Source organism: Pseudomonas sp. SCPG-7 (assembly GCF_002156405.1).
Classification (GTDB): domain Bacteria; phylum Pseudomonadota; class Gammaproteobacteria; order Pseudomonadales; family Pseudomonadaceae; genus Aquipseudomonas; species Aquipseudomonas parakoreensis.
This window is the reverse complement of record NZ_MVOO01000019.1, coordinates 1-57,671: the sequence shown is the minus strand read 5'-3', so window position 1 is coordinate 57,671 and position 57,671 is coordinate 1. Positions and strand designations below refer to the sequence as shown.

General features: G+C 61.9%; 40 protein-coding genes (1 of these 40 running past the window's edge). 23 read left to right on the top strand and 17 right to left on the bottom strand.

The window, feature by feature from the left end; translation table 11 throughout:
• A protein-coding gene (locus tag B1722_RS25050) for a GNAT family N-acetyltransferase (RefSeq protein WP_041074071.1) crosses the window boundary here: on the top strand, positions 1-48 show its 3' end. 426 nt of this gene lie to the left of the window's left edge; the window shows 48 of its 474 coding nt (coding positions 427-474); the start codon falls outside the window, past its left edge; the stop codon is at positions 46-48.
• Between the two features lie 80 nt (positions 49-128).
• Here the strand turns inward: B1722_RS25050 and B1722_RS25045 are convergent, their stop codons facing one another.
• From B1722_RS25045 to B1722_RS25035, 3 genes are all read right to left on the bottom strand, one after another.
• Complete coding sequence (locus B1722_RS25045; protein WP_041074069.1) at positions 129-914, bottom strand: sulfite exporter TauE/SafE family protein; 786 nt, start codon at positions 912-914, stop codon at positions 129-131.
• Between the two features lie 190 nt (positions 915-1,104).
• On the bottom strand, positions 1,105-2,337 hold the full coding sequence (locus tag B1722_RS25040; RefSeq protein WP_041074067.1) for an MFS transporter: 1,233 nt from the start codon (positions 2,335-2,337) through the stop codon (positions 1,105-1,107).
• 176 nt (positions 2,338-2,513) lie between these two features.
• Entirely contained in the window at positions 2,514-3,263 is a 750-nt protein-coding gene (locus B1722_RS25035) for a hypothetical protein (protein ID WP_041074065.1), read from the bottom strand.
• Between the two features lie 234 nt (positions 3,264-3,497).
• Between B1722_RS25035 and B1722_RS25030 the strand changes: the two genes are divergently transcribed.
• The 3 genes from B1722_RS25030 to B1722_RS25020 all read left to right on the top strand — a co-directional run bounded on the left by B1722_RS25030 (position 3,498) and on the right by B1722_RS25020 (position 6,163).
• On the top strand, positions 3,498-4,646 hold the full coding sequence (locus tag B1722_RS25030) for an aldose epimerase family protein (protein WP_041074064.1): 1,149 nt from the start codon (positions 3,498-3,500) through the stop codon (positions 4,644-4,646).
• A 196-nt stretch (positions 4,647-4,842) separates the two neighbouring features.
• Complete coding sequence (locus tag B1722_RS25025) at positions 4,843-5,664, top strand: aldo/keto reductase (RefSeq protein ID WP_041074062.1); 822 nt, start codon at positions 4,843-4,845, stop codon at positions 5,662-5,664.
• Positions 5,665-5,692: 28 nt separating this feature from the next.
• Positions 5,693-6,163 (top strand): DUF1810 domain-containing protein, encoded by a 471-nt coding sequence (locus B1722_RS25020; protein ID WP_041074060.1) that lies wholly within the window; start codon positions 5,693-5,695, stop codon positions 6,161-6,163.
• On the opposite strand, the gene B1722_RS25015 is transcribed toward B1722_RS25020, so the two are convergent.
• Positions 6,128-8,488: a DNA polymerase II gene (locus tag B1722_RS25015; protein WP_161794918.1), complete on the bottom strand. Its 2,361-nt coding sequence runs from the start codon at positions 8,486-8,488 to the stop codon at positions 6,128-6,130. The two genes, B1722_RS25020 and B1722_RS25015, sit on opposite strands and share 36 nt — an antisense overlap.
• Positions 8,489-8,817: 329 nt before the next feature.
• On the opposite strand from B1722_RS25015, the gene B1722_RS25010 reads away from it, so the two are divergent.
• A complete protein-coding gene (locus B1722_RS25010; protein ID WP_041074056.1) occupies positions 8,818-9,258 on the top strand; it encodes a CBS domain-containing protein in 441 nt (146 codons plus the stop codon).
• A gap of 92 nt (positions 9,259-9,350) precedes the next feature.
• On the opposite strand, the gene B1722_RS25005 is transcribed toward B1722_RS25010, so the two are convergent.
• Positions 9,351-9,974, bottom strand: coding sequence for a glutathione S-transferase N-terminal domain-containing protein (locus B1722_RS25005; protein ID WP_041074054.1), 624 nt, complete (start codon positions 9,972-9,974; stop codon positions 9,351-9,353).
• A 1,082-nt stretch (positions 9,975-11,056) separates the two neighbouring features.
• Between B1722_RS25005 and B1722_RS25000 the strand changes: the two genes are divergently transcribed.
• From B1722_RS25000 to B1722_RS24950, 11 genes are all read left to right on the top strand, one after another.
• Positions 11,057-11,881, top strand: coding sequence for an energy transducer TonB (locus B1722_RS25000; protein WP_041074052.1), 825 nt, complete (start codon positions 11,057-11,059; stop codon positions 11,879-11,881).
• Positions 11,882-11,927: 46 nt separating this feature from the next.
• Positions 11,928-12,635, top strand: coding sequence for a MotA/TolQ/ExbB proton channel family protein (locus B1722_RS24995; RefSeq protein ID WP_003223576.1), 708 nt, complete (start codon positions 11,928-11,930; stop codon positions 12,633-12,635).
• Positions 12,635-13,036, top strand: coding sequence for a biopolymer transporter ExbD (locus tag B1722_RS24990; protein ID WP_003223575.1), 402 nt, complete (start codon positions 12,635-12,637; stop codon positions 13,034-13,036). Before B1722_RS24995 ends, B1722_RS24990 begins: the two co-directional genes overlap by 1 nt.
• A gap of 207 nt (positions 13,037-13,243) precedes the next feature.
• Entirely contained in the window at positions 13,244-15,955 is a 2,712-nt protein-coding gene (locus tag B1722_RS24985) for a TonB-dependent receptor (protein ID WP_041074050.1), read from the top strand.
• 149 nt (positions 15,956-16,104) lie between these two features.
• A complete protein-coding gene (locus B1722_RS24980) occupies positions 16,105-17,970 on the top strand; it encodes an extracellular solute-binding protein (protein WP_086794729.1) in 1,866 nt (621 codons plus the stop codon).
• Position 17,971: 1 nt separating this feature from the next.
• A complete protein-coding gene (locus tag B1722_RS24975) occupies positions 17,972-19,036 on the top strand; it encodes a microcin C ABC transporter permease YejB (RefSeq protein WP_086794728.1) in 1,065 nt (354 codons plus the stop codon).
• Entirely contained in the window at positions 19,036-20,058 is a 1,023-nt protein-coding gene (locus B1722_RS24970; protein WP_041074044.1) for an ABC transporter permease, read from the top strand. The genes B1722_RS24975 and B1722_RS24970 overlap by 1 nt, the downstream gene beginning before the upstream one ends.
• 1 nt (position 20,059) lies before the next feature.
• Positions 20,060-21,745, top strand: a complete 1,686-nt coding sequence (locus tag B1722_RS24965) for an ABC transporter ATP-binding protein (RefSeq protein WP_086794727.1) — start codon at positions 20,060-20,062, stop codon at positions 21,743-21,745.
• Between the two features lie 117 nt (positions 21,746-21,862).
• Positions 21,863-22,384 (top strand): DUF3455 domain-containing protein, encoded by a 522-nt coding sequence (locus tag B1722_RS24960; RefSeq protein ID WP_041074042.1) that lies wholly within the window; start codon positions 21,863-21,865, stop codon positions 22,382-22,384.
• 162 nt (positions 22,385-22,546) lie between these two features.
• Complete coding sequence (locus tag B1722_RS24955) at positions 22,547-23,080, top strand: sigma-70 family RNA polymerase sigma factor (protein ID WP_086794726.1); 534 nt, start codon at positions 22,547-22,549, stop codon at positions 23,078-23,080.
• Positions 23,077-23,778, top strand: coding sequence for an anti-sigma factor domain-containing protein (locus B1722_RS24950; protein ID WP_086794725.1), 702 nt, complete (start codon positions 23,077-23,079; stop codon positions 23,776-23,778). Before B1722_RS24955 ends, B1722_RS24950 begins: the two co-directional genes overlap by 4 nt.
• A gap of 7 nt (positions 23,779-23,785) precedes the next feature.
• Here B1722_RS24950 and B1722_RS24945 read toward each other — a convergent pair whose 3' ends face one another.
• The gene (locus B1722_RS24945; protein WP_086794724.1) at positions 23,786-24,868 is read right to left on the bottom strand and encodes a DUF1615 domain-containing protein; all 1,083 of its coding nucleotides are present in this window, start codon (positions 24,866-24,868) and stop codon (positions 23,786-23,788) included.
• Positions 24,869-25,143: 275 nt separating this feature from the next.
• Between B1722_RS24945 and B1722_RS24940 the strand changes: the two genes are divergently transcribed.
• Entirely contained in the window at positions 25,144-27,348 is a 2,205-nt protein-coding gene (locus B1722_RS24940) for a TonB-dependent siderophore receptor (RefSeq protein WP_041074199.1), read from the top strand.
• A 276-nt stretch (positions 27,349-27,624) separates the two neighbouring features.
• A complete protein-coding gene (locus B1722_RS24935; protein WP_086794723.1) occupies positions 27,625-29,160 on the top strand; it encodes an FAD-dependent oxidoreductase in 1,536 nt (511 codons plus the stop codon).
• Between the two features lie 129 nt (positions 29,161-29,289).
• Here B1722_RS24935 and hemB read toward each other — a convergent pair whose 3' ends face one another.
• Entirely contained in the window at positions 29,290-30,264 is a 975-nt protein-coding gene (gene hemB, locus B1722_RS24930) for a porphobilinogen synthase (protein ID WP_041074196.1), read from the bottom strand.
• Positions 30,265-30,504: 240 nt separating this feature from the next.
• Complete coding sequence (locus B1722_RS24925) at positions 30,505-31,203, bottom strand: glutathione S-transferase family protein (protein ID WP_041074194.1); 699 nt, start codon at positions 31,201-31,203, stop codon at positions 30,505-30,507.
• Positions 31,204-31,428: 225 nt separating this feature from the next.
• Here B1722_RS24925 and B1722_RS24920 point away from each other — a divergent pair, with 225 nt between their 5' ends.
• On the top strand, positions 31,429-32,103 hold the full coding sequence (locus B1722_RS24920) for a hypothetical protein (protein ID WP_041074192.1): 675 nt from the start codon (positions 31,429-31,431) through the stop codon (positions 32,101-32,103).
• A 119-nt stretch (positions 32,104-32,222) separates the two neighbouring features.
• Here B1722_RS24920 and mnmH read toward each other — a convergent pair whose 3' ends face one another.
• From mnmH to B1722_RS24895, 5 genes are all read right to left on the bottom strand, one after another.
• A complete protein-coding gene (mnmH, locus tag B1722_RS24915; protein WP_086794722.1) occupies positions 32,223-33,326 on the bottom strand; it encodes a tRNA 2-selenouridine(34) synthase MnmH in 1,104 nt (367 codons plus the stop codon).
• Complete coding sequence (gene selD, locus B1722_RS24910; protein WP_041074189.1) at positions 33,326-34,360, bottom strand: selenide, water dikinase SelD; 1,035 nt, start codon at positions 34,358-34,360, stop codon at positions 33,326-33,328. Before selD ends, mnmH begins: the two co-directional genes overlap by 1 nt.
• A 196-nt stretch (positions 34,361-34,556) precedes the next feature.
• Entirely contained in the window at positions 34,557-34,922 is a 366-nt protein-coding gene (locus tag B1722_RS24905) for a DUF4440 domain-containing protein (RefSeq protein ID WP_041074187.1), read from the bottom strand.
• A 98-nt stretch (positions 34,923-35,020) separates the two neighbouring features.
• Positions 35,021-45,541: an autotransporter-associated beta strand repeat-containing protein gene (locus B1722_RS24900; protein WP_086794721.1), complete on the bottom strand. Its 10,521-nt coding sequence runs from the start codon at positions 45,539-45,541 to the stop codon at positions 35,021-35,023.
• Positions 45,542-45,862: 321 nt separating this feature from the next.
• Positions 45,863-51,181, bottom strand: coding sequence for an autotransporter domain-containing protein (locus B1722_RS24895; RefSeq protein ID WP_086794720.1), 5,319 nt, complete (start codon positions 51,179-51,181; stop codon positions 45,863-45,865).
• Between the two features lie 283 nt (positions 51,182-51,464).
• Between B1722_RS24895 and B1722_RS24890 the strand changes: the two genes are divergently transcribed.
• Entirely contained in the window at positions 51,465-52,424 is a 960-nt protein-coding gene (locus tag B1722_RS24890; RefSeq protein ID WP_041074183.1) for a nucleoside-specific channel-forming protein Tsx, read from the top strand.
• A gap of 14 nt (positions 52,425-52,438) precedes the next feature.
• Entirely contained in the window at positions 52,439-53,461 is a 1,023-nt protein-coding gene (locus tag B1722_RS24885) for a purine nucleoside permease (RefSeq protein WP_041074181.1), read from the top strand.
• 65 nt (positions 53,462-53,526) lie between these two features.
• On the opposite strand, the gene B1722_RS24880 is transcribed toward B1722_RS24885, so the two are convergent.
• The 3 genes from B1722_RS24880 to B1722_RS24870 form a co-directional block, all read right to left on the bottom strand.
• Entirely contained in the window at positions 53,527-54,483 is a 957-nt protein-coding gene (locus tag B1722_RS24880) for a zinc-binding alcohol dehydrogenase family protein (RefSeq protein ID WP_086794719.1), read from the bottom strand.
• A gap of 30 nt (positions 54,484-54,513) precedes the next feature.
• Entirely contained in the window at positions 54,514-54,687 is a 174-nt protein-coding gene (locus tag B1722_RS24875; RefSeq protein ID WP_073471384.1) for a DUF1427 family protein, read from the bottom strand.
• 210 nt (positions 54,688-54,897) lie between these two features.
• Positions 54,898-55,665 (bottom strand): helix-turn-helix domain-containing protein, encoded by a 768-nt coding sequence (locus B1722_RS24870; protein WP_174377324.1) that lies wholly within the window; start codon positions 55,663-55,665, stop codon positions 54,898-54,900.
• A 145-nt stretch (positions 55,666-55,810) separates the two neighbouring features.
• On the opposite strand from B1722_RS24870, the gene B1722_RS24865 reads away from it, so the two are divergent.
• On the top strand, positions 55,811-56,038 hold the full coding sequence (locus B1722_RS24865) for a DUF6555 family protein (RefSeq protein WP_003223528.1): 228 nt from the start codon (positions 55,811-55,813) through the stop codon (positions 56,036-56,038).
• A gap of 40 nt (positions 56,039-56,078) precedes the next feature.
• The gene (locus tag B1722_RS24860; protein WP_041074175.1) at positions 56,079-56,351 is read left to right on the top strand and encodes a hypothetical protein; all 273 of its coding nucleotides are present in this window, start codon (positions 56,079-56,081) and stop codon (positions 56,349-56,351) included.
• Between the two features lie 23 nt (positions 56,352-56,374).
• Here the strand turns inward: B1722_RS24860 and B1722_RS24855 are convergent, their stop codons facing one another.
• On the bottom strand, positions 56,375-56,542 hold the full coding sequence (locus B1722_RS24855) for a metallothionein (RefSeq protein WP_080963240.1): 168 nt from the start codon (positions 56,540-56,542) through the stop codon (positions 56,375-56,377).
• Between the last annotated feature and the right edge of the window lie 1,129 nt (positions 56,543-57,671).

Below are 57,671 nucleotides of genomic sequence, written 5' to 3'. Positions count from 1 at the left end.
TTGCCGGTGACCGTCATGAAATTCAACATCCTTCATACCGCAGCGTAGGAGCTGCCGCAGGCTGCGATCTTTTGATCTTGATCGTAAAAACGAAGATCAAAAGATCGCAGCCTTCGGCAGCTCCTACATCAGAACGCCAGTTTATAGCCGATCAACAGCAACATGGTCGCCAGACACGGGCGCAGCAATTCATCGGAAATGCGCCCGGTCAGGTGGCTGCCCAGCCAGATGCCCGGCAGCGAACCCATCAGCAGGAAACCCAGCACGCCCCAATCCATGTTGCCCATGCTCGCATGGCCAAGACCCGCAACCAGGGTCAGCGGCACGGCATGGGCAATTTCGGTGCCGACCAGGCGCCGTGTTGGCAGCAGTGGATAGAGAATGAACAACGCGACCGTGCCGAGGGCGCCGGCGCCGATCGAGGTCAGGGCGACCATGGTGCCGAGGATCAGACCGGTGATCACCGTCATTACATTCAGGCGCGCGCCGCTCGGGTTGTAGTTGCCGCCCGCACGGTTATGGGCGAATTCCAGCAGGCGCTTCTTGAACAGAATCGCCAGCGCGGTGGCGAACAACACCCAGCCCAAGGCTTGCTTGATGATCGCGTTCATCGCCTCGGGCGCGGTGTGCAGACTGCTGAGAAACCACAAGGTCAGGGCGACTGCCGGCACGCTGCCAAGGGTCAGCCAACCGGTGATCGCCCAATCGATGTTGTTGTTCTTCTTGTGAACCAGCACGCCACTGGATTTGGTGATGGCCGCGTACAACAGGTCAGTGCCCACCGCGGTTGCCGGGTTGATACCGAACCACAGCAGGATCGGCGTCATCAACGAACCGCCGCCGACACCGGTCATGCCGACAATAAAACCCACCACCAGCCCGGCGATGACCAGGCCGAAATTTGCCAATTCCATTAAGACGTCCAGAAAAACGACAGGAAAAATCTGGCCCGCAGCATAGCGATTTTTCATATAACCACATATATCAATGCGGTCTATAGTTATGCCCGATTCCTACATCTAACCCTGTAGGAGCTGCCGGAGGCTGCGATCTTTTGATCTTGATTAAAAGACAAAATCAAAAGATCGCAGCCTCCGGCAGCCCCTACACTGGAGGTGTGGTTGAGTGCACGCGCCGGCCCGGTTTGAAACTGTGATGCCGGTTGATCCACACCGTCGCCAGCGCAATCAGCGACAGGATCAACAGCGCCCACGGAAACGACATTGCCCCCGCTTGATCCAGCAGCAACCCGCCAAACAGGCCGCCGCCGGCAATTGCCACGTTCCAGGACGTGGTGAGCATTGCCTGCACCACGTCCACATGCTCGCCGGCCGAATCCGCCGCAGCCGTCAGCAGCAACGTTGCCGAGCCGCCGAATGACAGGCCCCACACCGCCATGCAGGTGTAGATCAGCCACGGCGACGGAGACATCAACGCCAGCACCAGTGCAGTCAAGGCAAACACCGCGAGGCTGATCAGGGTCAGCCAGCGCAGCCAGCGATCCACCAGCACGCCGATGATCCAGATTCCGACCAGCGAACACAGGCCAAACACCAGCAGCACCAGATCGACACGCTCGGCCAGCCCGGCCTGCATCAGGAAAGGCGCAATGTAGGTGTAAAGAATGTTGTGCCCGAGCATCCAGGTCAGCACCACGAACAGCACCGGCCGTACGCCCGGCAAACGCAGAGATTGCAGCAACGGCAGGCGTTCGGCGCTGGCCTGGCCCGGACGGTCCGGCACCGCCAGCACAATCCACGCCGCCAGCACCAATGCCAGCGCCGACATGATCCCGAACGACGCGCGCCAGCCGATCAGGTTACCCAGCCACGTCCCCGCCGGGGTACCCAGCGACAGCGCCACCGGGGTACCCAGCATCGCGATTGCCAGCGCCCGCCCCTGCTGGTGCACCGGCACGATCCCGCGGGCGTAACCGGCCATGATGCCCCACGACAGTCCTGCGGCCATCCCGGCGAGAAACCGCGACGCGAGGGTCAGGCCGTAATGGCTGGAGAACGTGGTGACGGTGTTGAACAGCAGGAAACCGCCGACCGTCATCAGCAGCACCCGGCGCCGTGGCCAGCCCCGGGTGGCGACGGTCAGTGGAATCGCCGCGACAATCGAGCCCAACGCATACAGCGTCACCAGTTGCCCGGCGAGCACTTCGCTGACCCCAAGCCCGGCGCCGATCTGCGGCAGCAGCCCGGCCGGCAGGGTCTCGGTGAGGATGGCGATGAAGCCGGTCATGGCGAACGCCAGTAGCGCGGCGTACGGCAGTTTTTCTGTACGGGCGACGCGGTCGATGCGGTTGAAGTCGGTGCTTGCGGAGTCGGTCATGACAGGTGCAGCTCCCTTTGGATCAATAGTAGCGATGGATTGTATACAAAAATCCCAAGCACAATTTGATCAATGTGGAAGCGAGCCTGCTCGCGAATGCGGTGGATCTATCAGAGATTCAGCACTTGGCAGATCGCTTTCGCGAGCAAGCTCGCTCCCACATTGGATCTCCACACTTACTGCACCGGAAGGAAATTCAGGAACAGCAGGCTCTGCGCGTAATTCAGGCCAATACGCCGGTAACGCTCGTCGAGCATCTGCGTCAGCAAGTCGAGCCGCGCGACGATCTTGCCGAATTCGGTGGCGAAGCTCAGGTTGCTGCCCTCCTCCGAGATTTCATTGGAGAACAGCAGCGGCTGGCCTTCCTTGTTCTGGCGCTGGGCCAGGATCCACGTGGCTTTCTCAATGTTACGCGCGGCGTTGTGGACGAAGGTCGGGTTGATTGCGTCGGTCATGTAGAACTCGACGCGGTTGCCATGAGCGGTGACCAGCATGCTGCCGATGGCATAGATGAAGGCGCCGACCCGATCCCCGAGAAACTCCGGACTCATCGCATAGCTGAGCGCCGCCAGATCCTTGCGCCCGCCCAGCACCGGCAACGGTTGCTGCTGCTCGACCGCCAGGCGCACCTGTTTCACCGCGGTGTTGATGTCGAGGAACCCCGATTTGCGCAGTTCTTCCGGGTTGCGCAAATACAGCTTGCCCATCAACCGATAAAGACTGTTGAGGTTGTCGCGCATCGCTAATGTGGCCATGCGGTCGACGCTGGTCTGCAGGAATTCCTGCGGTTGACCGTCACGCATCTGGGCGAAGAATCCATTGCCGGTCTGGTGCGTGCAACCGCTGACAAACAGCGATGCCAGACAGGCCAGCAGCAGACACGGGCGGCGAACAAATCGGATGATCGGGTGAAAAGCTCTCGGCATGAATTCTCGAACGGGCACATTCCTGCGCGGCGGGCGTCGCCGCATCCTGGCCATGGATAGAGCCGCCGAATCCGGAAAAGTGCAGCGCTGGCACGATTTCCCGACCTTCGGCAACTATTTAGTATGACTTTATATTTGCACTAAACCTTTAACCGGCTATAAATTCTGACTCAACCCACAATTAGCATGACTATTACCCTGTTTTGAAAACAACAACAAAAAGGAAGGTCAACCATGCTTCAATCCCGTCACCTGCTCTCCGGCCTCGGACTGTCCCTGATGATCGCCACCCTCTCCGCCAACGCGGCCGGCCTCAGCGCCGAACACAAAGCCTTTGGCAAAACCAATGACGGCACGCCCGTCGAGCAATACATCCTGCGCAACAGCCACGGCCTGCAGGCGACCGTCATCACCTACGGCGCCACCTTGCAATCGCTGCTGGTGCCGGACAAACACGGCAAAGCAGCCGATGTGGTGCTGGGTTTCGACGATGTCCAGGGTTACCAGAAAGGCACGGCGTATTTCGGCGCAACCATCGGCCGTTTCGGCAATCGCCTGGCCGAGGGTGCATTCGAACTCGACGGCAAGCGCTATCAAGTGCCGCAGAACGACAAGTCCAACGCTTTGCACGGCGGTACTCAGGGCTTCGACAAGAAGGTCTGGAAAGCGCAGGAAACCAAGGACAAGGATTCCGTCGGCGTGACCCTCACCTATCTGTCGGCGGACGGTGAAATGGGCTTCCCCGGCAATCTCACCACCGAAGTGACCTACCGCCTGACCGACAACAACGAGTTGCGCATCGACTACAAGGCCAGCACCGATAAACCGACGGTGCTCAACCTGACCAACCACAGCTACTTCAACCTCGCCGGTGCCGGCAATGGCGACATCCTCAAGCAGGTTGCCACCTTGCACGCCAGTCATTACACCCCGGTCACCGGCAAGCTGATCCCGACCGGCGAACTGGCGCCCGTGGCCGGCACGCCGATGGATTTTACCCAGCCCACTGCCATCGGCACCCACATCAAGGCTGATCACCCGCAGCTGAAATTCGCCGAACCGAAACAGGGCGGCTTTGATTTCAACTGGGTGCTGGACACAAAAGGTGATGTGAGCAAAGTCGCCGCCGAGGTCAGTGACCCGCAATCCGGACGGCATCTGCAGCTGTTCACCAGCGAGCCGGGCGTGCAGTTCTACACCAGCAACTTCCTCGACGGCACGGTCAAAGGCAAGGGCGGCAAGGTCTATCCGCACTGGGGCGCGTTTACTCTGGAAACGCAGCACTATCCGGATGCGCCGAATCAGCCGGACTTCCCAAGTACGCGTCTCGATCCGGGGCAGACTTACAACCACAGCGTAATCCTGAAATTCTCCACGAAATGACACTTAGCCCGTGGCGAGGGAGCTTGCTCCCGCTGGCCTGCGCAGCAGGCCCTGCTTTTTCAACTGAATGAAGAGCAGGGCCGCTTCGCGCCCCAGCGGGAGCAAGCTCCCTCGCCACAGGTTCATCGACCTCCATTGGAACCCCTGCGCTATCCTGCTGCCCACTAAGGTATGACCATCAGCACAGGAGGTTTGAATGCGTACCCTTGAACTGGCAGGCGTGCAGGTTCCAGTGATCGGCCAAGGCACCTGGCGCATGGGCGAAGACCGCTCGGCGCACTCGCGTGAAGTGTCCGCGCTGCGCCAAGGCATCGAACTGGGCATGACCCTTATCGACACCGCAGAAATGTACGCCGAAGGCGGTGCCGAATCTGTCGTCGGCGAAGCCATCGCGGGCCTGCGCGACCAAGTGTTTCTGGTGAGCAAGGTCTACCCGCACAACGCCAGCCGCAAAGGCATTCCGCAAGCCTGCGAGCGCAGTCTGCGCCGGCTCGACACCGATTACATCGACCTCTATCTGCTGCATTGGCGCGGCCAGTATCCGCTGGAAGAAACCGTCGAAGCCTTCGAACGCCTGCGTTCGGACGGCAAGATCGGCCGTTGGGGCGTGTCGAATTTCGACGTCGATGACCTCGAAGAACTGGCCAATCCTGCCTGCGCGACCAATCAGGTGCTGTACAACCTGGAAGAGCGCGGCGTCGAATTCGATCTGCTGCCATGGTGCCAACAGCAACGCATGCCATTGATGGCGTACTGCCCGATCGGTCAGGGCGGTGCGATGCTGGCTGAACCGGTGCTGAACACGATTGCCACTCGTCACAAGGTAACCCCGGCACAGGTTTCACTGGCGTGGATTCTGCGTCAGGATGGTGTGATTGCGATTCCCAAAGCTGTGCGACCGGAACACGTGCAACTCAATGCACAAGCGGCGCAGTTGCAACTGGATGCCGGGGATCTGGCGGCGCTGGATCAGGTATTCAAAGCGCCACAACGCAAGCAGCGGCTGGCGATGGTCTGAGTCGCTGGGCGCTGGCGAGGGCTTCGTCATGAGAAGCACTGATCAGTACGACCCGTTCAATCTGCAGCGTTTCGTCCAGGCGCAGGACCCGGTGTTCGAACGGGTTCAGCGTGAACTCGGTGAGGGGCGCAAACGTAGCCACTGGATGTGGTTTGTGTTCCCGCAGTTCGCCGGGCTGGGCGGCAGCGAGATGTCCCGGCGTTACGCCATTCAATCCGCCGAAGAGGCGCAGGCCTATCTGGCCCACGACCTGCTTGGCGCACGGCTGCGCACCTGCACGCAACTGGTGCTGAACATCCGTCAGCGCTCGATAGCCGAGATTTTCGGCCATCCCGACGACCTGAAATTCCACTCCTCGATGACCCTGTTTGCGCAGTTCAGCGCAGAAGATTGCCCGTTCGCTCAGGCACTGGAGCGCTACTTCCACGGCATCCTCGACGAATGGACGTTGCAGCTACTGGACTCAAAACAGGCCCAGTTGCCCCCCGATCAGGGTTGAAAAATCGTCATCGACGAACGGCAGAATCGCATCCGCCACCGGTTGCAGCTGACGAGTGATGTAGTGGTCGTAGTCGATCGCGGCGCGGCGCACTTCCAGCGGTTCCGGCCCGGCCAGGGTGATGACGTAACTGATCCAGCCGCCATTCTGGTACTGCCGTGGGCGCCCGTGCTGCGCGTTGTAATCATCGGCCAGTCGCGCCGCCCGCACATGCGGCGGCACGTTGCGTTCGTAGTCATCAAGGGTGCGGCGCAGGCGTTTGCGGTAGACCAGTCGTTCATCGAATTCGCCGGCCAGGGTTTTGCGTACGTAATCGCGCACGTAATCCTGATACGGTTTGCGCTGGAAGATCCGCTCGTAGAGTTCCTGCTGGAACTGCCGGGCCAGCAGTGACCAGTCGGTGCGCACGGTTTCCAGGCCCTTGTAGACCATTTCGTCACTGCCGTCGGCGCGGGTAACGAGGCCGGCGTAGCGCTTTTTGCTGCCCTCCTCGGCACCGCGAATGGTCGGCATCAGAAAACGTTTGTAGTGGGTTTCGTACTGCAATTCGAGAGCACTTTGCAGGCCGTATTCCTCACGCACGTGCTCGCGCCACCAGTCGTTGACGTGCTTGACCAGCGCCTGACCGATCTGTGCCGCTTCCTCCTGACCGTGCGCGCGACGCAGCCAGACGAAGGTCGAATCGGTGTCGCCATAGATCACCGCGTGGCCCTGCGCTTCGATCAGCTGTCGGGTGCGCAGCATGATCTCGTGGCCGCGCAAGGTAATCGACGATGCCAGACGCGTATCGAAAAATCGGCAACCACTGGAACCGAGCACGCCGTAGAACGCGTTCATGATGATCTTCAGCGCCTGCGACAGTGGCGCGTTGTGCTCGCGTTTGGCGGTCTCGCGACCTTCGGCGACCCGCGCGACAATCGACGGCAGGCAATGTCGGGTGCGCGAGAAACGCGCGCCGCGAAAACCCGGAACCGAATCGGCATCGTCCGGGTGCTGCAAACCTTCGATCAGCCCCACCGGGTCGATCAGAAAGGTGCGGATGATCGACGGGTACAGGCTCTTGTAATCGAGCACCAGTACCGACTCGTACAGCCCTGGCTGTGAATCCATGACGAAGCCGCCCGGGCTGGCCTGCGGTGGATTGGTGCCCAGGTTCGGCGCTACGAAACCCTGGCGATGCATCAGCGGCATATACAAGTGGGTGAACGCCGCCACCGAACCGCCGCTGCGGTCCGCCGGCAGGCCAGTGACGCTGGCGCGTTCGAGCAAAAACGTCAGCAGTTCGGTTTTGGCGAAAATCCGCGTGACCAGTTCGCAGTCCTTGAGGTTGTACTTGGCCAGCGCCGGTTTGTCCTCGGCGAACATACGGTTGATTTCGTCCATGCGCTGGTACGGGTTGTCGATCGCCTTGCCCTCGCCAAGCAGGGTCTGGGCGACGTTTTCCAGGCTGAACGAAGGGAAACTCCAGGTCGCCGAACGCAGCGATTCGATGCCATCGATGATCAGCCGCCCCGCTGCCGAAGCAAAGAAGTGCGTGCGACTGCCGTGTTCGCGCCACTGCATCTCTTCACCGCCACGGCCGATTTTCAGCGGCACGCCGAGGCGCCGCGCGTGTTCGTGAAGGATGCGCAGGTCGAACTGCACGACGTTCCAGCCGATGATCGCGTCGGGGTCATGCCGGGCGAACCAGTCGTTGAGCTTTTTGAGAAGAACGGTGCGCGAATCGCAGTATTCGAGGTCGAAGTCGACAATGCTCGCATCACCGTTCGGTGCGCCGAGCATGTACACCTGACGCTGGCCGCAGCCTTCCAGGGCAATGGAATACAGCTCGCCGGTTTCGGTGGTTTCGATATCCAGCGAGACCAGCCGCAGTTGCGGTCGGTATTTGGGGTCGGGTTTCAGTTGGGCATTGAGCAAGACGCCGTCGTCATCGGCACTGCCACTGAACAGCACCGGCGCGGTGATGAAGCGCTCCATCAGGTAGCGTTCCGGCGGACGCACGTCGGCTTCAAAGACGTCGACCCCGGCGCGGTTGAGCGCGGTTTCCAGGCGCATCAACTGGCCGTGTTGCTGGCAATACAGGCCCAGCACCGGGCGATGCTCGAAATCCTGCAGGGCCAGCGGGCGCAGTTCGACATTCTTTTCATCGTGCAGCAGACGTTCGGCCGCTTCGCGTTGTGCAGCGGGGATAAACGCCACTGACGTCTGCGGCGCCAGACGCACACGGCGCGGTCCGGCGTCGGTCGCCAGCCAGAACTCGACTTCGGTGCCGGCCGGGGTGTCGCGCCAATGCCGGGTCAGGACGAAGCCCTGCTGTAAATCCACCACTGCAACCTCAGGAATTGAATCAGAGGGGCATTCTACGCGGCATCGTCCGAGATAACCCCATCCCCTGTGGCGAGGGAGCTTGCCCCCGCTCGGCTGCGCAGCAGTCGCAAAGCCAGGCAATTCGGTGTATCAGGCAAACCGAATTCTCAGGGTTTGGGCCTGCTACGCAGGCCAGCGGGAGCAAGCTCCCTCGCCACAGGGATAGAGGTGAGCCGGAAAAACCGGCAAATGACGTTTTTTGCGTGCTATCTGCCGCTTTGCCACCTTGCCCTGCACGCCAGCGTCTACGATGCTTGGAGAACAACGACAACACCTGAGTAACCACCATGAAGACCGTCGCCCAACTGCTCAAGCTCAAAGATCAGAAAAATCAGGAAGTGCATCAGATCAAACCCGATCACATGGTGCTCGAAGCGCTGATGAAGATGGCCGAAAAAAACGTCGGGGCCCTGTTGGTGGTGGAAGACGAAAAAGTGGTCGGCATCATCAGTGAGCGTGATTACGCGCGCAAACTGGTACTGCACGGGCGCTCCTCGGTCGGTACACCGGTGCGCGACATCATGGTCAAGGATGTCATCACCGTGGACACCCACCAGACCGTCGACACCTGCCTGGGCATCATGTCCGACAGACGCCTGCGCCACTTGCCGGTGGTGGAGAACGGCAAACTGATCGGCTTGCTGTCGATCGGCGACCTGGTGAAAGAGGCGATTGCCGAACAGGCCGAGCTGATCAAGCAGCTGGAGCAGTACATTCGCGGGGAATAATCCCCAAGATCAAAAGATCGCAGCCTCCGGCAGCTCCTACAGAGAACAGTGTAGGAGCTGCCAGAGGCTGCGATCTTTTGATCTTTGCACTCTTAAACCGGCCAATGCCGGGCAAACACCGGCGCCAGCACCGGGTGCCGGTCAATGCGCTGCAACCATGCGTAGAACCCGGGGCGGGTCTGGCGCAGGTGCTCGCGACTCCCCGACCAGCGCGTCACCACCGCTGCCAGCACGTCCAGGGCGCCGGGCGTCTCGTCGTCCAGGTACAACTCGGCGGAAAACTGGTCGGCAAACACTTCCCAACTCCAGTGCAAGCGCTCGCGGGCACCGGCCATCAGATTCTGTCGTGAGGCTTCGTCCGGCATCACCAGCCAGCGTTCGGGGTAATCGATGACGCCGATGGCCGCGTAGCAATTGCTCGCGATGTAGACCATGCCGCGAATCGCCTGATCGCGATCAGTGGCCTCGGCCGGCAACAGGCCGAATCCGGGAAAGCGCAGGCCCAGGTGAATCAGAATCGCCACACTCTCGGTGATCGCACTGCCATCGGGCAACTGCAGGGTCGGCACCTGTTTCAGTGGATTGAGGCGCGCGAGGGCTTCGGCCGCCTCGCTCGAAGCTTCGATATCGATGAAGCGATAGGCGATCTGGCATAACTCCAGCGCTGCTTCGATGGCTGCAGCACCCGAATTGCGATGTCCGTACAGTTGATACATGCCCCCTCCTCGATCTCGACGGATCTGTGTAGCCCTATTTATAGCGGGTGTATCGGCTTTGGCACGTTTTTCCCATGCATTCGCGACTTGCGAATTCAAACCCCGCAAAACCGCGCTGGCGGTGCCCATCCCGCACCAAGAGCAATCATCGAACGCTATCCGCGTTCTTGTAAGGTGCGATACCGGACCAAAAGTTCGCGTATCCGAACTGGCAACAAGGAGGTCACTGCGTGAATCTTCAATCGTTCTGCCGCTTCACGGCCTGTTTATATCCATCCGCGCAATGTCGAGTTCACCTGAACAGTACCGGCCATCCGCGAATTTACGTCATTACCTGAACCTGACAAACGACCACTGTGTTGGCGCTGAATAATGTGCCGACAGCAGCGTGGTATTTATTTTTTAAATAAGACCCATGAAGTTATTGCGCAAGCACTGCGTCAATCAACGATTGCCGAATTGTCGAACAATAATTTCAACTGATTTTTTAATTGCACCAAAAGCGTTCCTGCGCACGCAACTAACGCAGATTCGAAATACTGATTTCATTTAAACAAAAACAAGGAACATGCGCCGTGACCCGCTAAAACATTGACCCGCACCAAATCAGTCCGTCGCGCACCATCAAGCGCCCTGGAGGACTCGAGCTCAGCGGCTCTATCTGGCTAATCCGGCCGATACAGCGCCCGGTCTGACTCGCCTGCAAAAAAGCCCCGGCGTTCGGGGCCGCGGACAGTCATGCACTAAAGAAAACCGAGGCACTCTGTAAAACTTATATAAATGCGACATGAGTAACAGCCATGAAATAACCGCTCTACATTTCAGCAATATTTGGCACAGCGGTTGCAAAATGAATCACGACCATTGAAACAATCCACACCGATACAGAACAACACCAGGGAATGGCGAATGAACAAACGAAGTCATTGGCGTTAAGCCAGTAAGCCTGCACAAGCCTATTCAATAGATAGTTCAACTATCGGCTTGCGTACACCCAAAAGAAAGTTACACCCATCCACTCGAACATCACCGAAATGTTCGGACGGCACCTTATTGCCCTTCATCAACCCGAGGGAGCTTTAATGAACGATGCGGTAAAGCACAGAACCCTGCCGGGGCCGTTAAGGGACGCGCCAGTCCCGCCACCACCGGGCAGACCGGCCTTCACGGCCAACACTTCGCAGCCCGGCGGGTTGAATAAGCAGCAGATGCTGTTGCTGGTGGCGGTGTCGGCACTGATACACGGCGGTGCCTGGTGGTTTTTCCAGCAGACCCGGCCCGAACCCCTGCCGACGCCGCCGCAGATTCCGGAAATGACCGTCGAGCTGACCAGCCCGACGCCACCGGCACCGCCCACACCGGAACCACCTCCGCCACCGCCGCCCCCTCCACCTCCGGAACCGGAACAACCGGTGGAAGACGAAGACGCGGTCAAGCCACCGCCCAAACCGATGGAGAAACCCAAGCCGATCGAAAAACCGAAACCGGTCGAGAAGCCCAAACCGGTGAAGAAAGTCGAGCCGCCAAAAGCTCCGCCCGCCCCGGCACAACCGGCCGCTCCCGCTGCGCCGGCGACACCGAGCGCGCCACCGGCCCCGGCCGCCGCGCCTGGCCCGGTCAAGGAATCGGCCGCGATTTCCGGCCTTGCCAGCCTCGGCAACCCGCCGCCGGAATACCCGTCACTGGCGCTGCGGCGCAACTGGGAAGGCAGCGTGGTGCTGCGCATTCAGGTGTTGGCCAACGGACGTGCCGGTTCGGTAACGGTCACCAAGTCCAGCGGCAAGCCGCAACTGGATGACGCCGCCGTCGCGGCGGTAAAGAACTGGAAGTTCATTCCGGCCAAACGCGGTGACACGCCGATTGACGGCTTCGCCACCCAGACCATCGATTTCAAATTGCCGCAATAACGGCAAACCCAACTCATAACCGACTTAATGCAAGCGAGGTGTAGCCATGAACTCTTCACTGTCTTCGATGATTGTCCCCGGGGTGCTCTGGGGCCTGGTGCTGTTTTCCGTGGTCAGCTGGGCGATCCTGCTGGTCAAGTCGGCGCAATACCTGCGCCAGAAAGCCCAGAACAAACAGTTCAGCAAAGCTTTCTGGGGCGCGCCGGATCTGCTGACCGCCGCCGAACATGCCAGCCAGTATCCGGGCTCGCTGGCGCGCATCGCCAGCAGCGGTTTCGAAGCCTTGCTGGTGGAAGAATCGCCGCGTACCACGCAACAACTGGCGCACACCATCAACCGTTCCGATCGCCTGGAACGCAACCTGCGCCAGCAGATCCAGAAAGAACGCCGCTCGCTGGAAAACGGCCAGGCGATCCTCGCCAGTATCGGCAGCACCGCGCCGTTCATTGGTCTGTTCGGCACCGTGTGGGGGATCATGGAAGCCCTGCAAAGCATCGGCGAAACCGGTTCGGCCAGCCTTGAAGCGGTCGCCGGCCCGATCGGTCACGCGCTGATCGCCACTGGCGTCGGGATCGCCGTCGCGGTCCCGGCGGTGCTGATTTACAACTTCTTTCTGCGCCGCCTGAAACTGGCCTCGGCAGACATGGATGACTTCGCCCACGACTTCGACGCCCTCGCCTCACGCAGCGCGTTTTCCATCAGCCGCCAGGCCATCGCCAGCAAAACCACTGCCGCCGTGCGGGAGGCCAGCTGATGTCCTTTTCCACTCAAGACAGCGATGAAGTGCTCAGCGAAATGAACGTCACGCCGCTGGTGGACGTGATGCTCGTGCTGCTGGTGGTGTTTATCGTCACGGCACCGCTGATGACCAACGCGATCAAGGTCAACCTGCCGAAAACCGACGCCGTCGCCCCCGCCGAGAAGAAAGACCCGGTGGTGGTCAGCGTCGATCAGGACGGCAAGTTCTACCTGGCGAAAACCGAACTGGCACCGGAATCTCTGGAGGCCAGCCTCAAGGAGGTCAAGGCCAAGGACGCCGAGGTGCGCGTGCAGCTGCAGGCCGACGCCAACGTCAATTACGGCCAGGTGGCCAAGGCCATGGCGTCCATCGAACGCTCGGGCATCAGCAAGATTTCGGTGATGACCACCCACTGAGTGCGGTGTCGGGCGCGCGTTGAGAAACGCGCCCGACACCGCGAACCGCTTCCCGTCGCAATCAGCCGACCGAAAAACGCCAGACGTCTTCGGAGGGGATCGGCTTGCTTGAAGAAAGTGGCTTTCCGCATGCGGTATCACCGAAAGCGGAGCAATGAGGGGCTCACAAGGCCAATTCGATAACGTCTGATCAAGTCGGAAACAACCATGCTGATGAACACTCCACGCTTCACGCTCAAACCTTTGGTGGCAACGATTTCTCGTCACCGTTTTGTTCCGTTGTACCTGGTGGCCATGGGGATGGGCGCCGGGACCGTGCAAGCCGCCGAGGACGACAACGCCGTCGTCCCCGCTGCAGCCGCAGTGGTGGCACCGACCACGCAACTGCAACGGGTGGAAGTGACCGGCTCGGCGATTCGCCGGGTCGATGCGGAAACGGCCGTGCCGATCACCATTTTGAAAGCCGATGAGCTGCGCAAACAGGGCGTGACCACCACCGCCGAACTGGTGCAGCGGATCACCGGCAGCCAGTCGATCAACAACAGCGCAGGCTCAGTCGGCGCCGCCACCGGTGGCGCTTCGTTTGCCGACATGCGTGGTATCGGCGCAAACAAGACCCTGGTGCTGCTCAACGGTCGGCGCCTGGCCAACAATGCCTTGTCCGGCACCAACTCGGCCGGTGGCGCGGTGGATCTGAACATGATCCCGTTTGCCGCCATCGAGCGCGTGGAGGTTCTGCGCGACGGCGCATCAGCCCTGTACGGCACCGACGCCATCGGCGGCGTGATCAACTTCATCACCAAAAAATCCCTGACCGACGGCCAGCTCACCCTCGGTGGCGAAACCCCGACCCACAGCGGCGGCGGTGCCACCAAAGACATGAGCGCCAGTTGGGGCTATGGCGATCTGGAAGAAGACCGCTTCAACGTGCTCGGCGTGTTCAACTACAACAAGCAGCAGAACCTCGACGCCAACGACCGCTCCTTCGCCCGCGACTACGATCCTGGTCGTGGCCTCGATCAGACCTCCGGCACCGCGTTCCCCGGTAACTACAGCCAGAACGGCAACGCCACCAACCCGTTGGCCAACAGCAATTGCAACGGGCCGAACCTGGTCGCGCGCGATGGCCTGTGCCGCTTCAGCACCCGCGAATACATCGACCTGATTCCGCAAACCGAAAAGACCTCGTTCTTCGGCAAGACCACCGGCAAACTCGGCGACGATCACAACGTCAACCTCGAATACTTCTGGTCACGCAACAACAACGCCACCGCTGTCGGCCCGGCGCCGCTCACCGGTTTGAGCCTGGATTCGTCATCGCCCTACTACCCCGGCAACGGCATCACCCCCGGCCCGACCGGTTTCGCCCTCGACCCGACGCAACCGGTCGACGTCAACTGGCGCGAAACCGCCGCCGGCCCGCGCGAATCGAAAGACCAAAATACCAGCCAGCGCTTTCTGCTGAGCTTCGACGGTCTGGTCGGCGGCTGGGATTACAACGTCGGCGCCTCGTACAACCAGAACAAAATCGTCTCCAGCGTCACCAGCGGCTATGTCAGCGATCAGGCGATGATCAACGGTCTGGCCAGTGGCCTGCTCAACCCGTTCGGCCCGCAATCCGCCGCCGGTCAGCAGTACATCGACGCCGCGATGTACCACGGCGCCTACACCACCGCCGTTGGCCGCGTGGCCGGTTTTGACGGACGGGTCAGTCGCGAGATCGGTGACTGGTTCGGTGCCGGGCCGGCCGGTCTGGCGCTGGGTGGCGAGTACCGCAAAGAGAAATTCCACCAGGACTTCGAACAGTTTGCCGGTGACATCCAGAGCCTCGGCATCGACCCGGCCGGTAGCGTCGAGGGTGACCGCAGTGTGAAAGCCGCCTATGCGGAAATCAACGTGCCGGTGCTCGACAGCCTCGAACTGTCCGCCGCTGTGCGTCACGACAAATACAGCGACTTCGGCAGCACCACCAACCCGAAATACTCGTTCCGTTATCAGCCGCTCAAAGAGCTGGTGGTGCGCGGCGCGTACAGCGAAGGTTTCCGGGCGCCGTCGCTCTACGAGCTGTATTCGCCGCGCAGCATCACCTACACCCAGGGCTACTACAACGATCCGGTGCTGTGTACCGGCGGCGTGGTGCAACCGGGTGGCAACGGCGGGCGCGATTGCGGTCAGCAGTTCCTCAATCAGATCGGCGGCAATGAAGATCTGGCTCCGGAGAAAGCGCGCAACGTGACGCTGGGCTTCGTCTATCAACCGGTCAGCAACCTGTCGGTGGGTCTGGATTTCTGGTGGATTCACATCTCCAACCAGATCCAGCCGTTCCCCGAGTCCACCGTGTTCGATCAGGCCGGCAGCTACCCGGATCGCTTCGTGCGCAACGCCGACGGCACGCTCAACTACATCGTCACCGGCAACGCCAACCTCGGCATCGTCGAGACCAACGGTGTCGATGTATCGCTGGATTACCGCTTCCCGAACACCCCGTACGGTCAGTTCGGTCTGGGGCTGCAAGGCACCTACGTCGACAGTTACGACTTCCAGAGCACCATCAAAGGCCCGTTCACCGACAAGGTCGGCGACTTCGAAGGGGACGGCGTGATCGCGCGTTGGAAACACAACCTCACCGGCAGCTGGACCTTCGGCGCCGCAAGGGCGTCGCTGACCAACCGCTTCACCACCGGTTACAACGACTACGACCGCGATACCCATGCGCGCGTGGCGTCGTATTCGGTGTGGGACCTGTCGGCCGGCTACACCTTCAACAAGGTGCTGGATGTCGATGCCGGGATGAAGAACATGTTCGACCGCAATCCACCGTTCTCCAACCAGGCCTACAACTTCCAGAGCGGCTATGACCCGCGCTACACCGACCCGCTGGGCCGCACGCTGTTTGCGCGCATGACGTATCACTTCTAAAGAACGAGCGCCAAAAAACCCTGTGGGAGCTGGCTTGCCAGCGATAGCGTCGTATCAGTCGACATTTACTTCACTGACATACCGCTATCGCTGGCAAGCCAGCTCCCACATGGGAACCGGGTTTCTTCAGGGATTTTCAGGGTGACCTCATGAGTTTTTTGCGCAACATGGCTGGCCTGCTGCTCGGCAGTGCGCTGCTGTGCACTGGCACTTCGGCGCTGGCCGGCGGCGGTTATGCGTTAACGGTGTACGGCGAGGCGCCGAAGTATCCGGCGGGTTTCCAGCATTTCGATTTCGTCGATCCCGACGCGCCCAAGGGCGGTTCGCTCAGTCGCGCGTCGATGGAAATCGGCCAGTACAACTACATCACCCCGTATGCCGATCAAGGCATTTCCGTGGTGCAGGTCAACGACTGGGTGTATGCGCCGCTGGCGTTCCGTTCGCTGGACGAGCCCTACACCGTTTACGCACTGGTCGCGCAACAAATGGAACGCGATCCCGAGGGGCTCTGGGTGCGCTTCACCCTCAACCCTAAGGCCCGCTTCGCCGACGGTACGCCGATCACCGCCGAAGACGTGCGCTACACCTTCAACCTGCTGATGACCAAGGGCAGCCTCAGTTATCGCCAGCAGTACGCCGACGTGCAGGACGTACTGATCGAAGGTCCACGGCAGGTGCGTTTCACCTTCAAGAACAACCTCAACCGCACCCTGGCGCTGGACCTGGCGACGCTGCGCGTGGTGCCCGAACACTGGTGGAAGACGCGCGATTTCGCCAACGGCGGCGGCTTCGAACCGCCGCTGGGCAGCGGTCCGTATCGCGTGAGCAAGGTCGACGCCGGGCGCAGCATCAGTTTCCAGCGCGATCCGGACTGGTGGGGCAAGGACCTGCCGGTCAGTCGCGGGATGTACAACTTCGACACGCTCACGGTGAATTTCTACGGCGACACCGACGTCGCTCGCCAACTGCTGCAGGCCGGTGCGTTCGATTACAACCGCGAGTTTTCTTCGTCCGGTTACGTGGTCGGCTACGACAGCCCGGCATTGCGTGACGGGCGTTTGCAACAGGCGATTCTCGCCCCGGAAAAACCCACGGCGGCGCAAGGCTTCGTGTTCAACCTGCAAAACCCGATTTTTCAGGATCGCCGCGTGCGTCAGGCGATCAGTCTGCTGTGGGATTTCGAGTGGACCAACAAGCAGATGATGCGCGGCTTCTACGTGCGTCAGAACAGCTTCTGGCCCAAGAGTGAAATGGCCGCCACCGCCCTGCCCGACGCCGAGGAATTGAAGATCCTCGAACCGTTGCGCGGGCAGATCCCGGACGAGGTGTTCACCGAGGTCTATCAGGCGCCGAAAACCGACGGCAGCGGCTACATACGTGACAAGCAGTTGCAGGCGCTGAAACTGCTCGCCGAGGCGGGCTGGACGCCGCAACACAGCCGACTGGTCAACGCCGATGGCGAGCCGCTGGCGTTCACCTTCCTCGACGGTCAGGGCGGCTTCGACCGCATGCTGTTGCCATTCAAACGCACCCTCGCGCAGATCGGCATCACCCTGAATTTGCGCCGGATCGATTCGGCGCAATACGTCAATCGGCTCAACGCCCGCGACTACGACATGATCGTCACCAGTTTCCCGCGCAGTGGCGATCCGATCGTCTCCCCCGGCCGCGAACTGTACAGCCTGTACGCCTCGCAAAGTGCCACGCAAGTCGGCAGTTCGAACTCGATGGTGCTGGCCAACCCGGCGGTCGATCAACTGATCGACGGGCTGGTCAAGGCCGACACCCGCGATGCCATGGTGCATTACGCCCGCGCCCTCGACCGGGTGCTGCAATGGGGTTACTACATGATTCCCAACTACTACTCCAAAGGCACGCCGACGGTGTATCAGAACCGCTTCGGCATGCCGCCGGTGCAACCGGCTTACGACGAAGGCCTCAACACCTGGTGGGAGGTCTCGGCCAAGCCGTTGACCACGCAACAGATGCACACCCAGCTTGCGGGGGGCCAGTGACATGCTGCGTTATCTGAGTCGACGTTTGCTGCTGATCATCCCCACGCTGCTGTGCATCCTGGTGGTCAATTTCCTCATCGTGCAGGCCGCGCCGGGCGGCCCGGTGGAACAAGCCATCGCGCGTCTGCAAGGTTTCGGCGGGCACAGCATGGGCGGTGGTGGCGAAGTCGCTGCGACGGGCGGTGCCGGGCGCAGCAGCCGTGGCCTCGACCCGGCGCTGATCGAGGAAATCAAACACCACTACGGTTTCGACATGCCGATGCACGAACGCTTGTGGCTGATGCTGAAAAACTACGCCCAGCTGGATCTGGGCAGCAGTTTCTTTCGCGGCGCCAAGGTCACCGATCTGATCCTGCAGAAACTGCCGGTGTCGTTGTCGCTCGGCTTGTGGGCGACGCTGATCACCTACCTGATTTCGATCCCGTTGGGCATCCGCAAAGCGATCAGGAACGGCAGCGCATTCGATGTCTGGAGCAGCACCGCGATCATCATCGGCTACGCGATGCCGGCGTTTCTGTTTGCGATTCTGCTGATCGTGGTGTTCGCCGGCGGCAGCTACGTCAACTGGTTCCCGGTGCAGGGGCTGGTGTCGGATAACTTCGACAGCCTCAACACGTTGGGCAAGGTCGGCGACTACCTCTGGCACCTGGTGTTGCCGGTCACGGCGCTGGTCATCGGTGGCTTCGCCACCCTGACCATCCTCACCAAAAACAGCTTCCTCAACGAGATCAGCCGCCAGTACGTGATTACCGCACGGGCCAAGGGTCTGACCGAACGCCGCGTGCTTTACGGCCACGTGTTTCGCAACGCCATGCTGCTGGTGGTGGCGGGTGTGCCGTCGGCGCTGATCGAAGTGTTTTTCGCTGGTTCCTTGCTGATCGAAACCCTTTTCAACCTCGATGGCCTCGGGCGCATGAGTTACGAAGCGGCGGTGTCGCGGGACTATCCGGTGGTGTTCGGTGCGTTGTTCCTGTTCACCCTGTTCGGCCTGTTGATCAAGCTGATCGGCGACCTCAGCTACACCCTGCTCGACCCGCGCATCGACTTCTCGGCGAGGACTGCCTGATGTTCACACTCTCTCCTCTGGGTCAGCGCCGGGTCGCGCAGTTCAAGGCCAACCGCCGTGGGCGCTGGTCGCTGTGGCTGTTCATTGGCCTGTGCCTGATTTGCCTTGGCGGCGAACTGATTGCCAACGACAAACCCTTGGTGATCCGCTACCACGGCGCGTTGTACTTCCCGATCCTCAGCGATTACCTGGAAACCGATTTCGGCGGCGAGCTGCCGTTCCAGCCGGATTACGCCAGCGCTTACGTGCACTCGCTGATCGAGGATCAGGGCGGCTGGATGCTGTTTCCGCCGATTCCGTTCAGCTACGACACCGTCAACTACGACCTCACCGAACCGGCGCCAAGCCCGCCCTCGGCGAGCAACTGGCTGGGCACCGACGATCAGGCGCGGGACGTGTTGGCGCGGGTGATTTTCGGTACACGGATTTCGATTCTGTTTGCGCTGATCCTCACCGGCATCAGTGCGTTGGTCGGTATCGTTGCCGGCGCGTTGCAGGGTTATTACGGCGGTTGGGTGGATTTGCTCGGGCAACGGCTGCTGGAGATCTGGTCGGGGCTGCCGGTGCTGTATCTGCTGATCATTTTGTCCGGGTTTGTCTCGCCGAGTTTCTGGTGGCTGCTGGGGATCATGGCGCTGTTCTCCTGGCTGGCGCTGGTGGATGTGGTGCGCGCCGAGTTCCTGCGTGGACGCAATCTGGAATACGTCAAAGCCGCGCGGGCGCTGGGGCTGACCGACAGTGAGCTGATGTGCCGGCACATTCTGCCCAACGCAATGACCTCCACCCTGACCTATTTGCCATTCATTCTGACCGGCGCCATCGCCACCCTCACCGCGCTGGATTTTCTCGGTTTCGGCATGCCCGCCGGGACCGCTTCGCTGGGCGAACTGATCGGCCAGGCCAAGCGCAATCTGCAAGCGCCGTGGCTGGGGCTGACGGCGTTTTTTGCCTTGGCGCTGATTCTGTCGTTGTTGGTGTTCATCGGTGAGGCTTGCCGAGACGCGTTTGATCCGAGGAGCTGACATGCAAAACCATTTGATCGAGATTCGCGACCTGCGCGTGGCCTTTGGCGAGCAAGCCGTGGTGCACGGTTTGAACCTCGACATTCGCCATGGTGAATGTCTGGCGCTGGTCGGCGAGTCCGGCTCGGGCAAGTCGGTCACGGCGCATTCGATCCTGCGTTTATTGCCAGGTAAAAGCGTCAGCAGCAGCGGTTCGATTACTTACAGCGGAGTGAACTTGCTGCAGGCCAGCGAGCAACACCTGCGCGGTTTACGCGGCAACCGGATTGCGATGATTTTCCAGGAGCCGATGACCTCGCTGAACCCGTTGCACACGGTGGAAAGGCAAGTCAGTGAAGTGCTGGAGATTCATAAAGGCCTGAAGGGTCGCGCGGCACGTGAGCGGACGCTGGAACTGCTGGAACTGGTCGGTATTCGCCAGCCTTTGCAGCGTTTGAAAGCCTATCCGCATCAGCTGTCGGGCGGACAACGGCAACGGGTGATGATCGCCATGGCGCTGGCCAATGAGCCGGAACTGCTGATCGCCGATGAACCGACCACCGCGCTGGACGTGACCGTGCAGCAGAAGATTCTTGAGCTGTTGATCGAACTGCAACAGCGCCTGGGCATGTCGCTGTTGCTGATCAGTCACGATCTGAATCTGGTGCGGCGCATCGCGCAACGGGTGTGCGTGATGCGCCACGGCGAAATCGTCGAACAGGCCGACTGCGAGACGCTGTTTCGCACCCCGCAACATCCTTACAGCCGCTTGTTGATCGAAGCCGAACCCAGCGGTGTACCGGTGCCGAGTGCGTATCAACACAATCTGCTGGAGGTCGATGATCTGAAGGTCTGGTTTCCACTGCCCAAGGCGCTGTTCAGTCGTTCGCAGGCGTACATCAAAGCGGTGGACGGCGTCAGCTTCCGCCTGCAACGCGGCAAAACGTTGGGGATTGTCGGCGAATCCGGTTCGGGCAAATCGACGCTGGGCCAGGCAATCCTGCGGCTGGTGGAATCCGAGGGCGATATCCGCTTCGGCAACAAGCAACTGAGCCTGCTCAATCAACGCTTGATGCGCCCCTTGCGCCGGCAGATTCAGGTGGTGTTCCAGGACCCGTTCGGCAGCCTGAGCCCGCGCATGTCGGTGCAGCAGATCATTGCCGAAGGTCTGCTGACCCACGGCATCGGCACCGAGGCCGAGCGCGAGGCGGCGGTGATTCGCGTACTGGAGGAAGTCGGCCTCGACCCGAAGAGTCGCCATCGCTACCCCCACGAATTTTCCGGCGGCCAGCGCCAGCGCATCTCCATCGCCCGCGCGCTGGTGCTGGAGCCGGCGCTGATCCTGCTCGACGAACCAACCTCGGCGCTGGATCGCACGGTGCAGAAACAAGTGGTGGAGCTGTTGCGGCAACTGCAGATCAAGCATGGGCTGACCTATCTGTTCATCAGCCATGACCTGGCGGTGGTGCAGGCGCTGGCCCATGACTTGCTGGTGATCAAGGATGGCAAGGTCGTGGAACAAGGTTCGTCGCGGGAGATTTTTGCCGCACCGCAGCACCCCTACACCCAGGAACTGCTGAAAGCCTCCGGCCTCAAGCCCGCTAAAGTCCCCTGTGGGAGCGAGCTTGCTCGCGAAAGCGGTGGTGCAGATATAAATGAGTCGACTGACACTACGCCTTCGCGAGCAAGCTCGCTCCCACAGTTTTGATTTGCAGAGATTGAAAAATATTTGTCGGGCACTGCATCCAAACGCCTCCGTCACGGGTAGTCCCTGTAACAGCCCTCTTTGGCTGTCAGCGGTTTACCCCTTTCGGAGATAACACAGATGAACATCACTCAACTGATTGGCCTCAGCGGTTTGCTCGCCCTGTCCTCGACAACCTTCGCCCAGAGCAGCTATCCCGACGCGATCAAAGTCCCGGAAGGCCACAAGATCGCCATGGAAACCACCGGCGTCGGCGAGATCACCTATGAATGCCGCGACAAGCCCAACGCGGCCGGGCAGACCGAATGGACCTTCGTCGGCCCGAAAGCGGTGCTCAATGATCGCAGCGGCCAGCAGGTCGGCACCTACTTCGGCCCGCCCGCCACCTGGCAGGCCAAGGACGGTTCGAAAGTCACCGGCACGCAACTGGCCGTCGCCCCGTCGAGCCCGGGCAACCTGCCCTATCAACTGGTCAAGGCCAACCCCGCCGAAGGCAAAGGCGCGATGAGTGGCGTGAGTTACATCCAGCGTGTCGCGCTCAAGGGCGGCGTGGCCCCGGGCAGCGAATGCACGGCGGCGAACAAGGGCAAACAGGAAGTGGTGAAGTATCAGGCCGATTACATTTTCTGGGCGGCGAACTGATCTTTGGATCACTGAAATCAAAGGTGGGAGCGAGCCTGCTCGCGAAGGCGGTATATCAATGAAGGTTAAGTTGACTGATACGACGCCTTCGCGAGCAGGCTCGCTCCCACACAGCTAATCCACTCTCTGGATGTTTGCGGAATGTGAGCTAGATTGCACCCAATGTCCTTGCCTGAACCGGTGTTTGATTACGAAGCCCGTCTCGCGGCCTGCGCCCGCGGCGAGCACTCGGCCCTGCGCGATTTGTACGTGCAGGAAGGCCCGCGCCTGCTCGGCGTGGCCAAGCGACTGGTACGTGACACGGCGCTGGCCGAAGACATCGTGCATGAGGCGTTTATCAAGATCTGGAACGGTGCGGCGCAATTTGATCCGGCGCGCGGTTCAGCGCGCGGCTGGATGTTCAGCGTGACCCGGCATCTGGCGTTGAACCAGCTGCGTGATCAAAGCCGGGAGACGCCGTTCAACGAAGAACACGATGCCGAGCCTGACGAGGACGCCTTCGATGTGCAGGGCCATTCGGCGCGGATCCATCGCTGCCTGGAACAACTCGACCCACAACGCCGAAGCTGCATCCTCCACGCCTATGTCGATGGCTACAGCCATGCGCAGATTTCCCAACGGTTGGGCACGCCGCTGGGCACAGTCAAAGCCTGGATCAAACGCAGCCTCAACGCTTTGCGGGAGTGCATGGGATGACCACTGAATCGGCGCAGGAACGTGATGAACTGGCCAGTGAATACGTGCTCGGCACCCTGTCGGCGCCGGAGCGTGAAGCGCTGCATCAGCGCTTGCCCCACGAGCCCGAACTGCAAGCGGCGGTGGACGCCTGGGAGCGGCGCTTGCTCGACCTGACCGAATTTGCCGGGACGCAGCAGCCTTCGCCGCACTTGTGGCCGCGCATCGAGCGCAGTGTCGAGCAACTCTCACGAAAAACACCGGCTCCGGCGCCCACCTCATGGTGGAATCTGCTGCCGCTGTGGCGTGGGCTGAGTGCGTTCGGACTGGCAGCGACGCTGATCCTGGGCTCGATTCTGCTGACCCAGACCACGCCGAAGCCGAATTATCTGGTGGTGCTGGTCGCGCCGCAGGACAAGGCGCCGGGCTGGGTGATTCAAGCCAGCAACGCCCGGGAAATTCAGCTGATCCCGCTGGGCGTGGTCGAAGTGCCGGCGGACAAGGCGCTGGAGTTCTGGACCAAGGCTGACGGCTGGCAAGGGCCGGTGTCGCTGGGGCTGGTCAAGCCGGGCCAGGCGCTGTCGGTGCCGCTGGACAAGCTGCCGCCGCTGCAACCGAATCAGCTGTTCGAGCTGACGCTGGAAGGCGCCAATGGCTCGCCGATCGGTAAACCGACCGGGCCGATTCAGGCGATCGGCCGCGCCGTCAAAGTGCTTTGAACCCGCGTTAACCGGTCTTGGCCATGCAGCGCTTGTAGCGCTCATCCACGCGTTTGGCGAACCACGCCGTGGTCAGCTTGCGGGTGATTTTCGGGCTCTGCAAAACGATCCCCGGCAACACCGCGCGTGGCAAGGTCTTGCCTTCAGCCTTCTCGGCCAGTTCGAACACGCGCTGGTAGAGTTTGGTTTCTTCGAATTCCAGGGTCTTACCCTTCTCCAGTTGATCGCGAATGGTCGGGTTGCGCATGCCCAGCGACTTGCCGAGGGTGCGCACCGCCAGTTCGGTGGTGCCAGGCATGATCGAGTCATAGCGAATCAAGTCGCCATCCAGCGCCAGCGGGATGCCCGAAGCTCGGCTGACGGCGTTCTGGAACGCGGCATTGCGGCTGGCGTACCAGCCGGCATTGAAGTCGGCGAAGCGGTACAGCGGCTCGCGGTAACTCACCGGGTAGCCAAGTAAATGCGCGATGCCGAAGTACATGCCGCCACGGCGGGTGAACACTTCGTGGCGGATCGTGCCGTCTACCGGGTACGGATAGTCCTTGGCGTGCTGCTCGGCAAATTCGATGCTGACCTGCATCGGTCCGGCGGTGTGTACCGGGTTGAAGCCGCCGAACAAGGTGCGGCCCATCGGCACCCTGCCGATGAAGTCGTCAAAAATGGCGCTGAGTTCTTTTTCACTGCGTGCCGCGTTCAGGCGTTCGCTGTAGGTCTTGCCGTTGGTGGAGCGCACTTGCAGAGCGCCACTGACCAACAGACTGGGAATATGCACTTTGGCGGCACGACGGTCGATTTCGTCGCGGGCGATCTTGCCCAGCCCCGGCACCGTGGGGTCGGCCTGGAAGGTGGATTCCTGCTCGGCCACGGCTAGCACTGAACAGAGATTCTGCGTGGTCGGGCTGATGTGCTGAGCGGCGAACGCGGCATAGATGTCGGTGGCCCAGCCCTCACGGTCGGGCACTTTGGCTGGCATCAGCCGGACGATTTCAGCCTTCACTTCAGCCGGCGCACGCGGCGCCGGCTCCTGACTGCGCTGGCCGGCGCAACCGGCAAGCGCCAGCAGCGCAGCGAGGGTAATGAGTAATCGCATGTTGCTTCATCCAATCCAGTAAGCCCGAACACCATACACAATCCGTGTAGGAGCTGCCGCAGGCTGCGATCTTTTGATTTGTCTTTTAAAACCAAGTCAACAGATCGCAGCCTGCGGCAGCTCCTACAGGTGAATGTGTTTTCAGGGGTGATGACAAACTGATTGCAAAACGTTACTGCGAACTCCTATCATTTGCACCTGGAGTCGTATTTGCGCAAGGAGTTCCCCGCGCCGCCCTATTTTCTTACCGGCCCTGCGCCTCCAGGTACGAATACATGCCCGCTTCAGTTCGCCTCGCTGTCCCGTTCCGCCCGACGCTTCTCGCCCTGCTGTGCTCCCTGACTGTCACCGCTCACGCTGCCGATGAAAACGGCAAGGCGCTGGTGCTCGACAATGTCAACGTCAACGCCCAGGCACCGACGCCCAACGCCCTGCCCCCGGTCTACTCCGGCGGTCAGGTCGCCCGTGGTGGTCAGCTCGGCGTGCTCGGCAATCAGGACATGATGGACGTGCCGTTCAGCGCCGCGTCGTACACCGAGCAGCTGATTCAGGACCAACAGGCGGAAAACGTTGCCGATGTCCTGCTCAATGATGCCTCGGTACGTCAGGCTTCGGGCTTCTCCAACCAGGCGCAGGTGTTCATGATCCGCGGCCTGCCGCTGAACGGTGACGACATTTCCTATAACGGTCTGTACGGCGTGCTGCCCCGGCAGATCATTTCCACCGATGCCCTGGAGCGCGTGGAAGTGTTCAAAGGCCCGAACGCCTTCATCAACGGCGTGACCCCGACCGGCTCCGGCATCGGCGGTGGCGTCAACCTGCAGCCCAAGCGTGCCGGCGACGAGCCGCTGCGCCGCTACACCACCGACATCAACAGCGAAGGCCGGATCGGTCAGCACCTCGATATCGGTCAGCGTTTCGGCGAAGACAACCGCTTTGGCGCGCGGATCAACCTGTCCCAGCGCGAGGGCGACACCGGCATCGATCACGAAAACCAGCGTTCGAAACTGTTCGCCATTGGCCTCGATTATCGCGGTGACGCGCTGCGTATTTCCGGCGACTTCGCCTACCAGAAAGAACGCGTCAACGGTGGCCGCAACTCGGTCAACCTCGGCACCGCCACGCACATTCCGGACGCGCCGTCGGCAGACACGAATTACGCGCCGAAGTGGGGTTACACCGACATCGAAGACACCTTCGGCATGCTCCGCGCCGAATACGACCTGAACGACAACTGGACCGCGTACGTCGCCGGTGGCGCCAAGCACACCCGCGAAGTCGGGCGCTACAACTCGACCACGCTGGTGGGCAACAACGGCGCCTCCTACACCACCGGCTCGTTCATCCCCCACGATGAGGACAACACCAGCCTGATGGCCGGTCTCAACGGCAAGTTCAACACCGGCGCGGTCAGCCACAAGCTCAATTTCGGCCTCAGCGGTCTGTGGGCCGAACAGCGCAGTGCCTATGATTTCGACCTGACCCAGTACGCCAACAACATCTATCACCCGGTGGAAACGCCGTCGCCGGTCGGCAATTTTTCCGGCGGCGATCTCAATGACCCGGGCATCGTCGGCAAGACCTTCAACCGCAGCCTCGCGCTCTCCGACACCCTCGGTTTCTTCGATGATCGCCTGCTGATCACCGCCGGCCTGCGTCGCCAGCAACTGGTGGTGCAAGGCTACAACTACGCCAGTTACGGCAGCGGCAGCCGCAAGTCGAGCTACGACGAATCGATCACCACGCCGGTCTACGGCATCGTGTTCAAGCCGTGGGAGCACGTGTCGTTCTACGCCAACCACATCGAAGGCCTGGCCCAGGGGCCGACCTCGCCGACCAGCGCCGGCGGCTTGCGTGTGACCAACGGCAACGAAGTCTACGCACCGGCGCGCTCCAAACAGACCGAGGCCGGGGTCAAGGTCGACATGGGCACTTACGGCGCGAGCCTGGGCGTCTATCGCATCGAACAGCCGAGCGACGGTTACTGCGAAATCAACAGCGCTACCACCTGCACCTACGTGCGTGAAGGCGAGCAGATCAACAAAGGCGTGGAAATGAACGTGTTCGGCGAGCCGATCAATGGCCTGCGCCTGATCAGCGGCCTGACGCTGATGGACACCGAACTGCGCAACACCCAGAACGGCGCCAACGACGGCAACCGCGCCATTGGTGTGCCGAGCTTCCAGTTCAACGCCGGCGCCGATTGGGATGTACCGGGCCTGCAAGGCGTGGCGCTGAATGCGCGGATGCTGCGCACCGGTGGCCAATATGCCGACGCGGCCAACAACCTCAGCCTGCCGACCTGGAACCGCTTCGACGCGGGTGCGCGTTATGCGTTCAAGGTCTCGCAGAAAGACGTGACCCTGCGCCTGGGCGTCGAAAACCTGGCCAACAAGAAGTATTGGGAATCGGCGCAGGGCGGCTATCTGACCCAGGGTGAGCCGCGGGTGGCGAAGTTGTCGGGGACCATCGATTTCTAACCCGCTGTTGTGAGCAAAGCGGACTGCTGCGCAGTCCAGCGGGAGCAAGCTCCCTCGCCACAGAATCTCCGCCAAAAATGAAAAAGGCCCCGCAGCTTCACCGATGTGGGGCCTTTTTGGTTTTTGGGTGCCTGAAAAAGGCTTTTTCGCGAGCAGGCTCGCTCCCACATTGGGATGCGTTCGACTGTGGGAGCGAGCCTGCTCGCGAAGGGGGCGGCACTGGCTACCCTTTCCATCTGATCCATACTTGCTCCACAGCCAACGGAGGACAGGCTCATGCACCGCAGCGACGTACTGATCATCGGCGCCGGCCCGACCGGTCTGGTGCTGGCCCTGTGGCTGAGCAAACTGGGCGTGCGCGTGCGCATCATCGACAAGACGTCCGCGCCCGGCACCACTTCGCGGGCGCTGGCGGTGCAGGCGCGCACGCTGGAGTTGTATCGCCAGCTGGATCTGGCCGATACCGTGGTGCGCAACGGGCACAAGGTCGCGGCGGCGCATTTCTGGGTCAAGGGCAAACCGGTTGCGCAGTTGCCGCTGCAGCGCATCGGCGAAGGCCTGACGCCCTACTCGTTCATCGAAATCTTTCCCCAGGACCAGCACGAACGGCTGCTGCTCGAACGCCTCGAAGACTATGACGTGGTGGTTGAGCGCAACACCGAACTCGAAAGTTTTGAAGAACTCGGCGACGGCCTCACCGCGCATCTGCGCTTGCCCGACGGGCAGCAGGAAATCTGTCAGGCATGCTTTCTCGCGGGCTGCGATGGCGCGCGTTCGGTGGTGCGCAAAACCCTCGACACTGGTTTCCCGGGCGGTACCTATCAGCAGATTTTTTACGTCGCGGATGTGCAGGCCAGCGGCCCGGCGCTTAACGGCGATTTGCACCTGGATCTGGACGAAGCGGATTTTCTCGCCGTCTTCCCGTTGGCCGGCGAAGGCCGTGCGCGATTGATCGGCACGGTGCGCGATGAACGTGCCGATCGCGCCGAAACCCTGCAATTCGCCGACGTCAGCCGCCGCGCCATCGAACACCTGAACGTACACATCGACGAGGTCAACTGGTTCTCCACCTACCGTGTGCATCATCGCGTGGCCGAGCACTTTCGCAGCGGTCGGGCGTTTCTGCTCGGTGACGCGGCGCACGTGCACAGCCCCGCCGGCGGCCAGGGCATGAACACCGGCATTGGCGATGCAATCAACCTGGCGTGGAAACTCGCCGCCGTGCTCAACGGCAGCGCCACGCCAGAGCTGCTCGACAGCTACGAAACCGAGCGCATCGCCTTCGCCCGCCGACTGGTGTCGACCACCGACAAAGTGTTCAGCTTCGTCACCGCCGAAGGGCGCATCGCCGATCTGCTGCGCACGCGCCTGGCACCCTTTTTGATCCCGAAAATGGCCACGTTCGAGGCCAGCCGCGAGTTCCTCTTTCGCACCGTCTCACAGGTCACCCTCAACTACCGTGGCATGCCGCTGAGCCAGGGCACGGCCGGCCACGTCCACGGCGGCGACCGCTTGCCGTGGGCGCATGATGGTGAGGGGGATAACTACGAACCGCTGCGCCAGCCTTGCTGGCAGGTGCACGTGTATGGCGACACCAGCGACGAGATGATCGCCTGGTGCAATGAACACCATCTGTCGCTGCACGTGTTCGACTGGCGCCCGGCGTTTGACACGGCGGGGTTGGGGCGTAACGGGTTTTATCTGTTGCGCCCGGATACCTATGTGGCGATTGCCGATAACAGTGCGGATCCGAAGGTGATTGAGCGGTATTTCCGCGATCACGGCATCCGGCCCTACTTCAACTGCCCCTGACCCAAGAACACCCTGAATACCTGTGGGAGCTGGCTTGCCAGCGATAGCGGTGGATCAGCCAACATTGATTTTGACTGTGCCGACGCAATCGCTGGCAAGCCAGCTCCCACAAGGGTTCTGCGGTATTCGTCAGATCCCGGCCAGCGCCAGATCCATCGCAAAGTAGGTGAAGATCAGGTCCGCACCTGCGCGCTTGATCGCGCCCAGGCTCTCGCGCACCACGCGGTCCTCGTCGATTGCACCGGCCTGCGCGCCGAACTTGATCATCGCGTATTCGCCGCTGACCTGATACGCCGACAGCGGCAGGTTCGAGGCTTCACGGATGTCGCGGATGATGTCGAGGTACGCGCCGGCCGGTTTGACCATCAGCGCATCCGCACCTTCCTGTTCGTCGAGCAGCGATTCGCGCAGGGCTTCGCGACGGTTCATCGGGTTCATCTGATAGCTTTTGCGGTCGCCCTTCAGCGCACTGCCGCCGGCTTCACGGAACGGGCCGTACAGCGCCGAGGCGAATTTGGTCGAGTAGGCCATGATCGGAATCTGGGTGAAACCGGCGGCGTCCAGCGCCTGGCGGATCGCCCGCACCTGACCGTCCATCGCTGCCGAGGGAGCGATCACGTCAGCACCGGCACGCGCCGCCGCCACGGCTTGCTTGCCGAGGTTGATCAGGGTCTGGTCGTTGTCGACTTCGTGGTTGTGCATCACGCCGCAGTGGCCGTGATCGGTGTATTCGCAGAAACAGGTGTCGGACATCACGATCATTTCCGGCACCGCGTCCTTGGCAATCCGCGACATGCGCGAGACCAGGCCATCTTCACGCCAGGTGTCGCTGCCATTGGCGTCCAGATGATGGGACACGCCAAAGGTCATCACCGACTTGATCCCGGCACGGGCATAACGCTCGATTTCACTGGCCAGCTTGCGCTCGGGAATGCGCATCACCCCGGGCATGCTCTTGATCGGCACAAAGTCATCGATTTCTTCTTCGACGAAAATCGGCAGCACCAGATCATTCAGGCTGAACTCGGTTTCCTGGAACAGGCTGCGCAGGCTCGCATTGCGGCGCAGACGGCGGGGACGTGCTTCGGGGAACTGGCTGGACATGGGGCTTTCCTGAAATCGGAAGATGAGACGAAAGTCGTAGGGGGCGAAGCTTATGCCTTCGCTGGGCGCAGGTACAAACCTGGATCAATCAAGACAGCATTACCGTCAGCGCAATAATCCGTCAGACCACATACGTTCCACTGTAGGAGCTGCCGCAGGCTGCGATCTTTTGACTTTGTTTTTAGAAAACCAGATCAACAGATCGCAGCCTGCGGCAGCTCCTACAGGGATTGGTGTTGATTACGAGGGAATGGTCAGGCCTTGAACAACCGCCGGCCGCGCCAGAAAACGCTCCAGCACCCGGGTCACATTCGGGAAATTGCTGATTCCCACCAGATCGCCCGCCTCATAGAAGCCGATCAGGTTGCGCACCCACGGGAACGTGGCGATGTCGGCGATGGTGTAGCGTTCGCCCATGATCCAGTCGCGACCTTGCAGACGTTTGTCGAGCACGTTGAGCAGGCGTCTGCTCTCCTCGACATAGCGGTCACGCGGACGCTTGTCCTCGTAGTCCTTGCCGGCGAATTTGTTGAAGAAACCGAGCTGGCCGAACATCGGGCCGATACCGCCCATCTGGAACATCAGCCACTGAATCGTCTCGTAACGCAGCGCGCCTTCCTGGGCCAGCAACTGGCCGCTCTTGTCGGCGAGGTAGATCAGGATCGCGCCGGACTCGAACAGCGCCAGTGGTTGGTCCTCGGGGCCGTGAGGGTCGAGGATCGCCGGGATCTTGTTGTTGGGGTTCAGCGAGAGGAATTCCGGTGACATCTGATCCTGGGTGTCGAAGCCCACACGGTGCGGCTCGTACGGCAGGCCGATCTCTTCGAGCATGATCGAGACCTTGACGCCGTTGGGGGTCGGCAGGGAATAGAGCTGAATCCAGTCGGGGTACTGCGCCGGCCATTTCTGGGTGATCGGGAACGCGGACAGATCGGTCATGGGAAACATCCAGTCACATGGAAAGCACTGATCATAATGTAGGAGCTACACGAACCGTAACATCCTGCGGCTAATGTGCATGAACCAAACCGGCCTCAGAGGACTCTGAGCTATGCCCTTCGTAACGGAAGCGCGACACACGACATGGACAACACCCGGTGCCGGGAGCCCGTGGTGTAAGGGTTGGTCAGCCCCAACCGAATTTGCTGAAGAATCCTATATTCAATGACGAACCTCATGAGTTTCGCCAAACGCTTCAAACATCGCGCCTATGTGGCCCTGCCCTCCCTGCTGGCAGTCAGTGCGCTGACCTTGTCGCTCGAATCGAGCCAGATTCGCGCGCAACCGGTGGACGGTACGCAGACGCTTATCTTCCTGCGCCACGCGGAAAAACCCGCCGGCGGTCTCGGCCAGCTCAACTGCCAGGGCCTGAACCGGGCGATCGAGCTGTCGACCCTGCTGCCGGAAAAATTCGGCAAGGCCGATTACGTGTTCGCCGCCGACCCGACACGCAATGTCGAGGAAGGCGAACTGGACAACTCCTACAGCTACATCCGCCCGCTGATGACCATCAGCCCCGCCGCGATCAAGCTCGGCCTGCCGGTGAACATCGAGTTCTCCGCCAACGATACCAGTGACCTGGCGCGGGAACTGACCGAAGACAAGTACCACAACGCGACGATCTACACCGCGTGGTCCCACGGTTATCTGCCGGAGCTGATCAACAAGGTCGCGGGCAACGCGGTCGGCGAAAAGCAGACGATCACCGATGACTGGGCCTCAGGCGATTTCGATTCGCTGTATGTGCTGACCCTGACCTGGCACAACGGCAAGGCCAGCCTGCAGAGTCACAGCTACAAGCAGGGGCTGGATAACGGCAAGGCGACGTGCCCGACTTGAGTGTTGTGTGGCCTGACCCGGCCCCTTCGCGAGCAAGCTCGCTCCCACATTTGATCTGCGTTGAAGACAAATGCCCTATGGGAGCGAGCTTGCTCGCGAAGAGGCCAGCCGCTACAACCTCAATCTTTCTGGCTGGCTCGCTCACGCAAATACTCCAGCACCGCCCCGCGCTCCCCGGCAAACTCGATCCGCCCGCCCTTCTTCTCCCGCTGGAACGCATACATCGGGTCGTAGTATTCACGCAGCAACACGCTGATCCAGTCACGGAACTGCTCGACCGATCCGCTGCGCGCCTGCTCGGCCAAGGCCTCTTCCATCTGCAGGAACATCCGCTGATGGCGCTCGCCGCCCAGCCGGCGCTGGATATTGTTCAAACTCGCAATCAACCGCTCGGCATACAGCGCAAAGCCCTGCTCGCCATGCACGGCGACGAACTCGGCGTGCAGGTTGATCACATAGTCCTGCAGAATCCGCTCGACCCGCTGTTCCAGGCTGTCTTCCAGCCAGACCATCGGCGCCACTTGCATGCCTCGGTACAACGGCAGTGGCAAGGCACAACTGCCGACTACCCGGCTCTCGTCTTCCAGCACAAACTGCTGGACGCCGCCGGCGCGTTTTTTCAGCACATCAACGGCCAGACGGTTTTCGAAATCGATATTGGTCGGTTGCCCGGTGGCGCGCTTGCCGAAGCTCGATCCTCGATGATTGGCGTGGCCTTCCAGATCCAGACCATTGCTCAACTGCACCAGCAGTTCGGTCTTGCCGGTACCGGTCATCCCGCCCAGCAACACCAGATCGCACTCGGCCACGGCCTGATCGATCGTCTCCAGCAGGAACGTGCGCATGGCCTTGTAGCCGCCGCCGACACGCGGGTAATCGATCCCGCCCTCCTCCTTGATCCATTGCTGGACGATCTGCGAACGCAAGCCGCCACGAAAGCAATACAGGTAGCCGTCAGGATGCGCCCGGGCAAACTCGACCCAGCCCTGAATGCGCTGCTCACGGACCTCGGCAGACACCAGCCGTTCGCCCAGGGCGATGGCGGCTTGTTGTCCGTGCTGCTTGTAGCACGTGCCTACTTGCTCGCGCTCGCGGTCGTTCATCAGCGGCAGGTTGACCACGCCGGGAAATGCGCCGTGGGCAAACTCGACCGGCGCGCGGGCATCCATCATCGGCCGGTCGTTGAGGAAAATGTCGCGGTAATCGGTGCAGTCGCGGTACATCAGATCACCTCGACTGCGTGGGTCTGTCGCTCAACCAGCTCGCCAATCGGCGCCAGGTCCAGGCCTAGTTCGGCGGCCACGGCGAGGAACTCGTCGTTACCTTCAGGGGTGACCGCAATCAGCAGACCACCGCTGGTCTGCGGGTCGCACAGCACGCGCTTGTGCAACTCCTGCAGACGGCCGAGCTTGCTCGAATAGCTGTCGAAGTTACGCAGGGTGCCACCGGGCACGCAGCCTTGTTCGAGGTAGTACTCGACGCTGTCCAGACGCGGCACATGGTTGTAGCCGATGCGAGCGGTCAGGTGGCTGCCATCGGCCATTTCCACCAGGTGCCCGAGCAGGCCGAAACCGGTAACGTCGGTCATTGCGGTGACGCCGGCCAGTTTGCCGAAGCGGCTGCCCGGCTTGTTCAGGGTGCACATCCAGTCACGGGCCACACCAATGTCGCCGGGGCGCAATTTGCCCTTTTTCTCGGCGGTGGTGAGGATGCCGATGCCCAGCGGCTTGGTCAGATACAGCAGGCAACCGGCGGTGGCGGTGTCGTTGCGCTTCATGTGGCGCTTTTCCACCAGACCGGTCACCGCCAAGCCGAAGATCGGCTCCGGCGCATCGATCGAATGCCCGCCGGCCAGCGGAATGCCGGCGGCGTCGCACACCGCACGCCCGCCGCGAATCACTTCCCGCGCCACCTCCGGCGCCAGCACATTGACCGGCCAGCCGAGGATCGCAATCGCCATCAGTGGGTCGCCGCCCATCGCATAGATGTCGCTGATCGCATTGGTCGCGGCGATACGGCCGAAGTCGAACGGGTCGTCGACAATCGGCATGAAGAAGTCCGTGGTCGACACCACGCCGCGCTCGGCATCGATCTCGTACACCGCCGCGTCATCACGCGAGGCATTGCCGACCCACAGTTTCGGGTCAAGGTTCTGCGCTCCGCTGCCGGCCAGAATCACTTCCAGCACCTGCGGGGAAATCTTGCAGCCACAACCGGCACCGTGGCTGTATTGGGTCAGGCGAATCGGCTCGCTCATGGGAGAGTCTCTGGCAGTTGATGGGGCGGATTCTAGCAGAGCGCGGGCCGGCAGATTTTTGCGCTGAAAGTTCGGCCCCCTTCGCGAGCAGGCTCGCTCCCACAGTGGATCGCTGTCATCCACAAATCCTGTGTTCACTGAAGATCCGTGTGGGAGCGAGCTTGCTCGCGAAAGCTATCGACGGGTCTCCACGGTTTCACGGCCGGGCACAAAAGGTGCCCTGATGAAAAACCATCTGCCACTGCTCACCCTGCCGCCGCCACACCGAACTGCGCAGACTGTCCGCCGGCACCCGCTGGCCGCCAGCAACGGTATGGCAGTGATATGTCACCAGCGCCGAATCTTCCGACAACGGCTTGAGCGTGAACTGACTGATGGTACGTCGTGCAAACGCTTGCTGCGGCAGCGCTTCCAGCACAGCGGATTTATTCCAGATGCCGCCGCTGGCGCCGAATTCGACAAAGTCATCCGCGATCAGTCTTGCCAGTTCAGCAGGGTCCCCGCGGACAGCGCACGACAGCAGGCGGTCTTCCAGATCTAGCAAATGCTTCGACAGATCCATCTCGTTCCTACCTCATTGACTAATTCACTTGCCACAAAGGCTTGTGATTGTGCAAAAAAAACCGCCCTTTCGGGCGGCTAAAGTACTTCGACCATGATTCAGAAGCTTTGACTGAAGCTGATGTTGAACGCGCTGTCGTTGTTGTCGCTCGACACCTGGCCCGAGTAGCCGATGCCCAGCTTGCCGGTCGGGGTGACCTGGAAGTCGATGCCGGCTTCGAGCAGTGCGCTGTCCTTGGCAATCGGCACGCCCTGGGTGCTGAACGAGGCGCCGCCGTCGATGAAGGTCAGGTCGGCGTCAGGTTTGGTGTCGCCGTAAGCGTGCCGCCAGCCGATGGCCGCGCGTGGTGTCAGCTGGCTGCCGTTGGCCAGGGTCACCAACTTGCCGACGCGCACGCCGAGGGTCGAGTAGGTGATGTCCTGATCGGCGTCGGCCTTCAGGCGCCCCACTCCCCCTTTTTCCTTGCCGGTGTCGCTGTCGTAGTTGACGTAGGCCAGCCCGGCAAACGGTTCGATGGCGACGCCTGCCGCGCTGATTGCGTAACCCACTTCACCGAACACCTGCGCACTGCGTGCGTCGTAATCGGCCTTCAGGCGATCGTTGTAGCTGCCGACGCTGACGTCGCGTTTGGTCTCGATGCTGTGCCAGCTGTAAGCCGCGCCGAGGCGCACCGCCAGTGCATCGAATTGCGAGTTCAGATAACCGGCCAAGTGGTAGCTGTCGACCTTGGCGTCCGAGTTGCGATCATGCGCGTTGAGGTTGCTGCGGGTGTAGCCGGCAGCCATCCCCGCACGCCAGCTGTCATCCAGCGCCTTGTCGGTACCGAGCATGAAACCGCCGAGGTTGCGATCGACTTTGGCTGTGTTGCTGTCGCCCCCCATATCGCCCCAGGCACCGATGGCCCGGATCCAGCCGACCATTTCACCGTGGCAACCGTTGCTGCTCAGTTGCGTGTCACTCGGTGCCAGAGTACCACGCGGATCATCCGCAGCGCTGCACGATGGCTGGCGCATGCGGTCGTTGACCGCCTCGCGAATGAAGCGCGAGTCCTCAAGCAAGGCGCTGGCGGTGCTGGCGTGGATTTCCCCGGAGAGGCTGTCGAACGCATTGCGCGCACCGGCCACGCTGAGGTTGACGATCTGGTTCTGCAACGCCGCGCCAGCCGCACCGTTATTGGACAGTGCCGTGGCGGTGCCGCGCTGGTTACCGGTGGCGGCGACGTCGGCGAACGAGTTGCCGTTGCGGCTGACGGCCAGGGTGACCGAATCTGCACCGTAGACCAGCAAGCTGCTGAGGAACGCGTACTGCGGCAGATCAGCGGCACTGAAGGTACCGGTCACACCACCGCCCGCAGTGATCAGCGAATAAGTGGTATTACCGGTGAACGGCGCGAGGCTGTTGACCACCAGACCGCCACCCAGGGCTGCCGTGCCCCCCACCACCAACGGCGTCGCGGTTGGCGAACTGACCGTCAACGCCAACACACCGTCACTGGCATTGGTCAGGTTGCCGGCCACGCTCAAGGTACCTTCAGCGCCACCGGAAGCCACCATCCCGTGGTTGACCACCGAACCGACGCTGCCGTTACCGCTCAGGCCTGCACCGTTGGCAACAGTGACCTGCCCACCCAGCGAGGCCCGGGCCGCACGGCTGCCGACTTGCAGCACGCCTTGATCGACCGAGACGGTGCCACTGAACGGTTGATCACCGGTCAGCAACAAGGTACCAGTGCCACGTTTGGCCAGCGCCCCGGTGCCTTTGAGTGCACCGTTGAACCGGCCATTGGTGTTCTGCTGGAACACCAATGATGCGTTGTCGGTGATGTTGCCTTGCAGACTCGTGGTGTTACCGATCAGCGTACCGCCACTGACGGTGGTGCCGCCGCTGTAAGTATTGGCACCGGTCAGCACCAGCGTGCCGGAATCGAGTTTTTCGATCCCGCCAGTGCCGATCAGCGGCACATCGATTTGAGCGCTGGCACCGGCGTTCACGCGGATCGGTGCGGGCGTGCCGCCAGGACCATTGACCGGGGTCAGCGTGTCACCGGCATCCGGCACCAGGCTGTAGCCACCGACGAGGAATTGCAGGCCGGTGAAATTCTGATTGCCCTGCACGGTGACAACACCTGGCTGACCGCCAAACACCGCGAACTGACCATTGGCCGCCAGTGCTTGCGTGCCGCTCGGATCGGTCCAGTTGGTGCCCGGGCCCCACACGCCACTGCCGCCGCCGATGCTGCCGTCAGGATTGGTGGTGCCGCCGTTCCAGAACTGCACTTCACCCGGCGTGTCCTGCACCAGCAGGTTGACCTGATTGGCGATCGCGGTTTGCAGGGTCAGGTTGGCCACCGACACCGGCAGGCTGCCGTAGACCAGACCGTTGTCGGTCAGGCTGCCACCGTAGCGGAACAGTTGATAGACCCCGGTGCCGAAGCCACCGGTGTTGCTGATATTCAGCGTACCGTCGAGGGTCAGGTTGCCGGCGACATTGACCACCGTGGTCGAACTGGCCGCCGAGCCGAGGCTGAAGTCCAGGTTGGTCCCCGAGGACAGCGCCAGCGCACCGACCGACAACGGCGTGGCCGAGCCGCCACCGCTCAGCGTTGCACCGCTGGCCAGTTGCACGTTGCCAGCCAGTTGCCCGCTGCCACCGATTTGCGCACCGCTGGCGACGTTGACGTTGGCGCTGTTGAGCACGCCGTTGACGATCAGGTCGCCGGCCTGCACCGAGGTGTTGCCGGTGAAGGTGTTGTTGCCCGTCAGGAGCAACTGACCAGTACCGGTTTTGTTCAGCGTGCCGCTGCCGGTGAGGTTGCCGGTGTAGCTGCCGTCGGCGTTTTGCGCGAAAGTCAGCGCCGCGTTGTTGACGATGGCGCCTTGCAGGCTGCTGGTGTCGCCAGTGGTCGTGCCAGCGTTCAGCGTGGTGCCGCCGCTGTAGGTATTGGCACCACTGAGCACGAGGTCACCGCTGCCGTTTTTCACCAGGCTGCCAGTGCCGGTGATGGCGCCGAGCAACGTGGTGTTCTGGTTGCCGGCCAGGGTCAGTTGCCCACCAAGGTTGACGGCATTGGCCAGTTGCAGCGCCGAGGTGCTGTCGAGGCTGCCGTTGCCGGTCACGCTCAATGCACCGCTGCTGATTGCACTATTGTTGCCCAGCACCAGCGTACCGCCAGCGAGTTGCGTACCGCCGCTGTAGGTGTTGCTGCCATTGAGGGTCAGGCTCGAAGCGCCGGACTTGATCAGGCTGCCTGCACCGCTGACCACACCGTCGAGGGTCAAGGCGTTGCTGCCAGCGACGCTCAGGCCACCGTTCACCACCACATCGTTGCCCAGCGTGACGGCCGCGTTGCTGTCCAGTGCGGTGCCGTCAGCGGCAGTCAAGACGCCAGTGCCCAGCGCCGCGTTATTACCGACGACAATCTTGCCGCCGTTGAGCGCGGTACCACCGGTGTAGCCGTTGGCGGCATTGAGCACCAGCGTACCGCTGTCGTATTTGCCGAGGGTGCCGCTGCCGTTGAGCGCTACGCCAACGGTCGCGGTGGCGTTCGGATCGACTCGCACCGTGGCGTTACCCAGCGAACCGTTGACCAGGTTCAGCGAACCCGCCGTGCCGTTCTGCAGGCTGTAGCCATCAGTGACGAATTGCAGGCCGGTGATGGTTTGCGCGCCGTTGACGGTGACCGTGCCGGCTGTGCCCTGGAACACTGCGAAATTATTGGTCCAGGCCTGATTGGTGGTGCCGTTGACATCGGTCCAGTTGGTGGTGCCAGTGCCCCAGGTGCCGCTGCCGCCATCGACCGAACCGTTGGCGACGAGTTGGTTGCCGTCCCAGAACTGCACGGTGACGCCCGGTGCGGTGACCAGCAAATTGATCTGGTTGGCCAGCGCGGTTTGCAGGGTCAGATCCCCCGGGGCGACGCTGCCCGGCACCGTGCCGATCAACATGCCGTTGTCGGTCAGGCCGCCGGTGTAGTTGATCAACCGGTACACGCCGCTGCCAAAACCACCGATGTCGCTGACGTTGAGGGTGCCGTCGAGGGTCAGGTTGCCGCCAACGTTGACCAGCGCATTGCCGCCACCGGAAACCGGCACACCGAGGCCGACATCGAAGTTGGAATTGGCGTTGAGCACCAGCGAGTTCACCGACAGGGTGCTGCCGGTGGCGCCAGCCAGGTGACCGCCATCGGCCACGGTCACGGCACCGCCCAGTGAGCCGCCGCCAGTCAGGGTGCCGCCGCTGTTGACCAGCACACTGGCGCTGTCCAGCGAGCCGCTGACGTTCAAGGTGCCGGCGTTGACCGTGGTGTTGCCGGTCAGGCTGTTGAGACCGGCCAGGGTCAGCGTGCCGGTACCGAGTTTGCTCAAGTCGCCAGTACCGGTGAGTACACCGGCAAAAAGGCTGCTGGCGTTGTTGCCGCCGATGCTCAAGGTGTTGCCGCCGCCGATCAGTGCGGTGCCACTGCCGGTCAGGCTGGCGAGGCTGCCGGAGCCGCCGAGATTCAGCGTCGCCGCAGCGCCGAGATTGACTCCGGCGTTACTGCCCAGCGCCGAATTGCCCAGCGTGGTCAAGCTGCCGGACTGCACATCGAAGGTGCCGCTGAAGGTGTTGTTGCCCGACAGTGTCAGGTCGGCCAGACCATTTTTGGTCAGGGTGCCCGCCCCGGCGATCACACCACCGAGGGTCAGGTTGTTGTTGCCGGCCACGCTCAGGTTGGCATTGACGTTGACGTTGTTCGCCAGCACCAGCGGCGCGGTGGTGTCGAGGGTCGACGCACCCGCCACGGTCACCGCGCCGGAGCCCAGGCCCGCCGAGGTACCCAGGGTCACGGTGCCGGCGTTCAGTGTGGTGCCGCCGCTGTAGGTGTTAATGCCGTTGAGGGTCAGGTTGGACGCGCCGTTCTTGATCAGACCGCCGGTACCGCTGACCACGCCGCTGAGCGCTACGTCGCTGTTACCGGTGTTGGTCAGGTTGGCGTTGAGCACCACGTTGTTGCCCAGCGACACCGAGGTGTTGCTGTCCAGCGCCGAGGCGCCGGCCACGGTCAGGTTCCCCAGACCGAGGGCGCCGTTGCTGCCGGCGGTCAGGGTGCCGGCGTTGAGGGTGACGCCGCCCAGGAAGTTGTTGGCCCCGCTCAGGATCAGGTTGGCCGCGCCGTTCTTGGTCAGGCTGCCAGCGCCGTTGATCGCGCCGCTCAGCGTCAGATCGTTGCTGCCGACGATGCCGAGGTTGCCCGCCAGGTTGATCGCGTTACCCGCCGTGAAGGCGCCGCCGGCATCCAGGGTGGTGTCGTTCGCCGCGTTCAGGGTCGCCGAGCCCAGCGCGCTGTTCGACGCCAGAATCAAACCGCCCGCATTCAGCGCCACCGGCCCGAGGAAGGCGTTGTTGCCACCGAGGGTCAGGCTGGCCGAACCGTTCTTGATCAAGCCGCCAGTGCCGGAAATGACACCGTTGAGGGTCAGCGCATTGCTGCCGAGGATCGTCAGGTTGCCGTTGAGGGTGGCTGCGTTGGCCAGGGTCACGGCGGTGTTGCTGTCGAGTTGCGTGCCAGCGTTGGCGATCAACGCTCCGCTGCCCAGGGCGGTGTTGCTGCCGACCACCAGGGTGCCGCCATCCAGTTGCGTACCGCCGGTGTAGCTGTTGGCGCCGTTGAGCACCAGGGTGCCGGCGTCGAGTTTGTTGAGGATGCCGCTGCCGTCAATGTTCACGCCGACCGTGGCAGTCACGCCCGGATCAACCCGCATCGCCGTGGTGCCACCGCTGCCATTGACGGCAGTCAGTAGCCCCGACGTGCCGTTGACCACGTTGTAGCCATCGGTGAGGAATTGCATTCCGGTGAACAGTTGCGTGCCGTTGACCGACACCGTACCGGCCGTGCCCTGAAACACTGCAAAGTCGCCGGCCCAGGTCTGGTTCAGCGTACCGTTGGAATTGGTCCAGTTGGTGCCGCCGGCAGTCCATGTGCCGCTGCCGCCGTCCACATTACCGTTCGGGATGGTCTGGCTGCCGTCCCAGAAGCGCAGATTGGTGTTAGGCGCCGACACCACCAGATTCACCTGATTGCCAAGGGTCTGCACAAGGATGTCGCCGAGGCCATAACCCACCGGCACACCGGCCACCGTCAGGCCGTTGTCGGTCAGTGCGCCGATGTAGTTGAACAAGCGATAGACACCGACGCCGAAGCCGCCGGCATCAGTGACATTGAGGTTACCGTCGAGGGTCAGGTTGCCGCCGATGTTCATCAGCGAGGAGGTCGAGGGCGTAGCGAGGCTCGCGTCGACATTGCTGTTGGCCGTGAGGATCAGCGACGAGGTGGACAAGGTGTTGCCCGAGGACAACGCCAGATGACCGCCGCTGTTGACCGTGACGACGCCAAGCGCCGGACCGCTGCCCGTGAGGGTCGCACCGTTGTTGACGTTGAGCTGGGTACTGGCCAGCGAACCGGTAAGGTTCAGCGTGCCGCCGTTGACGTCGGTGTTGCCGGTGATGCCGTTACTGCCGGGGAGGTTCAGCGTCCCGGTACCGACTTTGGTCAACGCACCGCTGCCACCGAGGTCGCCGTCGAAGGTGCTGGTGCTGCTCACGCCGCCCACGGTCAGCGTGTTGCCGCCGGCGACCTGCACGCTGCCGCTGCCGCTCAGCCCGTTGAGGCTGGCGCTGCTGTTGAGATAGAGATTGGCACCGGCGCTGATGTTGGCGCCGGAAGTGTTGCCGAGCGCCCCGCTGCTCACGGTGGTGACGCTGCCGGAGGCGATGTTCAGCGCACCGGTGAAGGTGTTGTTGCCGCTGAGCGTCAGGTCGCCGAAGCCGTCCTTGGTCAGGCTGCCGGCGCCATCGATCACGCCGCTCAGGTTCAGGGTGTTGCTGCCGGCCAGGGTCAGGCCGGCATTGAGGGTGATGTTGTTGCCGATGCTCATGCCGGCGCTGGTGTCCAGCGTAGAAGCGCCACCGACGGTCAGGCCGCCACTGCCCAATGCAGCGGCCGAGCCCAGTGTCAGCGTACCCGCATTGAGGGTGGTGCCGCCGCTGAAGGTGTTGGTGCCGTTGACGGTCAGGTTGGCCGCGCCGTTCTTGATCAACTGGCCGGTGCCGCTGGCAACGCCGCCGAGGGTCAGGTCCTGGGTGCCGCCGACGCTCAGGGCCGCATTGAGCACGACCGCGTTGGCCAGGCTGGACAGCGGCGAACTGCTGTCGAGGGTTGCTGCGCCACCGACGGTCAAGGCACCGGTGCCGAGGGCCGAGCTATTGCCGACGGTCACCGTACCGGCATTCAGTGTGGTGCCGCCGACGTAGGTGTTGGTGCCGTTGAGGCTCAGATTGGCCGCGCCGTTTTTCACCAGGCTGCCAGCCCCGGCGACGGTTCCGGTGAGGGTCAGATCGGCGCTGCCGCCCACATTGAGCGCCCCGGCCAGGTTGACCTGATTGCCCAGGGTGACGGCGGTGTTGGTGTCCAGCGTGGTGCCCGCCGCTGCGTTCAATGCGCCGCTGCCCAGCGCGGTGTTGCTGCCGACAATCAGCTTGCCGACGTTGAGTGCGGTGTTGCCGAAGTAGGTGTTGGCGCCGTTGAGAATCAGGTCGGCGGGGCCGCTTTTGGTCAACCCACCGACGCCGGAAACCACGCCCGCGAGGGTCAGCGCGTTGCTGCCGCCGACGGTCACGTTGCCACCGAGGTTGACGTTGTTGGCCAGGCTCGTCGCGGTGCTGGCATCCAGCGTGGTGTTGTTGCCGGCGTTGAGCACGCCGGTGCCGAGGGCGGTGTTGGAACCGACGATCAGTGTCCCGGCGTTCAGCGACGTAGCGCCAGTGTAGGTGTTGTTGCCGGTCAGGGTCAGGGTCGAAGAACCGGTCTTGATCAGGTTGCTGCCACCACTGATCACGCCGCCGAGGGTCAGCGGGTTGGCGCCGCCGGCAGTCAGGTTGGCGTTCAGGGCAATCGCGTTGTTCAGCGTCACGTTGGTGCTGCTGTAGAGCGTTGCGCCCGCGCCGCCCACGGTCAGCGTACCGGTGCCGAGTGCCGCGCCGTTGCCGACGGTCAGGCTGCCGGCGTTGAGCGCGGTGCCACCGGTGAAGGTGTTGGCGCCGTTGAGGGTCAGGTTGGCGGTGCCGTTCTTGATCAACTGGCTGGCGCCACTGATCACGCCACCGAGGGTCAGCCCGTTGCTGCCGCCGATCCCCAGATTGTTGTTGAGAATGACGTTATTGTTCAGCGTTACCGCTGTATTGCTGTCGAGGGTCGCAGCGCCGCCGACGGTGATATCGCCGCTGCCGAGCGCAGCGTTGGCACCCGCCGTGATGGTGCCTGCGTTCAACGCAACAGCACCGAGGAAAGTATTGGCGCCGTTGAGAATCAGGTTGGCCGCGCCGTTCTTGGTCAGCCCGCCGCTGCCGCTGACCACACCACCGAGGGTCAGGTTGGCGTTGCCGGTGATGTTCAGGTTACCGCCAAGGGCGACCGCGTTGCTCAGCGCGACGGTGGTGCTGGCGTCGAGGGTAGTGCCCGCCGCCGTTGTCAGTGCGCCGGTACCGAGCGCGGTGTTGGAGCCGACGATCAGCGTCCCGCTGTTCAGCGCTGTGCCGCCGGAGAAGGTGTTGTTGCCGCTGAGGGTCAGGTTCGCGGTGCCATTCTTGATCAGGTTGCCGGCACCGCTGATGACGCCGCTCAGGCCCAGTGCCTGAGTGCCGCCGATGGTCAGGTCCGCCGCCAGCACGACAGCGTTGGCCAGGGTCACCGCGGTGGTCGCATCCAGCGTGGTGCCCGCCGCCGCGTTCAAGGCGCCCGTGCCGAGGGCGGTGTTGCTGCCAACGAGCAAGCTGCCGCCGTTGAGCGCGGTGGCGCCGCTGTTGGTGTTGTTGCCGGTCAGCGTCAGGCTGGCGCTGCCGCTTTTGGTGATCGCGCCGGTGCCGGACACAATACCGCCCAGGGTCAGGGCATTGCTGCCGAGCACGTTCAACGCGCCGGTGATGCCGACGTTGTTGGCCAGGGTCACGTTGCCGGTGCTGTCGAGGCTGGTGCCGTTGCTGGTGTTGAGCACCCCGGTGCCCAAGGCGTTGTTGTTGCCCACGCGTAGGGTCCCGGCGCTGAGGCTGGTGATCCCGGTGTAGGTGTTGCTGCCGTTGAGGGTCAGGCTGCCGCTGCCGGTTTTGGTCAGGTTGGCGGCGCCGCTGATCACCCCGCCCAAGGTCAGCGCACCGGTGCCGGTCGCGGTCAGGGTGCTGTTGAGCGTGATCGCGTTCGCCAGCGAAATCGGCGCCGTCGCTGAAATGCTCGAAGAGCCGCCAACCGTGATGCCACCGGTACTGAACGACTGGTTGTTGCCCACCAGCACCACACCGCCATTGAGCACGGTGTTGCCGGTGTAAGTGTTGATGCCGTTGAGGTTGAGCTGACCGCTGCCGATCTTGGTCAGGCCGCCGCTGCCGGAGATCACACCGTTGAGGGTCGTACCATTGATGCCCTGCAGGGTCAGGCCGCCGGCGCCCAGATTGATCTGGTTGGCCAGCGTCAAACCGGCATTGCTGGCCTGCAGGATCCCGCCGTTAGACGTCAGCACGCCGCTGCCGAACGCCGCGTTGTCGTTGAACTGCGCGACACCGCCATTGAGCGTGGTCGCACCGCTGACCAACGGCCCCTGCAAGGTCCAGGTGCCGCTGTTGAGGGTCAGGTTGTTGAAGTTGACGTAGGTCGCACTGGACGCCGTACCGGTCCCGGTGGTGCCGCCGCCGAGGCCGATCGGGTTTTGCAGGATCAGCGTGTTGGTGCCCGCTGCGCCGCCATCGATCGTGCCGGTCGGGGCGAAGGTCAGGTTGATGCCGATCAAGCCCCCGAGGCCGACGGAGACTTGCACACCGTCGCCGACGTTCACGCTGGAACCGGTGATCGCGTAGAAGGTGTTGGTGCTGCCCGCCCCCATCGACACACCGCCGGTGATGTTGCCGGCGTTGGTGAAGGTGTTGCCCGCCACTGACGTCTCGAACGCAATCCGGCCGTTGATGGTGCCACTGGCACTGTTGGTCATGTTGACTTGTGAACCGCCATACACCCCGACCACCGGGGTATCGGCCAGGGTGATGCCGCCGACCGACAGTCCGGTGGAGGTGATGGTGCCGTCGTTGGTGATGGTCGTGGTGCCCGACACCGAGTTGTTCACGCCAATCCCCAGCCCGTCGATGCTGGTCAGGTTGAGGCCGAGCAGCATGCCGGTACCGCGAATGATCCCGGTGGCGTTGTTGACGATGCTCACCGTGCTGGTCGCGCCGGTACCGATGAACGCACCACCACTGAGGATCGAGACCAGGCCCAGCAACGCCGGGTCGAGGGTGCCGGAGTTGTTCAGGTTGATATTGGCCCCGGTCAGGTTGATGACCTTGCCACCCAGCGTCGCGTTCATCTGCGCCCCGGAGTTGACGTTGACCGTCAAGCCGCTGGTGGCGCTGCTGTAGTCATTGAGAAACAGCGGCAGCGTAGGGACGCCCGAACAGGTAATCGTCGAACCTGCCGCCGAGCAGGTCGCGAGCGCCTGCTCGCTGACCCCGCCGAACAGCAGTCCGGCAACGCTCAGGTGCACAGCAAGGGAAAGAGGGGAAAAACGCGAAACGAGGGCGACACCAAACCTTGCTTCCACGGGCTACTCCTTGTCGTGGCCAAATTCTTCCTTGAAGGCGTGCAACGGCGGCGAGATACCGCACACGTATCAAGCGTATGACGGTCATCAGATGAACCGTCTATTCCAGACACACGCTAGTTGATGCCCTGCGATGGGGCACCGGTTAAATAGTGTTAATACTTTTGTGGGATAAGGCCCTGCGTGGATACTTCCAGCCGTTCTGAACAAGGGGTTGGGGGCTTTTTCAGGCGCCAGACAGAGGGATTTTCAACGCTTTCGCGTTCTGACCCCGGAAACAAAAAACCGCCCTGGCGGGCGGTCTGAGTGCTTCGGCAACGATCAGAAGCTTTGGCTGAAGCTGATGCTCATCGCGCTGTCGTGGCTGTCGCTGGACACCTGGCCCGAGTAGCCGATGCCGAGTTTGCCGGTCGGGGTGATCTGGAAGTCCACACCGGCCTCGAGCAGCGCGCTGTCTCTGGCAATCGGCGCGCCCTGGGTGCTGAACGAAGCGCCGCCGTCGATGAAGGTCAGGTCGGCATCAGGCTGGGTATCGCCATAGGCATGCCGCCAGCCGATGGCCGCTCGCGGGGTCAGTTGACTGCCGTTGGCCAGTGTCACCAACTTGCCGATACGCACACCGAGGGTCGAATAGGTGATGTCCTGATCGGCATCGCCCTTCAGCCGCCCCATTCCACCTTTTTCCCTGGCGGTGTCGCTGTCGTAGTTGACGTAAGCCAGACCGGCGAACGGTTCGATGGCCACACCTGCCGCATTGATGGCGTAACCCACTTCACCGAACACCTGGGCACTGCGGGCATCGTAGCGAGCCTTCAATCGGTCGTTGTAACTGCCGACGTTGACTTCACGTTTGGTGTCGAGACGGTGCCAGCTGTAGGCGGCGCCAAGTCGCACTGCCAGGGCATCGAACTGCGAATTCAGGTAAGTCGCCAGGTGGTAGCTGTCGACCTTGGCATCGGAGTTTCGATCATGGGCATTGAGATTGCTGCGGGTGTAGCCGGCCGCCATACCGGCGCGCCATTGCTCGTCCAGTTGCTTGTCGGTGCCGAGCATGAAACCGCTGAGGCTACGATCGACACTGGCCGTGTTGCTGTCGCCGCCCATATCGCCCCATGCGCCAATGGCACGGGCCCAGCCGACCATTTCACCGTGACAGCCGTTGCTGCTCAATTGGGTATCGCTCGGGGCCAGCGTGCGGCGTGGATCATCCGCAGCGCTGCAGGTTGGCTGGCGCATACGGTCATTGACCGCTTCACGCAGGAAGCGCGAATCCTCGAGAACCGCACTGGCGGTGCTCGCATGGATCTCCCCGGACAGATTGTCGAAGGCCTGCCGAGCACCTGCCACGTTGAGGTTGGCGATTTCGTTCTGCAACGCCGCGCCCGCCGGGCCATTGCGCGTCAACGCCGAGGCCGTGTTGCGCTGGTTCCCGGTAGTCGCAGCGTCAGCGAACGAGGTGTCGTTACGGCTGACCACCAGATTCACTGCGTTGGCGTCATACACCAGCGCTGTATTGAGGAACGTGTACTGCGGCAGATCGGCCGCGCTAAAGGTGCCAGTCACTCCACCGCCGGCAGTGATCAGCGAATACACCGTGTTGCCGGTAAACGGCGTCAGGCTGTTCACTTGCAGGCTTCCACCCAGCGCCGCTGTACCACCAACGGCCAGAGGTGTAGCGGTCGGAGAACTGACGGTCAGGGCCAACACGCCGTCGGCGGCGTTGGTCAGGTTGCCGGCCACGCTCAGGGTGCCGGCCTCGGCACCCGAAACCAGCACACCGTGGTTGACCACCGAACCGACACTGCCGTTACCGCTCAAGATTGCGCCATTGGCCACGCTCACCTGCCCGCCCAGGGAGCCCCGCGCCGCGCGGCTGCCGACCTGCAGCATGCCTTGATCCACCGAGACCGCGCCGTTGAACGACTGATCGCCGGTCAACAGGAAGGTCCCGGTACCGCGTTTGGCCAGCGCACCGGCTCCGCCGAGTCGACCGTTGAAGGCGCTGCTGGCGTCGTTGCTGCCGATGCTCAAGGTGTGGCCAGCGCCGATCAATGCAGTGCCGGAGCCGGTCAATCTGGCCAGATTCGCCGAGCCACCCAGATTGAGCGTCGCAGGCGCTTCAAGGTTGAGACTGGCGCCGTTGCCCAGTGCCGAGTCGCCGACGGTTGTCAGGCTGCCGGCCCGGAAATCCAGGAGACCACTGAACGTGTTGGCGCCCGTCAGTTTCAGATCAACTTTGCTCAGATGGGTCAACGTGCCGGTGCCGGCAATCACTCCGTTGAAGACCATACCGTAGGTCAGAGATTGACTGCGAGTCACCGTCAGGTTGGCGTTGAGGTCGATGTCGTTGTCAAAAGTCGTCGGATTACCCGATTCAAGACTCGAATCACCGCCTACGATCAGCTTGCCAGTGCCCAAAGCACCGGAAAATGCGCTCAGCGAGCCGCCATTCAACGTGAGGCCACCGGTCCAGTTTCTGGCCTCAACGATGTGCAGGCTGGACGAACCGTTTTTGATCAGCCGACCGCTGCCGCTGACGTCGCGCAGGGATGTCGGTACGTCGCCGGGGAGCGTCAGGTCAGCGTTGAGCACCAGGCGGTTGGTAAGCTCGACCCGATCAATAGCGGTGAGAACCGATGCGCCGTTGACAACGATAGGCCCTGGGCCCGTAGAGCGATAGTCTTGCAGAGTCAGTGTCCCGCCATTCAACACCGTTCCACGGAAGGAGCTGTTACTTCCGATCAACGTCAGGTTGCCTGTACCGTCCTTGATCAGGCCACCCTCGCCAAGGATCATACCGCTCAACGTCAGATCGTTATTGCCAAGCAGGTGCAGGTCGCCTGTGAGGTACATCGTATTGCCGATATTCAAGCCACCCGTCGTTTCCAGCGTGGCGTCATTCGCCACTTTCAGGGCGCCGGAACCCAGCGCCGTGTTCGAGGCCAGAAGCAGGCCACCGGCATTCAACGTCACCGGCCCAAGGAAGTTGTTATTGCCGGCGAGCGTCAGGACGGAGGCGCCATTCTTGGTCAGCCCGCCTGTGCCACTGATAACGCCGTTGAGCGCAAGGTCGTGATTGCCGCCCACTGTGAGGTTGCTGTTGAGAGTGATCGCGTTGTCCAGCGCGACGGCCTTGTTGCTCTCCAGTTGCGTGTCCGCATTGGCGACCAGTGCGCCGCTGCCCAGCGCCGTGTTGCTGCCGACCACCAGCGTGCCGCCATCCAGTCGGGTTCCACCGGAATAACTGTTGTCGCCGTTGAGTACCAGCGTACCGCTGTCGACTTTATTGAGAATGCCACTGCCGTTGATGTTCACACCAATCGTTGCGGTCACCCCCGGATCGACCCGCATCACCGTAGTGCCACTGAAGCCGTTGACAGCGGTCAGTTGCCCCGCTGTGCCGTTCACCAGGTTGTAGCCATCGGTGAGAAATTGCAGACCGGCGAACCGTTGAGTGCCATTGACGGACACCGTGCCGGCCGCGCCCTGAAAGATGCCGAAGTCGTCACCCCAGGACTGATTCAGCGCGCCGTTGGAACGGGTCCAGTTCGTGCCGCCGGCGCTCCACGTGCCACTGCCACCGTCCACCGTTCCATTGGCGATGGTCTGGCTGCCGTCCCAGAAGCGCAGGTTGCTGTTCGGTGCCGCGACCACCAGATTGATCTGGTTACTCAGCGCCTGCACCACCATGTCGCCGAGACGGTAACCCAAGGGTACGTCGGTCACGGTCAGGCCATCGTCGGTCAGAGTGCCGGTGTAGTTGAACAAGCGATAGACACCGACGCCGAAACCACCGGCGTCTCTGACATTGAGGTTGCCGTCGAGGGTCAGGTTGCCGCCGATGTTCAACACCGGCGTGCTCGATGGAGTTGCAAGGCGCACATCGACATTACTGTCGGAATCGAGGATCAGTCGGCCTACGGACATCGTGGTGCCTGAGGACAATGCCAGGTGTCCGCCGTCGTCGATGTGCACCTGTTGCTGAATCGAACCACTGCCGGTCAGGGTGGCGCCGCTTTTGACGTCAACCGAGCTGTTCAGCAATCCGCCGACGTTCAAGGTACCGCCATCGACAATGCTTGAGCCATTATGAAAGTCGTTGTTACCGGTGAGCGTCAGGGTACCGGTGCCATCTTTGATCAAGCGAGACGTATGGATCTCGCCGTCGAAGGTATTGCTGACGTCATTGCCCACGTAAAGGCCTTGGCCCGACACGTACACGTTACCGGCGCCATTCAGCCCGCCGAGAGAGAGATTGCGTTCAACGTAGAGATTGGTGCCGGCACTGAGGTTGACGATGGGATAGCGGCCGACCGCGCCGCCGTCATGCGCGTAGACGTTGCCGGAAACGATATTCAAAGGACCTTTGAAGATGTTGTACAGAGCCCCGAGCGTCAGATTGCCAGAGCCGGTCTTGGTCAGACCGCCGCTGCCGGATATCATCCCGCTCAAGGTTATGTCGTTGCTGCCCTGCACGGTCAGGCCGTCGGCCCCGAGGCTGATCTCGTTGGTCAGTGTCAACCCGGCATTGCCGGCCTCGATAGTTCCGCCGTTGGAAGTCAGGACACCGTTACCGAACGTGGCGTTGTCATTGAACCGGGCAATACCGCCATTGAGGGTGGTGCTGCCGCTGACCAATGCCCCCTCCAAGGTCCAGTTGCCGCTGTTGACGGTCAGGTTGTCGAAGTTGACGTAGGTGGCGCTCGATGCCGTGCCGACACCGCTGGTGCCGCCGCCGACACCGGCCGTGTTCTGCAGAATCAGGTTGTTGGTGCCACCTGCGCCGCCGTCGATCTGCCCGGTGGGGGCAAAGGTCAGATCGACGCCTGCCATGCCGCCGAGCCCGGCACCACTCTGCACGCCATCACCGATTCCAACGCTGGAGCCGGTCACCGCAGTGAAGGTGTTGTGACTGTTCGCACCCAGCGAAACACTGCCATTGATGCTGCCGGCGTTGGTGAATGCGTTGCCACCCGCCGACGATTCGAACGCCACCCGCCCGGTAATCTGGCCTGTGGCGCCGTTGACCATGTTCACCTGGGAACCACCACCGTGTACCGCGACCACGGGAGTATCGGCCAGAGGAATGCCGGGCTGGACTCCGGTTGAGGTAATGGTGCCGTTATTGATAATTCGGGTGACGCCGCCCGCCGGGTTGACGACATTGATCGCCAGGCCACCGAGATCAGTCAGGTTCGGCCCCTGCACCATGCCGGTGCCACGGAGGATACCGCCGGCATTGTTGAGCACGTTGATCACGCCTGGCGCGCCACTCGCCCCCAGCAACAGAGCACCGCTCAATTGCGACATGGGGCCGGTGTACGCCGGGTCGATGGTGCCGGAGTTGTTCAGCGTGACGTTGCTTCCCGTCAGGGCTATCGCGGAGCCTCCCGGAACGGCATTCATCGCTGCGCCAGCATCGACATTTACCGTCAGACCGTTGGCAGCACTGGCGTAGGTGTTGAGGAGCAGCGGCAAGGTCGGCACACCGGTGCACGTCACGGACGAGCCGACGGTTGCGCAACTGGCGAACGCCGGTGCGCTGAAACCGCCGAACAGGAGTCCGACGACGCTCAGGTGAACAGCAAGAGAAAGGGGGGAAATACGTGATCCGAGGCCAACACCAAACCTTGCTTCCACAAACAACTCCTTATGTGGTCAATTTCGTCCTTCGAGGCGTGCGAAAGTAAGCAGATTCGACAGACTAATCAAGCAGATCTCTAACATTCAGCAACAGTTTCCCATCCGAATCCAAGCGATACCCCACTTTCAAAAATCAAAGCCATTGCGACCTTTTTCAGTTTTCAACTTTGATAATTGGTACGGCTTGTGCAAACGTTTGCGAAGCGTCAATGCCGCCACTTTCGTAACACACCCGTACAGGCCCGCCGCTCCGGGCCTTGATCCGCAAAAAGGACTTTGAATGCACGTTTCTTCCTGCCACCGCCGTCGCGGTGTGCGCACCTTTGCTGTTTCCCTGCTACTGACCGGCGTTACCGGAGTTCTCAGTCAGACCGCGCTGGCGCAGCCTGCCCTGCCTGAGGAATCCGCCCAGGGCGAAGCCCTCAGCCCCGAAGCCAGTCCGCCGAAAAAAGGCGCGTACCTGTCGGACTGGTACAACCAGGACCTGATGCTGATCGGCAGCAAGGACATCAGCTTCGGCCCGCAGCCGGCCGATGATATTTACCTGGAATACGAGTACTTCGGGCGCAAGGGTCCGTTCGAGCTGTACGGCTACATCGACATTCCGAAGATCTTCAACATCGGCAACAGCCACGACAAAGGCGTGTGGGATCACGGCTCGCCGGTGTTCATGGAGCACGAACCGCGCATCTCCATCGACTACCTCGCCGGCCGTAGCCTGGCCATCGGGCCGTTCAAGGAATGGTACGTGGCGTTCGACTGGATCTACGACCACGGCAGCCGCAAGGAAAACCGCGCCAACACGCTGTACAGCGGTTTGGGTACCGACATCGACACCCACTCGCGGGTCAACCTGTCGGCCAACCTGTACGGGCGCTACCAGTGGGAAAACTACGGCGCCAGCAACGAATATTCGTGGGACGGCTACCGCGCGCAGCTGAAGTACATCGTGCCGATCGACAAATTCAGCAACGGCGCCTCGCTGACCTACATCGGCTTCACCAACTTCGATTTCGGTTCGGACCTGCACAAGGACAACCCGGCGCGCACCGCCAATGCCACGGTGGCGACCAATGTGTTGCTGTACTCGTTCACCCACCTGCGTTTCACCCTGGTTGGCCGCTACTTCCACAACGGCGGCAACTGGGAGGACGGCAGCGAGCTGAATTTTGGCGACGGCAATTTCCGCGCACGTTCCAATGGCTGGGGTTACTACGCCGGCATCGGTTATCAGTTCTGAATCCAGGAGCCATCATGAAAGCAATGACGCGTGTATCACTGGCCGCTGCGGCCCTGCTCTCTTCCAACGCTTGGTCGGGCGAGGCGCCGATTCAACCGAAAGTGGTGCTGATCACCATGTTCGCCCCGGAGGCGCAGCACTGGATCGATCGCCTCGAGCTCAAGCAGGAAATCCGCGTGCCGGGCCTGTCGGCCGAATACCCGACTATTCGCTGCAACACGCAGCAGGTGTGCCTGATGACCACCGGCATGGGCCAGACCAACGCCGCCGCCTCGACCCTGGTACTGGCGCTGTCGCCGAAATTCGACCTGCGCAAAAGCTACTTCCTGATTGCCGGGATTGCCGGCATCAGCCCCAAACACGGAACCATCGGCACCGCCGCGTGGGCGCATTACCTGGTGGAGTTCGGCACCCAGTGGGAGCTGGATTCGCGCGATGCGCCATCGAACTGGCCGACCGGTTACCTCGGCATCAACACGAAAGGCCCGAACGAAAAACCGCCGCTGGACTACAAGACCGAAGTCTTCGAACTCAACCCGAAACTGCAGGCCAAGGCCTTCGCCCTGAGCCACAAGGTCGAACTGAGCGAGAGCAAGGAATCGGCCGCGTGGCGCCAGAAATACCCGGCAGCACCGGCCAATCAGCCCCCCGTGGTCACCCGTTGCGACACGCTGGCGGGCAACACCTGGTTCTCCGGCACGCGTCTGAGCGAACGCGCCGAGGTCTGGACCAAACTGCTGACCGATAACAAGGGCGAATACTGCACCACCCAACAGGAAGACAACTCCACCTACGAAGCGCTGCTGCGTGCCAGTCGCGAAGGTCTGGTGGATGTGCAGCGTCTGGCCGTGGTGCGTGCAGGCTCTGACTTCGACCGTCCTGCTCCGGGCGGCAGTGAGGTGGACAATCTGTTGAAGTACGCCGATCAGGGCGGGTTCGTGCCGGCGCTGGAAAACCTCTATCGCGCGGGTAATCCGCTGGTGCAGGACATTCTGAAAAACTGGTCGGCATGGGAGAACGGCGTCCCACAATCCTGAGCCCGACAACGATTCCTGTGGGAGCTGGCAAGCCAGCTCCCACAGGTTATGCGGTGTCTGGAAGATCAGGGAATCAGGATGATCTTGTCACCACTGCCCTGATTCACCTTCGCGTAGCTGTCCAACCCCTCCGCCAGAGGCACTTCCACCCACTCCTGCGGCAACGGCAACAGCCCCTCATCGAAGAACCGCCCGAACTGCTCGAGCATCGCCGCACAGGCTTGCACGCCGTACAGCAGCGAGTTGATCCCGATCACCGAACCGCCCTTGCGGTACAACGCCAGCGCTGGCAATTGCACGTGGCCGTCGACCGGCGCGGCGATGATCGCGATGCGGCCGAACGCTGCCAGTGCCGCCACCGAGGCGGGCAGCCAGAAACCGGTGGTATCGAAGACCACGTCAGCGCCGCCGCCGTACACCGCGTTGACCTGCGCGCCGAGGTCTTCGGGCTTATCCAGCTGAATCGTCGCATAGCCCTGTGCCTGCAACGCCTTGACCTGCTCCAGCCGCCGCGCAGCCGCGAGGATCTGCGCGCCGCGCACCTTGGCCAATGCCAACGCCGCTGTCGCCACCGCACCACCGCCGATCACCAGCAAACGGGTTTCAGCGCTCACCAGGCTGCGCTCCAACGCATCCCAAGCGGTGGTGTAAGGCACGCCGAGGCTGGCCGCCTGAGCGAAGCTCAAGTGCGACGGTTTATGCGCCACGCCATTGGTCGGCAATTTGACGAATTGCGCGTGCGAACCATCGGCAAAAAAGCCCAGTTCGCGCCCGGTGCCCCAGACTTCCTGACCGAGCAACGCCTGCGGGCCTTCGACCACGACACCGGCAAAATCGCGCCCGGGAATCCGTGGCAATGTGGTGTAGGGAAACCGCCCGAGTACGTTCTTCACATCGCTGGGGTTCAGACCGGCGGCCTTGATTTCGACCAGCACGTCATCAGCGCCGGGCACCGGGGTCGGTACGTCGACGAAACGCAGGGAGGACAGGTCGCCGGTTTTATCGAATTGCAGTGCTTTCATGAGGACATCCACCAAAGGAAAAAAGGACATTCAGGACAACCAACCGGCGACCAGTTGCCGGCCCAGCGGCCACAGCTGCTCACCCGCGAGCATGCCCAGCAGCCCCACCAGCGCGATGGCCGGTGGCGCCGGGGAGCGAAAATCCAGCGCGCCATAGAGCAGGCCGACGCCCAGACCGATGGCCAGCGAAATCAGGTAGTTCATGGAAAACTCCGCCGCGTGAAAGGAATGGGCAAAGTCTAGGGAAGGATGGGCAGAGGTGTCGGCCAAGGACTTCTGAATTTCGGCCAAATCCTGGAAAGTCACCACAAAACCCTGTGGGAGCTGGCTTGCCAGCGATAGCGATTTGTCTGCCATGAAGATGTTGAATGTGCCGACGCCATCGCTGGCAAGCCAGCTCCCACAGGATTGTGTTCAATCAGTGGAGAATTGCGAAGGCGCCACCCCCAACTCACGCCGGAACATGTCACTGAAACTGCTCGGCGAATACCCCAGCTCCCGAGCGATCGCATTCACCGGCACGCCCTGAATCAACTCGGCCACCGCCGTCGCCAGTTGCACCTGCCGCCGCCATTCAGCGAAGCCCATGCCGAGGCTGTCCTTGAACAGCCGCGCCAGCGTGCGCACACTGGCTCCGGCGTTTTCCGCGTGCTGCTCGAACGGAATGTCCAGCGACGGCGCCGCCATCACCGCCTGACACAGGTTCATCAAACGCCGGTCGGAATCGTCGGGCAGCGGGATCTTCAATGGCGAGCGCCGGGCACGCTTGAGTTCCAGCAACGCCAGCCCGACCAAGGCGTCGTAATAAGCCGGCTCGCCGTTGTGACCCTGCTCCACCAAACCGACGATCAACTCACGCAGCAGCCCACCGACCTCAATCACCTGTACCGTCGCATCCAGCGTTGCCGCCAGCACCGGGCGCAGGTAGATATTTCGCATCTGCAAGTCCGACACCACGCGAATCCCGTGGGGCACTCCAGGCGGCAACCACACCGCCCGCTGCGGCGGCACCACCAGCGCCTCATGCGGGGTCTCGACCCACATCACCCCGCTCATCGCATACAGCAACTGCCCCCAGACATGCTCGTGCGGCTCGATGAACAATCCACGCGGATAGGTACGCGCCAGCGGTTGCACCGGCACATCGGTATCCGTCAGATCGGGGGGTGCGGCGAGGGCCATGGCGAGTATTCATTGGGGTTGGCGGAAGGCGCATGGTAACCAGTCGGTCACAGCGCCGCCAACGATAGATACCGTCGGACAATCCGAATGAATTTTCGCGACGCGCCGCGATCCTTCTAATACCACAGGGAGGAATACGGGCTTTATGAACAACGCAAAACTGTTTGTCATCGATTACACCCTTCACGGCACGCCCAAGTCGTTCATTATCCGCTCGGACAAAATGGACAACGCCGAGGCGTGGCACTGGGCAAGCTGTGATGCCGGCGTGGGTCGCATCCCGCGTTTCGGCCGGGAAAAAGTGCAAAAGACCAGCAAACCGATGGCGGAGAAATTCGGCGTGGAAAACGTCACATGGCGACCGGCGAGCTAGACTCTCGCCAGGCAGTGGGGACTCTTTGGGGGCGTACACAATGACCAGCATCTTCAGCCCGGCGCATCTGGATTATGGCCTGGACACCTTTTTCGGACGTATCACCAGAAGCGTGGACTGTCAGGTGGGTCTTGAAGCTGTCGAAGACGACCCCTATCGCTTCGCCTTGCGCGTGCCGGCGCCGTTACCGGAGGACCTCGACCAGGCGAAAACCGTGGTGGTCAGGGTCGAAGGCCGGCGTCTGCAAGGCACGGTTCGCCATACCGAACGGCTGGATGATGAAAGCCTGAAACTGCAAGTGGAGCCTGATTAGGCTCCACTTTTTTTTGCGCGCGGTTATTTGGGGTGGGCGCAATGGCAGCCTTTGCTTGAGCACTCTTCACCGCCCTTGTGGTGATGCGCGCAAGCCTCGCAGCAATAGTGTTTGCCGTGCACGGCGTAGGCGTGTTCGCCTTCCTTGATGGTGCATTTGCAGTTTGGGCAGTCACATTTTCTATCGGGCATGGGGGCAGACTCCTTTTTGGGTGGTTGTCTGGGCTTGTGGGATAAGCCGTAAATAGCAGTGTAGGAGCTGCCGAAGGCTGCGATCTTTTGATCTGGTGTTTTTTGCGGGATTGGGTGTATATCCGTTCGTGCTGGCGATATTGGGTGAATATCCATTTGTGCTGGCGATATTGGGTGAATATCCGTTTCTTCGGGTGCTGCCGCTGGCGGTTTCGCTCTTACAGCGAGTCACCTTTTCCAAACGCCGAAAAGGTAACCCAAAAGGCTTTGCCCCGGCGTACGGCACTTCGCTTAGGCTCAGTGTTCCCTCGCTACGGTGCCCATCCGGGGGCATCGCCTACGGTTTGCTTCGCTGCACCTCCTCTCGATGTATGCGGCTTCGCCGCATGGCGCTGCGCGCCTCCCCCCGGATGAACACCTCCGCTCGGCCTGCCGAAGGGGCTGAAGATCAAAAGCCACATCAAGAGCCAGAGCCAGAGCCAGAGCCAGAGCCAGATCAAAAGATCACAGCCTTCGGCAGTTCCTACATGGGATTGAGTGTTTTCAGTTAGAAATTGGTCGGCTATCAGGCCGCCTTCGCTGGCAAGCCAGCTCCCACAGTGGGATCGGGTGTTTTCAGTTAGAAATTTGGTTGGCTATCAGGCCGCCATCGCTGGCAAGCCAGCTCCCACAGTGAGATCGAGTGTCATCGTTAGAGATTGGTCGGCTGTCAGGCCGCCATCGCTGGCAAGCCAGCTCCCACAGTGGGATCGGGTGTCATCGTTAGAGATTGGTCGGCTGTCAGGCCGCCATCGCGAGCAAGCTGGCTCCCACAATTTTATTCGCGCACACCCCATGCGGCGAAGCCGCCCCACTCAACACGATGAGCGTTAGCTCGAGTAAAGCTTTTGACCTCAAGGCCCGTCGGCAGGCTGAGTGGAGGTGTTCATCCGGGGGGAGGCGCGCAGCGCCGTGCGGCGAAGCCGCATGCATCGAGAGGAGGTGCAGCGAAGCAAACCGTAGGCGATGCCCCCGGATGGGCACCGTAGCGAGGGAACACTGAGCCTCAGCGAAGTGCCGTACGCTGGGGGATGAAGGGATCAACCACATAGGTAACACCCGATCACTTATTTTTGATTGTCTTGAGCGT

What these genes read in the sequence shown, in the direction of transcription:
- B1722_RS25045 (WP_041074069.1), bottom strand. Translation starts at nt 914, where the DNA reads ATGGAATTGGCAAATTTCGGCCTGGTCATCGCCGGGCTGGTGGTGGGT.
- B1722_RS25040 (WP_041074067.1), bottom strand. Translation starts at nt 2,337, where the DNA reads ATGACCGACTCCGCAAGCACCGACTTCAACCGCATCGACCGCGTCGCC.
- B1722_RS25035 (WP_041074065.1), bottom strand. Translation starts at nt 3,263, where the DNA reads ATGCCGAGAGCTTTTCACCCGATCATCCGATTTGTTCGCCGCCCGTGT.
- B1722_RS25030 (WP_041074064.1), top strand. Translation starts at nt 3,498, where the DNA reads ATGCTTCAATCCCGTCACCTGCTCTCCGGCCTCGGACTGTCCCTGATG.
- B1722_RS25025 (WP_041074062.1), top strand. Translation starts at nt 4,843, where the DNA reads ATGCGTACCCTTGAACTGGCAGGCGTGCAGGTTCCAGTGATCGGCCAA.
- B1722_RS25020 (WP_041074060.1), top strand. Translation starts at nt 5,693, where the DNA reads ATGAGAAGCACTGATCAGTACGACCCGTTCAATCTGCAGCGTTTCGTC.
- B1722_RS25010 (WP_041074056.1), top strand. Translation starts at nt 8,818, where the DNA reads ATGAAGACCGTCGCCCAACTGCTCAAGCTCAAAGATCAGAAAAATCAG.
- B1722_RS25005 (WP_041074054.1), bottom strand. Translation starts at nt 9,974, where the DNA reads ATGTATCAACTGTACGGACATCGCAATTCGGGTGCTGCAGCCATCGAA.
- B1722_RS25000 (WP_041074052.1), top strand. Translation starts at nt 11,057, where the DNA reads ATGAACGATGCGGTAAAGCACAGAACCCTGCCGGGGCCGTTAAGGGAC.
- B1722_RS24995 (WP_003223576.1), top strand. Translation starts at nt 11,928, where the DNA reads ATGAACTCTTCACTGTCTTCGATGATTGTCCCCGGGGTGCTCTGGGGC.
- B1722_RS24990 (WP_003223575.1), top strand. Translation starts at nt 12,635, where the DNA reads ATGTCCTTTTCCACTCAAGACAGCGATGAAGTGCTCAGCGAAATGAAC.
- B1722_RS24985 (WP_041074050.1), top strand. Translation starts at nt 13,244, where the DNA reads ATGCTGATGAACACTCCACGCTTCACGCTCAAACCTTTGGTGGCAACG.
- B1722_RS24980 (WP_086794729.1), top strand. Translation starts at nt 16,105, where the DNA reads ATGAGTTTTTTGCGCAACATGGCTGGCCTGCTGCTCGGCAGTGCGCTG.
- B1722_RS24975 (WP_086794728.1), top strand. Translation starts at nt 17,972, where the DNA reads ATGCTGCGTTATCTGAGTCGACGTTTGCTGCTGATCATCCCCACGCTG.
- B1722_RS24970 (WP_041074044.1), top strand. Translation starts at nt 19,036, where the DNA reads ATGTTCACACTCTCTCCTCTGGGTCAGCGCCGGGTCGCGCAGTTCAAG.
- B1722_RS24965 (WP_086794727.1), top strand. Translation starts at nt 20,060, where the DNA reads ATGCAAAACCATTTGATCGAGATTCGCGACCTGCGCGTGGCCTTTGGC.
- B1722_RS24960 (WP_041074042.1), top strand. Translation starts at nt 21,863, where the DNA reads ATGAACATCACTCAACTGATTGGCCTCAGCGGTTTGCTCGCCCTGTCC.
- B1722_RS24955 (WP_086794726.1), top strand. Translation starts at nt 22,547, where the DNA reads ATGTCCTTGCCTGAACCGGTGTTTGATTACGAAGCCCGTCTCGCGGCC.
- B1722_RS24950 (WP_086794725.1), top strand. Translation starts at nt 23,077, where the DNA reads ATGACCACTGAATCGGCGCAGGAACGTGATGAACTGGCCAGTGAATAC.
- B1722_RS24945 (WP_086794724.1), bottom strand. Translation starts at nt 24,868, where the DNA reads ATGCGATTACTCATTACCCTCGCTGCGCTGCTGGCGCTTGCCGGTTGC.
- B1722_RS24940 (WP_041074199.1), top strand. Translation starts at nt 25,144, where the DNA reads ATGCCCGCTTCAGTTCGCCTCGCTGTCCCGTTCCGCCCGACGCTTCTC.
- B1722_RS24935 (WP_086794723.1), top strand. Translation starts at nt 27,625, where the DNA reads ATGCACCGCAGCGACGTACTGATCATCGGCGCCGGCCCGACCGGTCTG.
- hemB (WP_041074196.1), bottom strand. Translation starts at nt 30,264, where the DNA reads ATGTCCAGCCAGTTCCCCGAAGCACGTCCCCGCCGTCTGCGCCGCAAT.
- B1722_RS24925 (WP_041074194.1), bottom strand. Translation starts at nt 31,203, where the DNA reads ATGACCGATCTGTCCGCGTTCCCGATCACCCAGAAATGGCCGGCGCAG.
- B1722_RS24920 (WP_041074192.1), top strand. Translation starts at nt 31,429, where the DNA reads ATGACGAACCTCATGAGTTTCGCCAAACGCTTCAAACATCGCGCCTAT.
- mnmH (WP_086794722.1), bottom strand. Translation starts at nt 33,326, where the DNA reads ATGTACCGCGACTGCACCGATTACCGCGACATTTTCCTCAACGACCGG.
- selD (WP_041074189.1), bottom strand. Translation starts at nt 34,360, where the DNA reads ATGAGCGAGCCGATTCGCCTGACCCAATACAGCCACGGTGCCGGTTGT.
- B1722_RS24905 (WP_041074187.1), bottom strand. Translation starts at nt 34,922, where the DNA reads ATGGATCTGTCGAAGCATTTGCTAGATCTGGAAGACCGCCTGCTGTCG.
- B1722_RS24890 (WP_041074183.1), top strand. Translation starts at nt 51,465, where the DNA reads ATGCACGTTTCTTCCTGCCACCGCCGTCGCGGTGTGCGCACCTTTGCT.
- B1722_RS24885 (WP_041074181.1), top strand. Translation starts at nt 52,439, where the DNA reads ATGAAAGCAATGACGCGTGTATCACTGGCCGCTGCGGCCCTGCTCTCT.
- B1722_RS24880 (WP_086794719.1), bottom strand. Translation starts at nt 54,483, where the DNA reads ATGAAAGCACTGCAATTCGATAAAACCGGCGACCTGTCCTCCCTGCGT.
- B1722_RS24875 (WP_073471384.1), bottom strand. Translation starts at nt 54,687, where the DNA reads ATGAACTACCTGATTTCGCTGGCCATCGGTCTGGGCGTCGGCCTGCTC.
- B1722_RS24870 (WP_174377324.1), bottom strand. Translation starts at nt 55,665, where the DNA reads ATGGCCCTCGCCGCACCCCCCGATCTGACGGATACCGATGTGCCGGTG.
- B1722_RS24865 (WP_003223528.1), top strand. Translation starts at nt 55,811, where the DNA reads ATGAACAACGCAAAACTGTTTGTCATCGATTACACCCTTCACGGCACG.
- B1722_RS24860 (WP_041074175.1), top strand. Translation starts at nt 56,079, where the DNA reads ATGACCAGCATCTTCAGCCCGGCGCATCTGGATTATGGCCTGGACACC.
- B1722_RS24855 (WP_080963240.1), bottom strand. Translation starts at nt 56,542, where the DNA reads ATGCCCGATAGAAAATGTGACTGCCCAAACTGCAAATGCACCATCAAG.